54 protein-coding genes and 1 pseudogene (1 of these 55 running past the window's edge) are annotated in these 55487 nt (G+C 65.0%); 24 read left to right on the top strand and 31 right to left on the bottom strand.

Features of this window, described 5'->3' with window-relative positions; translation table 11 throughout:
* Both RIN79_RS16630 and RIN79_RS16635 read left to right on the top strand, forming a co-directional pair.
* A pseudogene (locus RIN79_RS16630) lies at positions 1-369 on the top strand (acetyl-CoA C-acyltransferase); the annotation flags it as partial.
* Complete coding sequence (locus RIN79_RS16635; RefSeq protein WP_309085798.1) at positions 369-2489, top strand: 3-hydroxyacyl-CoA dehydrogenase NAD-binding domain-containing protein; 2121 nt, start codon at positions 369-371, stop codon at positions 2487-2489. The pseudogene RIN79_RS16630 and the gene RIN79_RS16635, both read left to right, overlap by 1 nt.
* 88 nt (positions 2490-2577) lie before the next feature.
* On the opposite strand, the gene RIN79_RS16640 is transcribed toward RIN79_RS16635, so the two are convergent.
* Positions 2578-3429, bottom strand: coding sequence for an SDR family oxidoreductase (locus tag RIN79_RS16640; protein ID WP_309085799.1), 852 nt, complete (start codon positions 3427-3429; stop codon positions 2578-2580).
* 117 nt (positions 3430-3546) lie between these two features.
* Between RIN79_RS16640 and RIN79_RS16645 the strand changes: the two genes are divergently transcribed.
* The gene (locus RIN79_RS16645) at positions 3547-3735 is read left to right on the top strand and encodes a DUF3008 family protein (RefSeq protein ID WP_309085800.1); all 189 of its coding nucleotides are present in this window, start codon (positions 3547-3549) and stop codon (positions 3733-3735) included.
* Between the two features lie 7 nt (positions 3736-3742).
* Here the strand turns inward: RIN79_RS16645 and otsA are convergent, their stop codons facing one another.
* From otsA to otsB, 3 genes are read right to left on the bottom strand one after another with little or no spacing between them, the layout of a single operon-like run.
* Complete coding sequence (gene otsA / locus RIN79_RS16650) at positions 3743-5134, bottom strand: alpha,alpha-trehalose-phosphate synthase (UDP-forming) (RefSeq protein ID WP_309085801.1); 1392 nt, start codon at positions 5132-5134, stop codon at positions 3743-3745.
* Positions 5131-6909 carry a glycoside hydrolase family 15 protein gene (locus RIN79_RS16655; protein ID WP_309085802.1) on the bottom strand — a complete coding sequence of 593 codons (1779 nt, stop codon included), beginning with the start codon at positions 6907-6909 and terminating at the stop codon, positions 5131-5133. Before RIN79_RS16655 ends, otsA begins: the two co-directional genes overlap by 4 nt.
* Before the next feature lie 16 nt (positions 6910-6925).
* Positions 6926-7639, bottom strand: coding sequence for a trehalose-phosphatase (gene otsB / locus RIN79_RS16660; RefSeq protein WP_309085803.1), 714 nt, complete (start codon positions 7637-7639; stop codon positions 6926-6928).
* A 215-nt stretch (positions 7640-7854) separates the two neighbouring features.
* Between otsB and RIN79_RS16665 the strand changes: the two genes are divergently transcribed.
* A complete protein-coding gene (locus RIN79_RS16665) occupies positions 7855-8187 on the top strand; it encodes a hypothetical protein (protein ID WP_309085804.1) in 333 nt (110 codons plus the stop codon).
* Between the two features lie 3 nt (positions 8188-8190).
* Here the strand turns inward: RIN79_RS16665 and RIN79_RS16670 are convergent, their stop codons facing one another.
* Positions 8191-9384 (bottom strand): aminotransferase class I/II-fold pyridoxal phosphate-dependent enzyme, encoded by a 1194-nt coding sequence (locus RIN79_RS16670; protein ID WP_309085805.1) that lies wholly within the window; start codon positions 9382-9384, stop codon positions 8191-8193.
* A gap of 119 nt (positions 9385-9503) precedes the next feature.
* Positions 9504-10103, bottom strand: coding sequence for an XRE family transcriptional regulator (locus RIN79_RS16675; RefSeq protein WP_309085806.1), 600 nt, complete (start codon positions 10101-10103; stop codon positions 9504-9506).
* Positions 10104-10229: 126 nt separating this feature from the next.
* On the opposite strand from RIN79_RS16675, the gene RIN79_RS16680 reads away from it, so the two are divergent.
* Entirely contained in the window at positions 10230-10940 is a 711-nt protein-coding gene (locus tag RIN79_RS16680; protein ID WP_309085807.1) for a nitroreductase, read from the top strand.
* 124 nt (positions 10941-11064) lie between these two features.
* Positions 11065-11700: an EF-hand domain-containing protein gene (locus tag RIN79_RS16685; RefSeq protein ID WP_309085808.1), complete on the top strand. Its 636-nt coding sequence runs from the start codon at positions 11065-11067 to the stop codon at positions 11698-11700.
* Positions 11701-11769: 69 nt separating this feature from the next.
* On the opposite strand, the gene soxG is transcribed toward RIN79_RS16685, so the two are convergent.
* Genes soxG through RIN79_RS16705 form a run of 4 tightly spaced genes read right to left on the bottom strand, consistent with a single transcriptional unit; the run spans position 11770 to position 16885 of the window.
* Positions 11770-12357, bottom strand: coding sequence for a sarcosine oxidase subunit gamma family protein (gene soxG / locus RIN79_RS16690; RefSeq protein ID WP_309085809.1), 588 nt, complete (start codon positions 12355-12357; stop codon positions 11770-11772).
* Positions 12350-15340: a sarcosine oxidase subunit alpha family protein gene (locus RIN79_RS16695; protein ID WP_309085810.1), complete on the bottom strand. Its 2991-nt coding sequence runs from the start codon at positions 15338-15340 to the stop codon at positions 12350-12352. The genes soxG and RIN79_RS16695 overlap by 8 nt, the downstream gene beginning before the upstream one ends.
* Positions 15337-15618: a sarcosine oxidase subunit delta gene (locus tag RIN79_RS16700; RefSeq protein WP_309085811.1), complete on the bottom strand. Its 282-nt coding sequence runs from the start codon at positions 15616-15618 to the stop codon at positions 15337-15339. Before RIN79_RS16700 ends, RIN79_RS16695 begins: the two co-directional genes overlap by 4 nt.
* A 10-nt stretch (positions 15619-15628) precedes the next feature.
* Positions 15629-16885: a sarcosine oxidase subunit beta family protein gene (locus tag RIN79_RS16705; RefSeq protein WP_309085812.1), complete on the bottom strand. Its 1257-nt coding sequence runs from the start codon at positions 16883-16885 to the stop codon at positions 15629-15631.
* 287 nt (positions 16886-17172) lie between these two features.
* On the opposite strand from RIN79_RS16705, the gene RIN79_RS16710 reads away from it, so the two are divergent.
* From RIN79_RS16710 to RIN79_RS16735, 6 genes are all read left to right on the top strand, one after another.
* The gene (locus tag RIN79_RS16710) at positions 17173-18606 is read left to right on the top strand and encodes a UbiA family prenyltransferase (protein ID WP_309085813.1); all 1434 of its coding nucleotides are present in this window, start codon (positions 17173-17175) and stop codon (positions 18604-18606) included.
* On the top strand, positions 18606-19952 hold the full coding sequence (locus RIN79_RS16715) for an FAD-binding oxidoreductase (protein ID WP_309085814.1): 1347 nt from the start codon (positions 18606-18608) through the stop codon (positions 19950-19952). The genes RIN79_RS16710 and RIN79_RS16715 overlap by 1 nt, the downstream gene beginning before the upstream one ends.
* A gap of 116 nt (positions 19953-20068) precedes the next feature.
* Positions 20069-20497, top strand: coding sequence for an EamA family transporter (locus RIN79_RS16720; protein WP_375165957.1), 429 nt, complete (start codon positions 20069-20071; stop codon positions 20495-20497).
* Positions 20494-21501 (top strand): NAD(P)-dependent oxidoreductase, encoded by a 1008-nt coding sequence (locus RIN79_RS16725; RefSeq protein ID WP_309085815.1) that lies wholly within the window; start codon positions 20494-20496, stop codon positions 21499-21501. The genes RIN79_RS16720 and RIN79_RS16725 overlap by 4 nt, the downstream gene beginning before the upstream one ends.
* Before the next feature lie 10 nt (positions 21502-21511).
* Positions 21512-22960 carry an aspartate aminotransferase family protein gene (locus RIN79_RS16730; RefSeq protein WP_309085816.1) on the top strand — a complete coding sequence of 483 codons (1449 nt, stop codon included), beginning with the start codon at positions 21512-21514 and terminating at the stop codon, positions 22958-22960.
* Positions 22961-22979: 19 nt separating this feature from the next.
* Entirely contained in the window at positions 22980-24161 is a 1182-nt protein-coding gene (locus tag RIN79_RS16735; RefSeq protein WP_309085817.1) for a hypothetical protein, read from the top strand.
* A 10-nt stretch (positions 24162-24171) separates the two neighbouring features.
* On the opposite strand, the gene RIN79_RS16740 is transcribed toward RIN79_RS16735, so the two are convergent.
* Positions 24172-25059 carry a hypothetical protein gene (locus RIN79_RS16740; protein WP_309085818.1) on the bottom strand — a complete coding sequence of 296 codons (888 nt, stop codon included), beginning with the start codon at positions 25057-25059 and terminating at the stop codon, positions 24172-24174.
* Positions 25043-26197, bottom strand: coding sequence for a GNAT family N-acetyltransferase (locus tag RIN79_RS16745; protein ID WP_309085819.1), 1155 nt, complete (start codon positions 26195-26197; stop codon positions 25043-25045). The genes RIN79_RS16740 and RIN79_RS16745 overlap by 17 nt, the downstream gene beginning before the upstream one ends.
* Positions 26198-26374: 177 nt before the next feature.
* On the opposite strand from RIN79_RS16745, the gene RIN79_RS16750 reads away from it, so the two are divergent.
* Positions 26375-28891 (top strand): FAD-dependent oxidoreductase, encoded by a 2517-nt coding sequence (locus RIN79_RS16750; RefSeq protein WP_309085820.1) that lies wholly within the window; start codon positions 26375-26377, stop codon positions 28889-28891.
* Between the two features lie 109 nt (positions 28892-29000).
* Entirely contained in the window at positions 29001-29831 is an 831-nt protein-coding gene (locus tag RIN79_RS16755; protein WP_309085821.1) for a DUF1194 domain-containing protein, read from the top strand.
* Positions 29832-29836: 5 nt separating this feature from the next.
* On the opposite strand, the gene RIN79_RS16760 is transcribed toward RIN79_RS16755, so the two are convergent.
* From RIN79_RS16760 to RIN79_RS16770, 3 genes are all read right to left on the bottom strand, one after another.
* A complete protein-coding gene (locus RIN79_RS16760; RefSeq protein WP_309085822.1) occupies positions 29837-30835 on the bottom strand; it encodes a GlxA family transcriptional regulator in 999 nt (332 codons plus the stop codon).
* 146 nt (positions 30836-30981) lie between these two features.
* Complete coding sequence (locus tag RIN79_RS16765; protein ID WP_309085823.1) at positions 30982-31119, bottom strand: hypothetical protein; 138 nt, start codon at positions 31117-31119, stop codon at positions 30982-30984.
* Positions 31120-31334: 215 nt separating this feature from the next.
* Positions 31335-31535, bottom strand: a complete 201-nt coding sequence (locus RIN79_RS16770; protein WP_309085824.1) for a hypothetical protein — start codon at positions 31533-31535, stop codon at positions 31335-31337.
* A gap of 129 nt (positions 31536-31664) precedes the next feature.
* Here RIN79_RS16770 and RIN79_RS16775 point away from each other — a divergent pair, with 129 nt between their 5' ends.
* The 3 genes from RIN79_RS16775 to RIN79_RS16785 all read left to right on the top strand — a co-directional run bounded on the left by RIN79_RS16775 (position 31665) and on the right by RIN79_RS16785 (position 34499).
* The gene (locus RIN79_RS16775) at positions 31665-32564 is read left to right on the top strand and encodes a LysR substrate-binding domain-containing protein (RefSeq protein ID WP_309085825.1); all 900 of its coding nucleotides are present in this window, start codon (positions 31665-31667) and stop codon (positions 32562-32564) included.
* A 122-nt stretch (positions 32565-32686) separates the two neighbouring features.
* A complete protein-coding gene (ligD, locus tag RIN79_RS16780; RefSeq protein ID WP_309085826.1) occupies positions 32687-33604 on the top strand; it encodes a non-homologous end-joining DNA ligase in 918 nt (305 codons plus the stop codon).
* The gene (locus tag RIN79_RS16785) at positions 33597-34499 is read left to right on the top strand and encodes an alpha/beta hydrolase (RefSeq protein WP_309085827.1); all 903 of its coding nucleotides are present in this window, start codon (positions 33597-33599) and stop codon (positions 34497-34499) included. Before ligD ends, RIN79_RS16785 begins: the two co-directional genes overlap by 8 nt.
* Before the next feature lie 35 nt (positions 34500-34534).
* Here RIN79_RS16785 and RIN79_RS16790 read toward each other — a convergent pair whose 3' ends face one another.
* Positions 34535-34900, bottom strand: a complete 366-nt coding sequence (locus tag RIN79_RS16790; protein WP_309085828.1) for a helix-turn-helix domain-containing protein — start codon at positions 34898-34900, stop codon at positions 34535-34537.
* Positions 34901-35004: 104 nt separating this feature from the next.
* On the opposite strand from RIN79_RS16790, the gene RIN79_RS16795 reads away from it, so the two are divergent.
* Positions 35005-35751 carry an SDR family oxidoreductase gene (locus RIN79_RS16795; protein ID WP_309085829.1) on the top strand — a complete coding sequence of 249 codons (747 nt, stop codon included), beginning with the start codon at positions 35005-35007 and terminating at the stop codon, positions 35749-35751.
* Positions 35748-36308 (top strand): hemerythrin domain-containing protein, encoded by a 561-nt coding sequence (locus RIN79_RS16800; RefSeq protein WP_309085830.1) that lies wholly within the window; start codon positions 35748-35750, stop codon positions 36306-36308. The genes RIN79_RS16795 and RIN79_RS16800 overlap by 4 nt, the downstream gene beginning before the upstream one ends.
* Before the next feature lie 11 nt (positions 36309-36319).
* Here RIN79_RS16800 and RIN79_RS16805 read toward each other — a convergent pair whose 3' ends face one another.
* The 6 genes from RIN79_RS16805 to RIN79_RS16830 form a co-directional block, all read right to left on the bottom strand.
* Complete coding sequence (locus RIN79_RS16805; protein ID WP_309085831.1) at positions 36320-38380, bottom strand: ASKHA domain-containing protein; 2061 nt, start codon at positions 38378-38380, stop codon at positions 36320-36322.
* 31 nt (positions 38381-38411) lie between these two features.
* Complete coding sequence (locus tag RIN79_RS16810) at positions 38412-39386, bottom strand: methyltetrahydrofolate cobalamin methyltransferase (protein WP_309085832.1); 975 nt, start codon at positions 39384-39386, stop codon at positions 38412-38414.
* Between the two features lie 80 nt (positions 39387-39466).
* Complete coding sequence (locus RIN79_RS16815) at positions 39467-39790, bottom strand: virulence factor (protein WP_309085833.1); 324 nt, start codon at positions 39788-39790, stop codon at positions 39467-39469.
* Between the two features lie 99 nt (positions 39791-39889).
* A complete protein-coding gene (locus RIN79_RS16820; RefSeq protein WP_309085834.1) occupies positions 39890-40516 on the bottom strand; it encodes an exopolysaccharide biosynthesis protein in 627 nt (208 codons plus the stop codon).
* A gap of 102 nt (positions 40517-40618) precedes the next feature.
* On the bottom strand, positions 40619-41203 hold the full coding sequence (locus RIN79_RS16825) for a DUF4893 domain-containing protein (protein WP_309085835.1): 585 nt from the start codon (positions 41201-41203) through the stop codon (positions 40619-40621).
* Between the two features lie 72 nt (positions 41204-41275).
* Complete coding sequence (locus RIN79_RS16830; RefSeq protein ID WP_309085836.1) at positions 41276-41905, bottom strand: DUF1638 domain-containing protein; 630 nt, start codon at positions 41903-41905, stop codon at positions 41276-41278.
* Between the two features lie 48 nt (positions 41906-41953).
* Between RIN79_RS16830 and RIN79_RS16835 the strand changes: the two genes are divergently transcribed.
* Positions 41954-42112 carry an entericidin gene (locus RIN79_RS16835; protein WP_309085837.1) on the top strand — a complete coding sequence of 53 codons (159 nt, stop codon included), beginning with the start codon at positions 41954-41956 and terminating at the stop codon, positions 42110-42112.
* Between the two features lie 29 nt (positions 42113-42141).
* Here RIN79_RS16835 and RIN79_RS16840 read toward each other — a convergent pair whose 3' ends face one another.
* On the bottom strand, positions 42142-42834 hold the full coding sequence (locus tag RIN79_RS16840) for a B12-binding domain-containing protein (RefSeq protein ID WP_309085838.1): 693 nt from the start codon (positions 42832-42834) through the stop codon (positions 42142-42144).
* 273 nt (positions 42835-43107) lie between these two features.
* On the opposite strand from RIN79_RS16840, the gene RIN79_RS16845 reads away from it, so the two are divergent.
* Positions 43108-44676 carry a trimethylamine methyltransferase family protein gene (locus RIN79_RS16845; protein WP_309085863.1) on the top strand — a complete coding sequence of 523 codons (1569 nt, stop codon included), beginning with the start codon at positions 43108-43110 and terminating at the stop codon, positions 44674-44676.
* 135 nt (positions 44677-44811) lie between these two features.
* Positions 44812-45444 carry a LysE family translocator gene (locus RIN79_RS16850; RefSeq protein ID WP_309085839.1) on the top strand — a complete coding sequence of 211 codons (633 nt, stop codon included), beginning with the start codon at positions 44812-44814 and terminating at the stop codon, positions 45442-45444.
* 8 nt (positions 45445-45452) lie between these two features.
* Here RIN79_RS16850 and bmt read toward each other — a convergent pair whose 3' ends face one another.
* The 4 genes from bmt to RIN79_RS16870 all read right to left on the bottom strand — a co-directional run bounded on the left by bmt (position 45453) and on the right by RIN79_RS16870 (position 48130).
* Positions 45453-46466, bottom strand: a complete 1014-nt coding sequence (bmt, locus tag RIN79_RS16855; RefSeq protein ID WP_309085840.1) for a betaine--homocysteine S-methyltransferase — start codon at positions 46464-46466, stop codon at positions 45453-45455.
* Positions 46467-46561: 95 nt separating this feature from the next.
* Positions 46562-46981, bottom strand: a complete 420-nt coding sequence (locus tag RIN79_RS16860) for a type II toxin-antitoxin system VapC family toxin (RefSeq protein WP_309085841.1) — start codon at positions 46979-46981, stop codon at positions 46562-46564.
* A complete protein-coding gene (locus tag RIN79_RS16865; protein WP_309085842.1) occupies positions 46981-47220 on the bottom strand; it encodes a type II toxin-antitoxin system VapB family antitoxin in 240 nt (79 codons plus the stop codon). Before RIN79_RS16865 ends, RIN79_RS16860 begins: the two co-directional genes overlap by 1 nt.
* Before the next feature lie 61 nt (positions 47221-47281).
* Positions 47282-48130, bottom strand: a complete 849-nt coding sequence (locus tag RIN79_RS16870) for a helix-turn-helix domain-containing protein (protein ID WP_309085843.1) — start codon at positions 48128-48130, stop codon at positions 47282-47284.
* A gap of 189 nt (positions 48131-48319) precedes the next feature.
* Here RIN79_RS16870 and RIN79_RS16875 point away from each other — a divergent pair, with 189 nt between their 5' ends.
* Both RIN79_RS16875 and RIN79_RS16880 read left to right on the top strand, forming a co-directional pair.
* Complete coding sequence (locus RIN79_RS16875) at positions 48320-49327, top strand: fatty acid desaturase (protein WP_309085844.1); 1008 nt, start codon at positions 48320-48322, stop codon at positions 49325-49327.
* A 44-nt stretch (positions 49328-49371) separates the two neighbouring features.
* Positions 49372-50175, top strand: a complete 804-nt coding sequence (locus RIN79_RS16880; RefSeq protein WP_309085845.1) for a PhnD/SsuA/transferrin family substrate-binding protein — start codon at positions 49372-49374, stop codon at positions 50173-50175.
* On the opposite strand, the gene RIN79_RS16885 is transcribed toward RIN79_RS16880, so the two are convergent.
* The 4 genes from RIN79_RS16885 to mmsB all read right to left on the bottom strand — a co-directional run.
* A complete protein-coding gene (locus RIN79_RS16885) occupies positions 50176-52776 on the bottom strand; it encodes an FAD-dependent oxidoreductase (RefSeq protein ID WP_309085846.1) in 2601 nt (866 codons plus the stop codon).
* Entirely contained in the window at positions 52773-53243 is a 471-nt protein-coding gene (locus RIN79_RS16890) for an endonuclease domain-containing protein (protein WP_375165958.1), read from the bottom strand. The genes RIN79_RS16885 and RIN79_RS16890 overlap by 4 nt, the downstream gene beginning before the upstream one ends.
* Positions 53244-53391: 148 nt before the next feature.
* Positions 53392-54969 (bottom strand): trimethylamine methyltransferase family protein, encoded by a 1578-nt coding sequence (locus tag RIN79_RS16895; RefSeq protein WP_309085847.1) that lies wholly within the window; start codon positions 54967-54969, stop codon positions 53392-53394.
* A 335-nt stretch (positions 54970-55304) separates the two neighbouring features.
* On the bottom strand, positions 55305-55487 hold the final stretch of the coding sequence (mmsB, locus tag RIN79_RS16900) for a 3-hydroxyisobutyrate dehydrogenase (protein ID WP_309085848.1). Its footprint extends 756 nt past the window's final position; the window shows 183 of its 939 coding nt (coding positions 757-939); its start codon lies beyond the right edge, outside the window; its stop codon occupies positions 55305-55307.

The raw sequence follows: 55487 nt of genomic DNA on the forward strand, positions 1-55487 counted from the left end.
GTGGGGCTCGGCCCCACCATCTGCTCGACGGAACTGATTAAGCGCCGCGGGCTCGCCCGAGAAGACATCGAGCTCTGGGAGATCAATGAAGCCTTCGCGGCGCAGATCCTCGCCTGCCTCGCGGCCTGGGAAGACGAGGAATATTGCCGCGAGATACTCGGGCTCGAAGCGCCCTTCGGCGCGCTTGACCACGAGCGGCTCAATGTGGACGGCGGCGCGATCAGCCTCGGTCATCCCGTCGGCTCCAGCGGAAATCGCATCGTCCTTCATCTCGCAAACGCTCTGCGCCGGCTGGGCCTGAAGCGCGGCATCGCCACCGAATGCATCGGCGGCGGGCAGGGCGGCGCCATGCTCCTGGAGGCGGTGTGATGGCCATCTCGCGGCAAGTCTGGAAGCTCCTGGAGCGGCGCAACGCGGAGCTCGGACCGCGGGGCGAGCCGACGCGTGCGCTCACGCACTGGCGCTACACCCGCGACGAGGAAGGCATTGTCTGGCTGATCTTTGACCGGGCGGGTGAGAGCGCCAACACCCTCTCCGAAGCGGTGATTGCCGAGCTCTACATGGTGCTGGAGGACCTGCGCGGGCTCAACGCGAAGGCCCTGGTGATCCGCTCCGCCAAGAAGGGCGGTTTTGCCGCCGGCGCCGATATCCGCGACTTCCGCGGCATTCGTGATCCCGCGGAGGTGCAGAAGCGCATTCAACGCGCGCACGAGATCATCGATCGGCTGGCGGCCCTCGCCATGCCAACCATCGCCGTCATCCACGGCCATTGCCTCGGCGGCGGGCTGGAACTGGCGCTCGCCTGCAAGTACCGCATCGCGGTCAGCGGCGCGAGCTTCGGCTTCCCCGAAGTGCTTCTTGGCCTGCATCCGGGCCTCGGCGGCACCTTCCGGCTCACCTCGCTCATCGATCCGGTCGAAGCCATGCGGATGATGCTTACAGGCCGGACCGTGCATACCAGAAAGGCCAAGGCGTTGGGGCTTGTCGACGAGATCGTCGAGGAGCGCCAGGTGAGGCAGGCGGTGCATGCGGCGGTCGCGGGCGGCCTGAAGCGCGGTACCGGCGGTTGGAAGGCGGGCGTGTTCGGCCTCGGGCCCGCGCGCCGCATGGCGGCCGGGCGCATGCGCGCCGAAGCCGAGAAGAATGCGCCGAAGAACCACTATCCGGCACCTTACCGGCTGATCGAGCTCTGGGAGGAGCATGGCGGCGATTCGCGGGCAATGCAGAGGGCGGAGATCCGCTCCTTTTCCGAGCTGTTGGTCGGCGAAACGGCCCAGAACCTGATCCGCGTCTTCTTCCTGCGCGAGCGGTTGAGGACGCTGGCGAAGGGCGAAAGCGGTATCCGGCGCGTGCATGTCGTCGGCGCTGGCACGATGGGCGGCGACATCGCCGCCTGGTGCGCTGCGCGCGGGCTTCGCGTGACGCTCACCGACCTTGATCCCAAAGCGATCGCGCGGGCGATCGGCCGCGCCTCGGAATTTTTCGACAAGAGGCTCTATTCTCGGGGAGAACGCCGCGACGCACTCGATCGGCTGATGCCGGATTTCGACGGGGCGGGTGTCGAAAAGGCCGATCTCGTCATTGAAGCTGTCGCCGAACGAGCCGAGGTGAAGCGCCGGGTCTACGAATCCATAGCCCCGCGCATGAAGCCGGACGCGATCCTTGCCACAAACACCTCCAGCATTCCGCTGGAGACGCTGCGCGAGGGCCTCCCCTTCGCCGAGCGTTTCGTCGGCCTTCATTTCTTTAATCCTGTCACGCGGATGGAGCTCATCGAGATCGTCGCCCATGACAGCGCAGGCGAGGAGACGCTGAGACGGGCGCGCGCTTTCTGCGGCGACATCTCCCGCCTACCGGCGCCGGTGAAGAGCGCGCCGGGTTTCCTCGTCAACCGCGCCCTTACGCCGTATCTCGTCGAGGCCTTCGTCATGTTCGACGAGGGCGTGCCGAAAGAGGTGATCGACCGGGCGGCGAGGGATTTCGGCATGCCAATGGGGCCGATCGAACTTGCCGACCGCGTCGGCCTCGACATCTGCCTGGAGGTCGCCCGCATGCTGAAGGAGCGGTTGGCTGAACCGATGCCCGAAATACCGGCCTGGCTGGTGCATAAGGTCGAGGCGGGCGAGACCGGCCGCAAGGCGGGTCGAGGATTTTACGTTTACGATGAGAAGGGAGAGCCGCGAAAGGAAAAGCCTGCTGATGCCGGAAAGGCCGAAACACCACACGCCGACACCGACATGGCAGACCGGCTGATCCTGCCGATGCTCAACACGCTGGTACGCTGCCTGCGCGAGGGCGTGGTGGCAGACGATGAGATCGCCGATGCCGCCATGATCTTCGGTACCGGCTTTGCGCCTTTTCGCGGCGGCCCCTTCTGCTACGCGCGCAGCCGCGGGCCGGACGAGATCGTCGCCAGGCTGCGGCAACTGGAGGAGAAGCACGGGCCCCGCTTTGCACCGGACGAGGGCTGGGAAAGGCTGACGGGATAGGCACTCCTCACTTGCAACTCGGCGCCTGGCCTTGGCCGAACCGAGACGTTCCGACGCAAGTGAGGGTGGTTTTCCTTGCGGCCAGCGCTCAGCCGCCCACCAGCGTGCCGCCATTCGGGTGCAGCGTCTGGCCGGTGATATAGGACGAATCCTCGCAGGCCAGGAACAGCATGCAGGTCGCCACCTCGTTCGGCTGACCGGGCCGGCCGAGCGGAACGTTTTTGCCGAACTTCGCCACGTTTTCGGCCGGGAAGGAGGCCGGGATGAGCGGCGTCCAGATGGGACCGGGTGCGACGGCGTTCACGCGGATGCCCTTGGAGGCGAGATTGCCCGAAAGCGCGCGCACGAAGGCCAGGATGGCGCCCTTCGTGGATGCATAATCCATCAGCACGTCCTGCCCCTTGAAGGCGGTGACGGAGGTCGTGCAGATGATGGACGATCCCTCCTGCATGTGCGGCAGCGCGGCCCGCGTGATCCGGAACATGCCGAAGATGTTGGTCTTGTAGGTGCGCTCCAGCTGCTCGTCGGAAATGTCCGTCAGTTCTTCCTGATAATGCTGCTCGGCGGCATTGTTGACCAGGACGTCGATCCTGCCGAAGCGCTGGACGACGGCCTCCACGAAGCGGTTGGCCACATCGGTCTCGCCCACATCGCCTGCCATGGAAAAAACGTCGGCGCCTTCGGCCTTGACCAGCCGTTCCGTCTCCTCGGCATCTTCCGTTTCATCCTTGTAGAGGAAGGCGACTTTCGCGCCCTCGCGGGCAAAAAGCACGGCCGTGGCGCGGCCGATGCCGGAATCGCCGCCGGTGATCACCGCCACCTTGCCCTTTAGGCGGTCGGAGCCGCGGTAGCGGGGGGAATAGTCCGGGCGCGGATGCATCAGGTGCTCGTCGCCTGGCTGATGATCCTGCTCCTGCTTGGGGAGTGTCTGCTCGTTCATGGCTCAGCCTCTTTGTTCTCTTTTGCGCCAGAACCCGGTGCTGCCCTCCATGTTCCCCGCCGGGCTGGAACTTTCCGGCAGGCGGGCGGATTTCTTCCCAATCAGAAGGAGGCAAAGATGCCAGCAAAATCGAAGGCGCAGCAGAAGGCCGCCGGCGCCGCCCTGTCGGCCAAGCGCGGCGACACGCCAAAATCCAAGCTTAAGGGCGCCTCGCGCAGCATGGTAAAATCCATGAGCGAGAACCAACTGGAAGAGCTTGCATCGACCAAGCGGAAGAAGCTGCCACAGAAGAAGTCTAAGGACTGAGTCTGCCTCAGTCCTCTTCCCGCCTGATCTCGCCCTTTTCCAGCGCCGCCATGAAGGAGTTCAGCCAGTTGGCTGCATCATGCTTGCGTATGCGGTCCATCAGGGCCCTTTGCCGGTCTTGCCTCTCGTCGAGCGGCATGGTCAGCGCGCGGCACAGATTGCGTGCCATGTCGTCTACGTCATAGGGATTGACGATCAGCGCCTCGTGCATCTCCTCGGCAGCGCCAGCGAATTTGGAGAGCACGAGCACGCCGGGATTGTCCATCGACTGGGCGGCGACATATTCCTTCGCCACCAGATTCATGCCGTCGCGCAACGGCGTCACAAAGCCCACCTGGCTGGCGCGATAAAGCGCGGCGAGGGCCTCGCGCGGCACAGTGCCGTGAATATATCGTACGGGCGTCCAGTTGAAATCAGCGAAGCGGCCGTTGATCTCGCCTGACAGCGCTTCGAGTTCCTTGCGGATATCGATATAGGCCTCAACCTCTTCCCGCGTAGGCGTGGCGATCTGCATCAGCGCCACGGATTTGCGCATCTCCGGATACATCTCCAGAAGACGCGCGAAGGCGCGCAGCCGGTCGGGCAAGCCCTTCGTATAGTCGAGCCGATCGACACCGATGATCTGGCGCCGTCCGAGGATCTCGCGCCGCTTGGTCTCGATCTGCACCTCGTCATTGGGTTGCTCGGCCATCGCGACGAAAGAATCCACGTCGATGCCGATCGGATAGCAGCCTGCTATCACCACCCGCTCACGGGTCTTTACCCTGCCGTCGGGAAGCAGTTCGCAGCCCAGATGATCCTCCACATAGCGCAGGAGGTTGTTGAGGTCCGTCTGCGTCTGGAAGCCGACAACGTCGAACTTCAGCAGGCACTCCACCAGCCAGCGGTGGCGCGGCACCGCAGCGAGAATTTCGGGCGGCGGGAATGGAATGTGCAAGAAGAAGCCGATGCGTTGCTTGCAGCCGCGCTGCCGCAGCTCTGCGGCGAGCGGAATGAGGTGATAATCGTGGATCCAGATCAGGTCGTCTGGCTGCAGCGTGGAGACAAGGGCGTTGGCGAATTTCGCGTTGACGCGCCGATAGCCTTCCAGGAACGCCGTCTTGTATTCGACCAAATCCAGCCGGTAGTGGAAGAGGGGCCATAGCACGCTGTTGGCGAAGCCGAGATAATATTCGGCATAGTCCTGCTCGGTGAGCGGAATAGTCGCCTGGATCACCTCGCCGATCTTGCGGATACGCGGCTCCGGCTCCTCCTCGTATTTCAGGGTCTGGCCGTCCCAACCCATCCACACGCCGCCGCGCTGGCGCAGCGAGTCGGCAAGGCCAACCGCCAGGCCTCCGGCCTGCGCCGTCTTCGTCAGGTCGGCAACGCGATTGGAGACGACGACCAGCCTTTTCACACGACACTCTCCCAGGGTTTCGACAGGCGGCGCGCACCATTGATGATGCCCACCATGGAATAGGTTTGCGGATAATTGCCCCACATCTCGCCGGTCACCGGATGGGTGTCCTCCGAGAGGATGCCGAGCGAGTTCCGCGCCTTAAGCATTGCCTCGAAGATCTCGCGAGCCTCCTCATAGCGGCCGATGCGGGCGAGCGCGTCGAGCCGCCAGAAGGCGCAGATGTTGAAGGCAACCTCCGGCTTGCCAAAATCGTCGGCCGCCTCGTAGCGCATCATATGCGGACCGATTGCGAGCGCTTTTTCAAGCTGGTCGACCGTGCTGACGAAGCGCGGGTCGCGCGCGTCGATGAAGCCAACTTCGGCCATCAGGAGCACGCTCGTGTCGAGTGTCTCGCCCCCGAAGCTTTCGACAAAAGCCTTACGCTTTTCCGACCAGGCTTGCGCCAGGATGCGCTCCTTGATCTCGTCCGCCCGCTGTCTCCAGTATCGAACACGCGCACCTTCTCCCATTTGTGCGGCGATATGGGCAAGCCTGTCGCAGGCGGCCCAGCACATGAGGCTTGAGGACGTGTGAACGCGCGAGCGTGAGCGGAGTTCCCACATGCCAGCGTCCGGCTCGTTGTGCAGCCGGTAGGCCTGTTCGCCGGCCTGCTCCAGAAGCCGGAAATGGGTGAGCGTCGGCTTCATTTCGATGCGTCGGTCGAAGAAGATCTGCGCCGCGCCGAGGATCACGTTCCCGTAGACGTCGTGCTGGTAGTGCTCATAAGCCTGGTTGCCGCAGCGCACCGGCCCCATGCCGCGATAGCCGGCAAAATTGTCCAGAACGCGCTCGACGAGCTGCCTTTCCCGTCCGACGCCGAAGACGGGCTGCAGGTGCCCGCCACCCGAATCCGCAACGATATCCATCAGGTATCGGAAATAGTTCTCCATCGTCTGGACGGTGCCAAGGCTGTTTATGGCCCGCACGACAAAGAAGGCATCGCGCAGCCAGCAGAAGCGGTAGTCCCAGTTGCGGCCGCTGTCGGGCGCCTCAGGGATGCTCGTGGTCATCGCCGCGACGATGGCGCCGGTCGATTCATAGGTGCACATCTTCAGCGTGATCGCGGCACGGATCACGGCGTCCTGCCACTCGAAGGGCAAAGCGAGATTGGCCACCCAGCCATGCCAATAGGCGATGGTGCGTTCCTCGAAATCGCGGGCCGTATGCGCCACCCCGCCCTCGACCGTCTCGTCCGGGCCGAAGATGAAGTCGATGGGCGCGGACAGGTTGAAGAAGGTCTCGTCCACGATGTAATCGAGCGGAGCCACCGTGGTCAGCCGCAGCGTCGTCTCCGGGCCGACATAGCGGATGTGGTTCGAGCCGCGTGTCCTTTGCGGGCGCACCGTGCCGTAGCCGAAGGTGGGCCGCACGCGGATCGCGATGCGCGGCGTGCCGGAGATGGGCCTGATGCGCCGCACCAGCGTCTGTGGGCGGAAGATGCGGTCACGCCAGAAGAAGCGCGGCGCGCAGTCCCTGATCTCGAGGGACCCCGTCTTGCCGTGCAGCCGGGTGGTCAGGACAGCGGTGTTCGGCTCGTAATGCTGCTCCGTTTCAGTCAGCCCCTCAATCTCTACCGAAAAGAGCCCCTCCGACGGCTCATCTCCCGCAATGAGCGCGTTGAAGACGGGGTCGCCGTCGAAACGGGGCAGGCAGCACCAAACGATCCTTCCCTTCGGGTCGATCAGCGCGGAAAAGCTGCAATTGCCGATGATGCCCAGATCGAGAGTCGTCATGGGAAACCTTGCTACGTCACTTTGCGGCGTCAAAACTGTCGGCCAGCGAGCCCAGCCAGTGGCGAAAACTCGCCGTCCCATCCGTTCGGAACAGGGCGGCCGTGGTGCCGCGGCCGACCTTGATCGAAATGCCGCTAAGGCGCGCAATCTCATGAAACGCGTCTTCGTCTGTCACGTCATCCCCGGCGAAAAAGGGAACGCGGCCGCGAAACGGCTCTTCTCGCATGAAGGCCGCAAGGGCATCCGCCTTGGTCGCCGTCCCGCCCTTCACCTCGATGACCATTTTGCCGTGCAGGACGTGAAACCCGTCAAGGCCGGTGAGGGCCGCACCCACGGCAGCCGCGCAGGCCTCCGCGAGATCAGGCCTCTGGCGGTAATGGAGCGCCATCGAGCCTTGCTTCACCTCCAGAAGCAGGCCGGGATTGGCATCGGCGAAGGACTGCAGCCTTTCGCGCAGCAGGCCGAATTTTTCCTGGTCGACAGGCGCTGCCATCCGCTCTCCGCCCGCCCGGCGCCGCTCCAGCCCGTGCACGCCTGCCACGGGGAGGACGAGCGGGGCGAGGAATTTGTCGATGTCGTCGATCGGGCGGCCGGTAATGATGGCCAGCGCACCATCAAGGCTCCGCTTGAGCCTTTGCAACGCGTGAAGTGTCTCGCCAGGAACGGAAACCTGGTCGGGGCGTTCAGCGAGATCGGCCAGCGTGCCGTCGAAGTCCAGGAAAACCGCCATGTCTTCGGGCCGCAGCCCGGTGTGGTCCAGTGAGGTCAGGGGTGCTGGAGTGGCGGCCATATCGTTGGGAGCTGCGGGACCTTGAGCTGGAGCGCTGGCGCTGTTGATGCCGGTTCGCCCGCGAAAGGCGAACCCGGCGCGGCGGCAAGGCCAGGCGGCCATGCTGCGAGGCAAATAAAGCGGTTTTGCCGTTTCGACAAGGGAAGGAACGAGTGATGCGAAGATCGAATGCTCAGTTGGCAGTTGCGATAGGCCTCGCCCTGGCGACGCTTACCAGCGTTTCAGCACTGGCACAGGGCCGCATCGACGCGCGCAGACTCTCCTGCGGGCAGGCGCGCGACATCGTCGGCCAGTATGGGGCGGTGGTCTTCACCACCGGCCGCCATACCTATGACCGCTATGTCGCCAGCGAGCGGTTCTGCCCCATCGGCCACATCATCCAGCGGGCGTGGGTGCCGACCAGCGACGCCCAGTCGTGCCCCGTCGGCTACCGGTGCGTGCTCGATCCCTGGGACGACGACGAAAGGTGGCTGCGGATACCCCGGTAAGCGCTACTCGGCTGCGCTGCGCTGCGCGGCCTGGGCGGCGATGTAGCGACGGATCCGCGCTGCCGCTTCGCGCAGGACCGGCTCCTCCTGGCACATGGAGACGCGCAGATGGCCTTCCGCAGAAGCGCCGAAACTGCCGCCGGGCATAACCGCAACCTTCTCCGCCTCAAGCAGGCCGAAGGCGAAGGCCTCGGCGTCGGGGTTTACCTGTGAGATGTCGAGCATGACATACATGCCCCCCTCCGAGCCGCGCACACCGACATTGTTCGTGCCATGCATGGCCTCCAGGAATACCTTCCGGCGGGCGGCGTAGCGCTCCGCGATCTCGGCGACGCCATAGCCGTTTTCCACGGCCGCAATGGCGGCGCGGGAGACGAAGTCCACCATGCCGTAGCTCGACACGATGTTGAGGCTGGTCAGATGGCGGATCACGTCGGCGGGGGCGGTGAGCCAGCCGACGCGCCAGCCGGTCATGCCGTGGCTTTTCGAGAGCGAATTGACGACGAGGGTGCGCTCCTTCATGCCTGGCAGGGAACGGGCCGAGACATGCTCGCGCTCGGCGCGCAAGGTCCAATAGACCTCGTCGGAGACGAGCCAGAGATCATGCCTGCGGCAGATCTCGGCGATCGCCTCCACTGTCCGGCGCGAATAGACCGCCCCCGTCGGATTGTTGGGCGAGTTGACGAGGATCATCTTCGTCTCCGGCCGCATGGCGGCCTCGATCGCCTCCGGCCGGGGCTCAAACCCGTCTTCCGGGCGCGTGTCGATCTCGGTGAAAGCAGCACCGGCGGCTCGCACCGTGCCCGGATAGGTGGCGTAGTAGGGCGACATGATGATGGCATGGCTGCCGGGGTCAAGCACCGCCTGGCAGGCAGCAAAAAGAGCGCCTTGGCCGCCCTGCGTGACGATCACCTCCTCCGGCGTGGTATCGGCGCCCGTACAGTCGGCGGACAGCCGCGCCAGCACTTCACGCAGCCGCGGCAGGCCGGGAAGCTGAACATAGTGATGATGCCCGCTCTGCACGGCTGCCACACAGGCGGCGACCGTCTCGGCGGGCGTATCGAAATCATGGTCGCCGACGGAAAGCATGAGGATGTCCTCGCCGGCCTGTTTGCGGGCGAGCGCGGCAAAGTGAACCTCCCATCCGTCCTTGCCGGAAGGCATGATGCCGGTAATACGTTTTGATGTGGTGGGCATGGTGGCTCTCGATCGGGAGGCGCGTGTCGAGGCGCAGTTTTGCGTCCTCTGGTTACAGCCGTTCGTCTCCGCGACGATAAATGTCAACCCCGTGGCCCAACGATCCGGCCACGGCTGTGTCAGCAGACCGGGGGAGAGACGATCCAGATGACAACGGCCGGCTCCTCCGCAGGGTTGCGCCAGCGGAACGCCTCGCCGCGCACGCAGAAGCTATCTCCAGGGGCGAGCCGATACCATTCGTCCGCCACTTCGATCTCCAGCGCGCCGGAAACAACATAGCCCGCCTCCTCCGCCCCGCGCTGCCGCGGCTGGGGCAGGGCCGTGCCGCCGGCGAACTCGCACCGGATCATCTTGAAGCGCCCGCCAAGATCGGGAGAAAGCAACTCCTCCAGCACGCCCATCTGGCCACCGGCAAGCCGCCGGCGCCGGTCGGCGCGGACGACGACCTGCCACTCCTTTTCATCCGGAGCCGCCGGGGTGAAGAAGAAGCTCACGGGCACCTTGAACTGGGTCGCGAGCGCCCGCAGGTCGTTCAGACTGGGTAGCGATATGCCGCGCTCCACCTGGCTCAGCCAGCCGACCGAGCGGCCGAGCTGGGCTGCAACTCCGGCGAGCGTCAGGCCGCGCGCCTTGCGCAGCCTGCGGATATCGGCAGCCAGAAGACGGAGCGCGCTGGCCTTCAGCTCGGTTTCCGCGCTTTCGGAAAGAGAAGTGGACATCGTGAAATTTCCCTCTGGAAATTCATCAAAGCGGCCTGTATGAAAAAATCAAGCGGGATTTCATATATCTACCGGCCGCTATATCGCCTCCCTGCGCCCGGTTCCCTCCACCCGAGGACGGCGAAAATGTTGGCACCGGACCAGAAATCAGTGGACGCGGAAGTTGTAGCCGCCGTCGACGAGGCTATCACCTCGCGGCGCTCGGTTCGCGCCTTCCTGCCCGTTCCGGTTGACGAGGATACGCTTCGGCAGATCCTGCAGGTTGCCTCCCGCGCCCCTTCGGGGACGAATATGCAGCCCTGGAAAGTCTACGTGACCACGGGCGAGACGAAGCAGCGAATCTCGGAAGCTATCCTCTCGTCCGGCATCCGCGCCGAAAAGGCGGATTGGGACGAGTACAAGTACTATCCCGACACATTCTTCGAGCCCTATCTGTCACGCCGCCGGGCGGTGGGCTATTCGCTTTATGCCCTGCTCGGTATAGGCCGGCGCGAGGTGGATCGGATGCGCGCCCAGCACGACCGCAACTTTGTCTTCTTCGACGCGCCCGTTGGCATGATCTTCACCATCGACCGGAGGCTGAACAAAGGTTCCTGGATCGACCACGGCATGTTTCTCCAGTCGATCATGATCGCTGCGCGGGCGAGGGGGCTGCACACCTGCCCGCAGGCCGCCTTTGCGCCCTATCACCGGCTCATCCGCCCGCTGCTTGGCATTCCGGATGAGGAAGTGGTGGTGTGCGGGATGGCGCTCGGCTACGAGGACCCCTCCAGGCCGGAAAACCGGCTCAGGACCGAGCGCACGCCGCTGGAAGACTTCGTCACCGTCCTCGGCTGAGCACACGGCGGACCCTGCAACTTTACCAAAATGTAATCCGCCCGAAAGCGCGCCGTAATGTTCGGCGTGACACAACTGCGTGTCCCAGCCGCCGTCGGGGCGGCGCAACACGAGGAGTGAACGTATGCTTCGCACGGTTCTTGTTTCCGCCATCGCCCTGTCCGTGGCCGCCGGCGCGGCAGCCCTGGCGCAGGACGCCCAACCGACTCAGCCGCCGGCCGCATCCGGGAACCAGAGCCCGGCCGCCTCGGGCAACCAGGCGCCCACCGCTACCGAAGGCGCCCAGCGCCGCACCGGCGGCGTCTTCGGTCGGCTGGACGCAGACGGCAACGGCACCATCGCCCGCGAAGAGCTCGGTGGCGACCGGCTGGAGATGCTGCGGGCGGCCGACGAAAACAATGATGGCACGCTGACGGAACAGGAACTCGTCACCTATCTGACGAACCGCGAGTTCCAGCGGCGCGCCGAGCGAACCGCGCGGCGGCTCGACATCGACGGGAACGGCACCGTGACCATCGCCGAGATCGAAGACCACCACAACAAGCGCTTCGCGCTCCTCGACCGCAACAATGACGGTCAGCTGAGCCAGGACGAGCTTCGCCGCGGCGGGATGGGCAAGCGGGTCATGCATATGCGCCGCGGCGACGGCCCGCGTTTTGCCATGGGGCGTGGCGATGGCCCGCGCCACGAGTTTAGGCACCGCCGGATGGAGTCTGCCGCGCCGGGAACCCCTTCCGACGACACGCCGGCGCAAGAATAGCTGGCGCACTGAAGCGGCAGTGCTCCGACTGGCCCGGCATTCCCTGCCGGGCCATTTTTTCGTCGGTCTCTAGCCGGCCGCTTCGTAACCCACTTCCTCGGCCGCATCGCAGAGCATGGTCCAGAAGGCGCGCGCGAAAGAACGGAAGACAAAGATGTCGAACTGGTCCGGACCGGTGCGTTGGATTTGCGCGAAAATCTCATGATGGGAGGTGGCGCGGGCTTCGGCCACCGGGAAAGCGGCCGGCGCGACGTCTACGGCGAAAAGCTTCGACAGCACCCATTCCGCGCGCGGGCCGGCGATGCGGAGCGCCGTGCGGCCATGCGACAGGTCGACCACCGTGCCCGTCTCGATAGTGATCGCAGCCGCCAGCCTTGCGGGCAGCTCGGCGCCGCCGCAGACAAGGAAGCGCTCCGGAGCGATGGAGAAGGCCGAGGCTTCGGCGCTCACGGCACCGGCATTCGGCCTGGCGGAGAGCGAGAGGCCGGTCACCGCAGAAATTGCTTCCGCCAGCGCGCCCTTCCGGCCGGGCCAGGCGGTGGCCTCCATGATCGAAGGTGGCGTGACCTCGCTCAGGCGCACGCCGGGTCCGGCACCCGGTCCGCCATGCATGCCCGGCCGGAAGGCGGCGCCCAGGGGAGAAAGGCGTTCAGCCATGCATCCTCCTTCCTTCAGGGTCGAAGAAGTGGTGGCTGACGATTTCCACGGGGCCGAAACGCCTGCGGAGCGGGTCCGACACGAAAGCGCGCGTGCCGTGGCGGGCCTTGCCGCCCTTCACCAGCGCCAGCCCGATATACTTCTGCAGAGCAGGGGAATAGCAGAACGCCGTCACGTGACCGATGCTTGCGCCGAGGTCATCCAGGCTGCCCTTCTCAACGATGTGCGCGCCACCGCCGAGCGGCTGGCCATCCAGCGAGATCAATCCCACGAGGCGGATGCGGTTCCTGTCGATCAGCCCCTCCCGGTCCATGAGAGCCGAGCCGACGAACGGCTTTTTCTTGGACAGCATCCAGTCGAGATAAAGGTCGCGCGCGGTGGTGCGGCCGTCCATCTCCGCGCCTGTCACATGGCCCTTCTCAATGCGTAGCGTCCCCAGCGCCTCCAGCCCGTAGGGCACGATCCCATAGGGTGCGCCCGCCTCGACGAGCGCCTCCCAAACATGCAGCCCATGGCCGGCGCCACAATAGACTTCATAGGCAAGCTCACCTGAGAAGGACAGGCGGCAGATCATCACCGGCACATCGTCGATGGCACCATGCACGATGCCCATGAAGGGCAGGGCGGCGTCGTCCAGGCCGGTACCGGTGATGCAGGCCTCCAGCACCTTCCGTGCATTCGGGCCGGCGACCGAGGCGCCTGCCCACTGGTCGGTGACCGAGGTCAGATGCACCCGCAACTCCGGCCAGACGATATCGAGAAGGTATTCGAGATGTTGCATCACCTTGCCGGCATTGGCCGTCGTGGTGGTCATGAGGAAGTCATGCTCACCGAGCCGCCACGTCGTGCCGTCGTCGAGAACGATCCCGTCCTCGCGCAGCATCAATCCATAGCGCGCCTTGCCGATCGGCAGCGTCGAGAACACATTGGTGTAGACGCGGTCGAGAAACTCCGCCGCGTCCGGGCCCTTCACGGCGATCTTGCCGAGGGTCGAGACATCGCAGATGCCGACGGAGCGGCGGACCGCAGCAGCCTCGCGGATATAGGCCTGCTCGACGGTTTCCCCGAGCTCGCCATAGATCATCGGCCGGTGCCAGAGCCCTGCCGGCATCATCCGCCCACCGCGTTCGACATGCCAGTCATGCATGGGCGTCAGCCGGTCCGGCTTCAAGTGCCGGTGCGTCTCGGCGGCTAGCGAGCCAATCGAGACCGGTGCGAATGGCGGGCGGAAACGCGTCGCGCCGACACGGTCGATGGGCAGGCCGCGTGCCTCTGCCATGATGGCAAGGCCGGGCACGTTGGACGTCTTGCCCTGGTCGGTCGCCATGCCGAGCGTCGTATAGCGCTTCAGATGCTCGACCGAGACAAAGCCCTCGCGATGAGCCAGCCGGATATCATCCGCCGTCACGTCGTGCTGCAGGTCCACAAAGGCCTTGCCTTTGGCCTTGATCTCGAAAACCGGCGCCGGAAAAGGATCGAGCGTGGGGGAAGCCGCCTCTGGCAGCGCTGAGGAAGGGGCCTCCGCGCCGACGGCCGCGCTGCCTGCCCGGCGGCCTGCAGAGAGCGCCTCGGCCGTCGTCGCGGCGCCGGTCAAGGCGCCTGCGCCCAGCCAATCCTGGGTCGGCTCGGGCGGCAGGAACGCGCTGAGTTTCTCGTCCCAAACGGGGCTGCCTCCCGCCTGGCTGGCGAGATGGATCGCCGGCGACCAGCCGCCGGATACGGCAAGGCAGTCGACCTCGATCGGACGCACATCGCCGGACAGGCGTCCGGTCGCGGCGTCGAAGCGCTGCGCCGAAATCTTCGCCAACCGCTTGCCTGCCGTTCCTACCACGGCGTGCCCCGTGAGCGGCGCCACGCCGGCCTCCTCGGCCAGCTTCCGCGCGGCGGCCGATATGTCCTGGCGGACATCGATGATCGCGACAATGGCGGCGCCGGCCTTTCTCAGCGCGGCGGCGGCACGATAGGCGCTGTCATTGTTGGTGAAGACAGCGATCCTTTCCCCCGGCAGGACGCCGAATTCGTTCGCGTAGCGCATTGCCGCGCCCGCAAGCATCACACCCGGCCGGTCGTTTCCGGGAAAGACGATCGGCCGCTCGAGCGCGCCTGTCGCCAGCACGACCTTTGCGGCGCGGATCGACCAGTGGCGGTGCCGGGGAAGGCCCCTAGGCGCGGTCGCCAGGTGATCTGCCACGCGCTCCAGGGCGGCAAGATTGTTGCCGTCATAGTAGCCCCAGACGGTGGTCCGCGCGAGCAGGCGCACATTGTCCATCGCGGCGAGCTTCTCCGCCATCGCTTCCGCCCAGTCCGCCGCCGACACTCCGCCGATGGTCTCGCCCGACCAGTTCGCCGTGCCGCCGAGGCGCGGCTCCTGTTCCGCCAGGATAACGCGCTTGCCGGCCAGAGCGGCCGCTTCCGCGGCCATCAGACCGGCCGGGCCCGACCCTATCACCAGCACGTCGCAAAAGGCGTTCATGCGCTCGTAGCGCGCCGGGTCCTTCTCGTAGCCGGCGCGTCCAAGCCCTGCCGCGCGGCGGATGAAATGCTCGCAGAACATCCAGAACCGCGTGCCCTTAAGCGGGCCCATCACCGGCCCCATGAAGGTCTTGTAGTAGAAGCCGGCGCTGAAGAGCGGGCCCCCGAGCTGGTTCACCGCGTTCAGATCGAAATCGAGCGAGGGGAAGCGGTTCTGGCTGTCCGCTTCCAGCCCGTCATGGATTTCAAGCAGCGTGGCCGGAATGTTGGGTTCGCGCACGCCGTCCTTCAGAACGGTCACGAGCGCGTTCGGCTCGTCCACGCCGGCCGTGTAGACGCCGCGAGGCCGGTGATATTTGAAGGAGCGGCCGAAAAGCGTCACCCCATTTGCGAGCAGCGCGGAAGCAAGCGTGTCGCCGGCGTGCCCGGTATAGGCTTTCCCATCGAAGGTGAAGGAAATGGCGCGGCCGCGGTCGATCAGCCCGCCGCTCCGGGCGCGGCGCGGGCTCACGGTCGACCTCCGACCGCTCTCAAGGCAGCGCGGGCGAATGTCACCTCGTGGATTTCATGCGTGAGGGTGTCGCGCGTCACGATCAGATGCGCGCGGCAGCCAGCCGTATGCTGCCAGTATTCCCGGTGCGGTCCGGCAGGGTTGGGGCGATTATAGACATAGTCGTGCCACGCCTTGATGTCGGTCGAGGCGGCATCGGGCCGCATGCGGGACGCATCGCCCTGATAGGAGAATTCCGACAGGTCGCGCGGGCCGCAATAGGGGCAGGAGATCAGCATTCTTCTTCCCTCAATGCAGCTTCGGCGTGGGCCCCTGGCCCTTTTCGTCGATGATGATGCCGCGTTCGAAGCGCGAGAGCGTGTAGGGTGCGTTGATGGGGTGAGGCTCGTCCTTGGCGATGGTCCAGGCAAAGGAGAAGCCGGAAGCGGGCGTGGCCTTGAAGCCGCCATAGCACCAGCCGCAATTCAGATACATGCCAGGCAGCGGGCCCTTGGCGATGATGGGCGAGCCATCCATCGACATGTCCATCACGCCGCCCCAGGAGCGCAGCAGCCGCAGCCGCGCCACCGCAGGGAACATGGCCACGAACTCGCTCATCACCTCCTCGACGAGGGGCAGGTTGCCCCGCTGGGCATAGGAATTGTAGCCGTCCAGATCGCCGCCGAAGACCAGACCACCCTTGTCCGACTGGGACATATAAAGGTGCCCGCCGCCGAAGGTCACTACGCAGTCCACATAAGGCTTGATCGATTCGGAGACGAAGGCCTGCAGCACATGACTCTCGATCGGAAATTGCTCGATCCCCGCCAGCTTCAGGAGGCGGCTGGTGCTGCCGGCCACCGCCACGCCCACTTTCCCGGCGCGGATCTCGCCGCGCGTGGTGGAAACGCCGATGATCCTGTCGCCCTCGCGCAGGAAGCCCACGACCTCGCAGTTCTCGATGATGTCGACGCCCCGGCGGTCGGCGGCGCGCGCATAACCCCAGGCGACGGCGTCGTGCCGGGCGGTGCCGGCGCGCGGCTGCAGCAGCCCGCCCACGACGGGAAAACGCGCAGAGCCGGAGACGTCTACGCCCGGCACTTTCCGCGCGATCTCGGCCGGCGTGAGCCACTCAGCGTCCCCGCCGCCGTGCAGCATGGCGTTGCCGCGGCGGATATAGTCATCGGCCTGGGCCGGCGAATGCGCGAGGTTGAGGATGCCGCGCTGAGAGAACATCACATTGTAGTTCAGCTCGTGCGACAGGTTCTCCCACATCTTCACTGAAAAATCATAGAAGCGGATGGATTCCGGCAGGAGGTAGTTGGAGCGCACGATGGTGGTGTTGCGGCCGATATTGCCTGAGCCCAGCCACCCCTTTTCCAGCACGGCCACATTGGTGATGCCGTGCTCCTTGGCGAGATAATAGGCCGTTGCCAGTCCATGCCCGCCGCCGATGATGATCACATCATAGGCAGGCTTCGGGTCCGGCTTGCGCCAGGCCGGCTTCCAGTCGCGATTGCCTGAAAATGCATTCCTGATGAGCGCGAGCGCCGAATATTCCGCCATGCTTTCTCGCCGCCGTTGTTCCCCCGAGCCGGAAGCTATAGGGCAGTCGCGCGCGGGAAGGCAAATAATCCGCCATCGGTTTTCACATGAGCGACCGCGTACTGGACGAGGCGGCGCTCTTCCGGCATTTTAATCGATCTAGTAAGCCGCCGTAAACCACGGGGCCCGAAAGCGGCGCAAAGCGGACCTTGTCGGTCTAGGATTTTAGAGTTCCGAAGCGGTTCGACGATAAGACGGCCCAGAAGGGGGCATGAACCCCCGCGGGGGCATTTAGCTGGGGTTTTTGCATGGATGCGCGGTCCGAACGCATCGCCGTACCGCTGGCCGTCGATCTGGACGGTACGCTGATCGCCACTGACCTTCTGTGGGAGAGCCTCTTCCTGCTCATCCGCAAGAATCCGCTCTGCCTGTTCCTGCTGCCTTTCTGGCTGATGAAGGGCAAGGCGCATCTCAAATGCGAGATCGCCGCACGCATCGAGCTTGATCCGTCGGCGTTGCCCTATCGCGAGGAGGTACTGGACCGGCTGCGCGAGGATCACACGGCCGGCCGGCGCATCGTGCTCGCGACCGCTGCGCCCCGCAGGCTGGCGGAAAAGATCGCCGCGCATCTGGGGGTGTTCGATCTCGTGATCTGTACCGACCCGACCTGCAATATGGCTTCAACCACCAAGCGGCAGGCGCTGACCGGGCTCTACGGCGACGGCGGTTTCGACTATGCCGGCAACGGCCGCGCGGACATTGCTGTTTTCGACGCGGCGCGGCGCGCGATCGTCGTGGCGCCCGACCGCAGCGCGGCGCGCTGGTACAGGAGCCACGGCGGCGAGCTCATCGAGGCGCCGAAGGTGACGGTCAAGACCATCGCCAGGATGCTGCGCGTGCATCAGTGGGTGAAGAACGCACTCATCTTCGTGCCGTTGGTGCTGGCGCACCAGTATTTCAATGTCGAGCTGATCCTCAAATGCGTTCTCGCCTTCGTTTCTTTCTCGACGGCCGCCTCGGCCATCTACATCCTCAATGACTTCTTCGATCTGGCGCTCGACCGCCGCCATCCGACCAAGCGGCACCGTCCTTTTGCGAGCGGCCTTTTGTCCATGCCCTTCGGGCTCGGCGCCATGGCGGTTCTCCTGCTGGCGAGCGCGGTGACCGCCTTCTTCCTGCCGCCGCTCTCCAGCGCGGTGCTTGTCCTCTATCTCATCGCGACGACCGCCTATTCCATTGCCGTGAAGCGCATGCTGCTGCTTGACGTCCTCATGCTGGCCGGCCTCTACACCGCCCGGATTCTCGCCGGCTGCGCGGCGACGGGGATCGAAGTGTCCTTCTGGCTGCTGGCCTTTTCCATCTTCTTCTTCCTCTCGCTTGCCCTGGTGAAGCGCTATGTGGAGCTGCGTTCCACGGCGCTCCCGGAAGGGGAGCGCATCGCCGGGCGCGGTTATCGCGCGGAAGACCAGGAGATCGTGGCGCAGGCCGGAATGGCTTCGGCCTTCGCCTCCGCAATGGTGCTGGCGCTCTATATCCAGAGCGGGGCGACCGAGAAGCTCTATCAGCATCCCTGGCTGATGTGGCCGCTTGGCCCCATCGTGCTCTACCTCACCATACGCATCTGGATTCTCGCCCGCCGCGATGAGCTGCATGACGACCCGATCGTCTTCATCATCACGGACTGGCGCAGCCAGCTCTTCATCGGCTTCGGCGCCTTCCTCCTCTTCTCGGCGGGGCTGTGATGGGCGGTCCGTATCAGAGCTTCGGCCGCGCCTCGCCGGCTACCAGGGACGCCTTGCGAGCCGGCGAAGTGGTCACCCTGCTCAAGGCCGGCCGCGCGGCGCCGGCCTCGCTCCTTGCCTACGGCAACGGCCGTTCCTATGGCGATACCTGCCAGAATAGGGAAGGGCGGCTGATCGACATGAGGGAGCGGAACCGCATCCACTCCTTCGACACGCGGACCGGCCTCCTCAAAGCCGAAGCCGGCACCATGCTCGCCGAGATCATCGACCTAGCGGCGCCCCAGGGTTGGTTTCCGGCGGTGGTGCCGGGCACGCGCTTCGTCACGCTAGGCGGCGCAATCGCCAACGACGTGCATGGGAAGAACCACCACCGCCGCGGTACATTCGGTTGCCATGTGGAGGCGCTGACGCTGCTGCGTTCCGACGGAACGCAGCACGAGTGCCGGGCCGACCGGGACGGCGATCTGTTCCGCGCGACGATAGGCGGCATGGGACTGACCGGCCTCATCCTCGACGCGACCATCCGTCTGATGAAAGTCGGCTCGGCCGATGTGGAGGAGCGCGTCACTCCCTTCTCCTCGCTCGACGAATATTTCGATCTTGCGGAGGAAGCCGATGCCGGCAATGAATATGCGGTTGCCTGGATCGATCAGCTCGCGGGCGGCTTGAAGGCGGGCAGGGGCCTTCTCATGACCGCCAACCATGCTTGCGGAGGCCAGTTCCGGCCGGCCGGCAAGGGACGGCTGTCCATTCCCGTCCAGCCGCCGCTGAATGTCCTGAACGGCCTCTCCATCCGCATCTTCAACCAGCTCTATCGTTCGGCCAAGGGGCGGAAGTCCGGTCCGCACCGCACCCACTATGCGAGCTACTTCTTCCCGCTCGACGGCATACGGGACTGGAACCGGCTCTACGGGCCGGGGGGACTTTTCCAGCACCAGAGCGTCGTGCCGGAGGCGGCGGCGCGGTTGGCCGTCCCCGCCCTCCTTGCGGCGGCGCGCGAAGCTGGCCAGGCTTCCTTCCTGACGGTGCTGAAGCGCTTCGGTGCTGTGCCTTCGCCGGGGCTCTTTTCCTTTCCGAGGGCCGGCTACACGCTCACGCTGGATTTTCCAAATCGCGGGAAGAAAACTTTGCAACTGCTGGCACGGCTTGATGAAATCGCTATTTCGGCAGGCGGCGCCGTGAACCCCTACAAGGACGCCAGGATGAGCGCTGCTGTTTTCGCCGCGTCCTTTCCCGGCTGGCAGGCGCTCGAGCATCTGCGCGATCCGGCCTTCATGTCGGATTTCTGGCGCAGGACGGCGATGACCTTGGGATCTGCCGGCGGTCTGGCCGCCGCCGCGGAATAGGGGAAGAAAAGCTTGCCGAAGCGTAACTGCAAAAAGGCCGATTCTAGCGATCGGCTTCACGCGATCTTCTCACCTATGCCCTACGCAAGGTTGCGGGGCCAGCGGGGCGCACTCTCATGAAATACATTCCCTTCATCCTGTTCACGGTGATGACCAACGCGGCGGCCCAGCTCATGCTGAAGCACGGCATGATGACGCTGGGGCCCCTGAGCTTCGAGGGGGTCAATCCGCTGCTGAAGGTGCTTCAAATCGTCTTCAGCCCGTGGGTATTCCTGGGACTTTGCGTCTTCGTCATTTCCATGGCCTCGCATCTTTACGTATTGTCCAAGGTGGAGCTCTCCTTCGCCTACCCGTTCCTGAGCCTTGCCTATGTGGCGGTGGCGGTCTTTGCCTATTTCGTCTTCCGCGAGGATCTTAATGCCTACCGCATCGCCGGCATTGCGCTCATCTGCGTCGGCACGGTGCTGATCGCGCAGAGCGGGCGCAACGCCGAGGAGGCCGTGGCGCAGAAGTCCTCGAAATCCGAAAGGTCGATGATCCGATGAAACACGTCATTTTCGGCGGCGACGGCTTTGTCGGCCGCCATCTCGCCGCAAAGCTCGTGGCCGATGGCGAGGAGGTGCTGGTCGCCGACATCGTCAAGAGCGACCTGCCGCATTACCGCCAGGCGCAGTTCGTCCACTGCGATGTCACCGATCCGGTCGCCGTGCAGGCAGTGGACATCAAGCCGGACGACATGGTCTACAACCTGTCGGCCAAGATGCTCTCGCCGATCCAGATCCGCTCCAAGCGGCACGACTTCTTCTATCCCGTGAACTATCACGGCACGGTGCATATCATCGAGGCGATGGACAAGGCGGGCGCCAGGAAGCTCGTCCATTTCACCACCGACATGATCTACGGCCACACGGTCACCTATCCGATGACGGAGGATCATCCCGTTTCCCCGCTCGGCGAATACGGGCAGTCCAAAGCGGATACGGAAGTGGTGGCCGCCCAGTGGCGCCAGCGCGGCATGAACATCTCTCTCTTCCGGCCGCGCCTGATCATCGGCCCGGGCCGCCTCGGCATCCTGGAAAAGCTCTTCAAGCTGGTGGACATGAACCTGCCGGTGCCGATGATCGGTTCGGGCAAGAACCCGTACCAGTTCATCTCCGTCTTCGACTGCGCCGAAGCGGCAAGGCTTGCCTGGAAGGCGGGCGTGCCGAACGAGGCCTACAATCTCGGATCGCTCAACCCGCCGCCCGTCCGGAAGCTGCTCGGCGACCTTGTCAAGCATGCGGGCTCCCGCTCGATCCTCGTGCCCACGCCCGCCTGGGCGGTCAAGCGCACGCTGGACCTCCTCGATCGCCTGAACATGCCAATCATGGACCCCGAGCAGTATCTCATCGCCGACGAGATGTGCGTGCTCGACGTCTCCAAGGGCGAGCGCCAGCTCGGCTGGGTGCCGAAATACCGCGACGAGGACATGCTGATCGCCGCATATGACGAATATCGCGCCAAGAAGGCCGGCCGGCCGGTCGGCGCCAGCCACGTGGCCGCCGAATAGGAGTTATGGGATGAGTGCTCTCGCAAACAACGACGCCAAGGAGACGACGACCTCCGCATCCTTGGCAAAGCCGCCGCTCCTGAGTGTGGAAGACGCCAAGGCGCTCGATGTCGGCCGCATGGCCGATCTCTTCAAGGAGCACATCAACCCCGGCCAGTTCCACTTCATGAAGCTGCTCGGCTTCCACAAGGTGAAGATCGAGCGCGCCGAGGGCATGTATTACACCGACCAGAACGGCCGGAAGATCCTCGATTTCTTCGGCGGCTTCGGCTCGCTCGCCTTCGGCCACAATCATCCCCGCATCCTGGAAGTACGCAGGAAGTTCCAGGAGGAGAAACGGCACGAGATCGGGATCGCCTTCATGTCGCAATATGCGACCGCGTTGGCAAAGAACCTCGCCGCCTGCTCGCCCGGCGATCTCGATATGGTGTTCTTCGGCTCCTCCGGCTCCGAGGCCATGGAGGCAGCCGTAAAGCTCGCCGAGCGCGCTGCGGGGCCGAAGAAGCCGAAGATCGTCTATGCGGAAAACTCCTTCCACGGAAAGACCAAGGGTGTGCTGGCCGTCACCGACGGCAAGCTCTACCGCGGCGAGTTTTTGCTCACCGGCAACACCCTGCGGGTGCCCTTCGGCGACATCGATGCGGTGGAGAACGCGTTCCGCTCGGACCCGCAGATAGGTGCGATCGTGCTTGAGACGGTGCAGGGGGGCGGCGGCATCATCGAGGCCGACCCGTCCTATTGGCCCAAGCTGCGCCGGCTCTGCGATCATTATGGCGTGCTCTGGGTGGCCGACGAGGTGCAGTGCGGCTATGGGCGTACCGGGCGGTTCTACGCTTTCGAGCACTATGGCGTGGTGCCCGACATCACGGCCCTCGCCAAGTCGCTCGGCGCGGGCAAGGCGGCGATCGGCGCCATGATCGCCAGGCGCGACGTTTATATGAAGGCCTATGGCACGCCGAAGACGGCGATGATCCATGCCATGGCCACGTTCGGCGGCATCGGCGAGGCCTGCGTCACGGCGATCGAGGGCCTCAACGTGCTCTATGACGAGCGGCTGATGGAGAATGCCGCCGACACCGGCGCCTACCTCCTGAAGCGCCTCGACGAGCTGAAGGAGAAATATCCGCGCATCATCAAGGAAGTGCGGGGACGCGGCTGCATGGTGGGCCTTGAGTTCCACGACTTCTCGCAAACCCTGCCGGCGGTGGTCCGGCCCATGGTGGCGATGCTCGACGAGAAGCTGAAGGGCTCGCTCTCCGGCTTCGTCGGCGCGCTGCTCCTGCGCGACCACAATGTGCTGGTGGCCTTCACCGAATACAACCGAAATGTCATCCGGCTGGAGCCGCCGCTGATCGTGCAGCGCGAGCATGTCGACGCCTTCATCACGGCGCTCGACACGCTGCTCTCGCGCGGCGTCGTGGCTATCGTGAAGGACTTCGTGAAAAGCCAGATGGGCTGAAGGGGTTGGGCGGGGCACAATGAGCAGCACGGAGCAGACCGTCATAGGCCGTACACTCGGCACACGGTCGGCGGAGGCGATAGTCCGTCGGCTCGCCGCCCGCTCCCTGCTCGACCGTGCGGGGGCGTTCTTCCTGCTGGTCGGCGTCCTCTTCGCCGCCGCCCATGGCTGGCTCAGGCCGGACTACAATTGGGATATGGTGGCCTATGTCGGCGCGGCACTGGAAAGCCGCTATCCCGACGCGGAGGCGCTGCACCGGGAAACCTGGTCGCGCATCGAACCGGGTGCCGACGACGCGCAGGAACAGCGCCTGAAATACGCCAATCCCTACAATCGGAGCCAGTGGGAGAACCCGGCGGACTTTCAGTCGCAGCTCGGCATGTACCGCGTGAAGCTCGCTTATGTCGGCCTGTTGCGGGTGCTCGAGCTGGTGATGGGGCTTGCCAACGGCGCAATCCTCCTCAGCGTTCTACCCTCGCTCGGTGTGGGGCTGCTCTGCCTTTGGTGGCTTTGGCGGGGGGAAGCGCTGCAGGGCGCCTTTTTCCTCACGCCGCTGCTGTTCATCGCCGACTATTCGCGCATGACCTCGGCGGTCGCACCCGACATGCTGCTTGCCCTTGTCTCGCTGGCGGCCCTCTACGCGTTGTGGCGCGGGCGTGAGTGGCTCGGCTGCCTGCTGCTTTTCGCCTCCGTCTTCGTGCGGCCGGACAATATCATCCTCGTCTTCGCGGTGCTGATCGCCGCCGTCCTTTTCAACCGGCGGAAGCTGCCCATCCTGCTCACCTTCCTCGCCGCCTTCGCCGCCTGCATGGCCATTTCTGATATGGGCGGGCATCCCGGCTGGTGGACGCATTTTTACTTCTCCTGCGTCCAGATCCAGAACAACATGGCCGGGTTCCATCCCGATTTCTCACTGCTCGCCATGGTGAAGGGCTATGCGAGAGGCGCGGTGAACTCGTTGCAGCAGAATGACTGGCCTGCCCTTCTCGCCGCCATGACCGCGGGCTGGGCGCTGCTCGCCAGATATGGCCGCATGGGTGACCCGCGCGCCAATGCGCTGGTCTTCGCGCTCGCCATCGGCACGCTGGGTAAATTCGCGAGCTTTCCGCTGCCGGACGACCGCTTTTACTTCGTCTTCATCGCCGGCATGGCGCTGGTGCTCGTCGCAGCCTGGAAGCCGAGGCTCGGTTCTGACGCCTGATCAGGCTTCCTCAGTCGATGGTGGCGGCGATGGCTGCCGAGGCGGCGGACATGGTGAGCGCGATCGGGAGCCATTTGCGCGGCGGCGCTGCATCTATGGTGAACAGGTTTAGCGGGAAGAGGTGCCGGTGGGGCGCGGCTGGCGCGTGTCGGCGTGGCGCTTCCATAAAGCATTCCTCGTCGAACCATGCCCAGTCGTCCGACCAGGTCCAGCATCCGTGCTTCCTGTAGACCTCGGTCACCTGGTCGGCAAAGGCCTTATCGGTCGGCAAGCATATATAGCCGCCCGGAGTCACGCTGAAATAGCGCATGGCGAGCGGCAGGGCCCGCTCGGTGCAGTAGTTGGACATCCACAGCTTGAAGCCGATCCTGTCGCGGAGCTGCTCCAGTGCGCGGAAGACCTGGAGGTGCTCCTCATGCCCGTATTCGCCCCAGGGATTGTGGGTGAAGACATTCATGCCGGGCTGCAGCCGCGCCTCCAGAGCCGCATGGATGGCACGATAATTCTCCTCGTAGGCGCGGCGCACGCTGGCGGCGGCCACGCGCTCCGCGTCGAAAGCGCGGATGGCGGAAAGCGACTTGCGGGCCAGCCGTGTCACCTCGCGGCGATTCGCCTCGAGCGTCAGCTCAACTCCGAACTCCGTGAGCTGGGGGTCGCTCCAATCGGCGCAGCCGATAGCGCCCGACTCCGGCACGCCCAGGCAGGTGACATTGCCGCGGGGATACTCGGCTATCGCTGCCGACCTGGCCCGACCTAGTTCCGGCTGCGCCCAGAAGTCGCGGTAGACGATGATGACCTCGTCCACGTCCTTGAGGATCGAGTTGAACCACAGCAGTTCGTCATCGGCATGTGCGCCAATGATGACCGAGTTTTCGAGAAACTCATGCCGTCTCGCCATGCCTGTCCTCCTCGCCTGACTTTTCCCCGATTCCCGAAGCCTTGCTCGGCCGGCGCAGCCGCTCCCGAAAGGCAAAGGCTGCCGCCGCGATCCTCCCGCGCCATGTTTGCCGCCGCGACAGCTCGTACATGGCCGTTGCCTCGGTCCCGAACTCCATCTTGAATGACTCATCGCCGATCGTGAAGTCGAAAAGGCTGCCGCCTTCACTGATCCAGTCCTCGATCATGAAATCATAGAGGATGAGGCCGGGAGAATGCCGCCCGTGACGCTCATAGTCACAGCCGATCAGGAGGTAGTTGAAGCACCCGGCATGGGCTATCCCGAAGGCGTAACCGATCGTCTCCCCGCCGACGGAGATGGCATAGGTGCGCGCAAACCCCGCCTGCTGCCCGCGCTCGGCAATGTCGGCATAAAAATCTTCGACATAGCCGTTCTGGATCATATCAGGATTGAAGCGGCCCGCACGCAGCCGGGCAATCCCCGAGATGGCAGAACGAATTTCCCCGGCTTCGGTCAGGAGGCGGACCGATGCCTCGGGTTGCTTGAGAAACCGCTTCTTCTTACGGTCGAGCCGCCTGCGGAAACCGGGAGAGAGCTTTTCGTCGCGCCATAGCGCGACGTCGCCTCCCAACGGTGCCGCGTGCGCCGAAAAGTCGAGGCGTGACGCATCGCCGCCCAAGCAGGCCTGCCAGGCGGGAAGGTGCTCGGCGCGTATGGGACGGATGCGCAGGAGGTCATGGCTGGGCAGGGTGGAGCGGATCGCCATTTGCAACTCCGGACCCAACATCAGCCCTGGGGCGGCGACCGGCGCCGCATAGTCGCTCACGCCGAGGTCGCTGGCTTCCAGGAGCACGATGCCCCGTTTGCGCCGCCGGACCAAAGGCAGAACCAGAATCAAGCGGTTCGACGCGGGATCGCGGGCGGTCACCACGATTTTCTCTGCCCCCCGTTCAGGCGCAAGCTTCTCGAAAAGCGATTGCAGCCAAAGCGGGTGCTGGAAGGCAGTGGCGGAAGAACTGGCGAAAAGCTCCAGATACTCCCGCGATCCGAAATCAAATCGGTCCTCCAAAGCAACCGCCGCCATATCCGGCTGCGCTTCCTCTTCGTTGCTCGCCCTGATGATCCGTGATCGCGACACTGGCGTTACCTCTGCCCCGCCATGCTAATATGGTCGTCTTCCAATAGCGTTAACCGGCAAGGCGCGTCGGAGGCGGTCGCCGGGCAATTCGCCGATGTCGCAAACAGGCTGGAATCGCCTTTCTCCTCCTGCATACTCTCGCGTGCCGGATTTGCCGGCCGAAGTAGGAGCACGGTTATGAAGAACGAGGCGCGCGCGGTCGTGATCGGAGGAGGAGTGGTCGGCGTCTCCACCCTCTATCACTTAGCCAGGAAGGGCTGGTCGGACGTCGTGCTCGTCGAGCGAAGGGAACTCACCTCGGGCTCCACCTGGCATGCCGCCGGCCTGCTGCCGCTCTTCAACCTCAGCTATTCGGTCGGCCAGATCCACAAATATTCGGTGAAGTTCTATCAGGAGCTGCAGCGCGAGACCGGCATGAATGTCGGCTTCACCAACTGCACCAATATTCGGCTCGCGCGCACAAAGGACCGTTGGGACGAGTACATGTACTACGCCGGAATCGCCGAGACGATCGGCGTGCCGGTGAACATTCTCACGCCGCAGCAGCTCAAGGAGGTCTGGCCGCTCTGCGAGACCGACGGCATTCTGGGCGCGATCCAGCATCCGGACGACGGCTATATCCAGCCGGCGGATCTCACCCAGGCGCTGGCGAAGGGCGCGCGCGACCGCGGCGCCACCATCTATCGCAACACCACCGTGACCGGCATCGAGCAGGCGCCGGACGGGCGCTGGCTAGTCCGGACGGACAAGGGCGACATTCTCGCCGACCATGTCGTTTCCGCCACCGGGAATTTCGCCCGCAAGACTGGGCAAATGGTCGGGCTCGACGTGCCGGTGATCCCTGTCGAGCACCAGTATATCGTCACCGAGCCGCACCCGGCCATCCTCGAACGCAAGCGCCAGGGGCTGCCGGAGATGGGCGTGCTGCGCGAAAGCGATTCCTCCTGGTACATGCGCGAGGAGAATGGCGGGCTTCTGCTTGGCCCCTACGAGAAGGGCGCTCCCTGCTGCTATGTCGACGGCCCGTCCGAGGACAGCGAATACGAGCTGTTCCAGGAGGATCTGGAACGCCTGATGCCGCATATCGAGACGGCGATCGCCCGTGTGCCGGCCTTTGGCGAGGTCGGCATCAAGAAGGTCTATAACGGCGCCATCGCCTATACGCCGGATGGCTCGCCCATCATCGGCCCGGCGCCGGGCCTGAAAAATTTCTGGCTGAACGAAGGCCATTCCTTCGGCATCACGGCGGCTGGCGGCGCGGGCTGGCAGCTTGCCGAATGGATCGTCGACGGCGAGCCCACGATCGACATGATGGGCGTCGATCCGCGCCGTTTCGGCCCCTACGCCACCGAAGGCTATCTCAAGGTGAAGAACGAGGAGGCTTACGCCAACGTCTTTACCACCCACTACCCCGATGAGGAGCGCGCCGCGGCGCGACCCTTGAAAACCACGCCCTGTTACGGCCGCATGAAGGAACTCGGGGCGGTCTTCGGCTCCGTCTACGGTTGGGAGCGGCCCAACTGGTTCGCCCCGAAGGGCTACGAAGTCCCCAAGGAGGAACTCGGCGTCGGCGCCGATGTGCTTTTGAAGCACAACCACGCCCCGCCGCTGGAAGACGGCCGCATCGTCGAAAAATGGTCGTTCCGCCGCTCCAACTATTTCGAGCATGTCGGCAATGAGGTGAGGAACGTCCACGAGAATGTGGGCCTGCAGGTCATGTCGGCCTTCGCCAAATGCTGGGTGAGCGGCCCGGGCGCGGAGGCCTGGCTCAACCGCATCTTCGCGAACCGCGTCCCCACAAGGGTCGGCCGGATCGCGCTCTGCCACCTCGTCACCAGGGACGGCGGCGTGCGCTCGGAATTCACCGTCTACCGGCAGCCTACGGGTTTTTATCTCGTCTCCGCCGGCGCCTACGAGGCGCACGACCATGACACGCTGAACAGGCTTCTGCCGACGGACGGCAGCGTTCGCATGTTCCCCATCACCACGAACTGGGGTGTGCTGGTGCTCGCCGGGCCAAGAAGCCGGGACGTGCTCAAAAAGCTCACGCGCGCGGACCTCTCCAACGCCGCCTTCCCGTGGCTCTCCGGCAAGCGCATCAATGTCGGCCATGCTACCGCGCACGCGCTGCGCGTCAATTTCGTCGGCGAGCTCGGCTGGGAGCTGCACCACCCGATCGAGATGCAGAACGCGATCTTCGACATGTTGATGCAGGCGGGGGAGGAATTCGGCATAAAGCCGTTCGGCATCCGCGCCATGAGCGCCATGGCGATCGAAAAAAGCTACCGCCTGATCCCGCGCGAGCTCTCCATCGAATATTCGGCTTGGGAGAGCGGGCTCGACCGCTTCGTCAATCTCGAGAAGGGCAATTTTCTGGGCCGCGAGGCGTTGGTCCGGCAGCGCCAACACGGGCTCAACTGGAATTTCGTCACGCTCGAGGTCCATGACGTCACCGACGCGGACGCGCGCGGCTCGGAAGCCATCTACCGGGGCGGCAGGCTTGTTGGCCGCGCCACCAGCGGCGGCTATGGTTGGCGCGTGGGAAAAAGCCTGGCGCTCGCCATGGTGCGGCCGGACTGCGCGGGGGAGGGCACGCGGCTGGAAATAAAGATCCTCGGCAAGCTCCATCCGGCCACGGTGATCGCCGAAAGCCCCTTCGATCCCGACAACAGGGCGCTGCGCGCCGACGGCTGAGGCGGCGGGCGCATGCGCCTTTCGGACATCGCGGAAATGTGAACGGGGCGCGGGAAATTTTCGCGCTCCGCCAATTGCCGGCGTCCGCGCCTGACGTAGATTCATGCGCATGTCCGCGGACCGACAATGGCCTTGGCTGCTTTTCGGCGCTCTTGCCGCGCTGCCGATCATGTTGGAGTATTCTCCGGCACGAGCGCAGGAGGAGGTCGATGTCGAACTGGCGCTTGCCGTCGACGTATCCCTCTCCATGTCTCCCGGCGAGTTGGACATCCAACGCCAGGGTTACGCCTCGGCTCTTACCCATGAGAGCGTGGTGGACGCCATTCAAAGCGGTGTGCACGGCCGCATCGCGCTCACCTATTACGAATGGGCCGGCGATTTCTCGCAGCGCGTGCTGGTCCCTTGGACCATCATTGCCACGGCCGAGGATGCGGCGCGGGTGGCGGAAATGCTGACGGCCAGCCCGTCGCAGAGCGCCAGGCGCACATCCATATCCGGCGCCATCGATTTTGCTGCCGACCTCTTCGCCGAAAGCGGTTATCGGGGGCTGCGCCGGGTGCTCGACATTTCCGGCGACGGCCCGAACAATCAGGGCAGGCCGGTGACGGAAGCGCGCGATGCGCTGGTTGCGGCCGGCATCACCATCAACGGGCTGCCGCTTGTGACAAATGACGGCTTTACCACCTCCTATGACGTCTCTGATCTCGACATCTACTACACCAATTGCGTGATCGGCGGCCCCGGCGCCTTCATGATCCCGGTCAATGACTGGGACCAGTTCGCGGAAGCCGTGCGGCGCAAGCTGGTGATCGAGCTGGCGGACCGCCGGCCGGATCAGGACCGTCCAGCGGTCATGCTGGCGCAGGCCGCCCCCGCCTATGACTGCCTCGTAGGCGAGAAGATGTGGCGCAACCGCTCCTGGATGTGGCAGGAAAGATAGGCGGCTCAGGCCGCCATCAGCTGCTTGCGGTCGTGCCGCTCCTGCTGCGGGGAGCGGGCATAGACCTCGCGATAGCATTTGGAGAAATGCGAGGCCGAGACGAAGCCGCAGGCAACCGCCACCTCCACGACCGGCATGGTGGACTGGATCAGCAGGTGCCGCGCACGATCGAGGCGGATCTCAAGATAGTACCGCGCCGGGGAGCGGCCCATCTCCTGCCGGAAGAGCCGCTCGATCTGCCGGCGTGAAAGCCCTACTCTTGCGGCAATCTCCACCAGCGAAAGCGGCTCGGACAGGTTCGCCTCCATTAGCTCGATGATCGTGAGCACCTTCGAGTTCTGCACGCCGAGACGCGCGCGCAGCGGCAGCCGCTGCCGGTCCGAGGGGCTCCTCACCCGGTCTGTCAGCATCTGCTCGCAGACGCGGTTGACGAGGTTTTCGTCGAAATCCTCGCCGATCAGGCGGAACATCATGTCCATCGCCGCGGTGCCGCCGGCGCAGGTATAGATATTGGTATCGATCTCGAAGAGATCGGCGAAGACATTGGCCTTGGGGAAAGTCTCGGCGAAACCCGGCAGATTCTCCCAATGGATCGCGCAGCGTTTGTTGGCGAGCAGCCCCGCGGCGGCCAGGATATGCGCGCCGGTGCACAGGCCGCCCAGCGCCACGCCGCGGTGATATTCCTCGCGCAGCCAGGCGAAGACGGTCTTGTTGCTGTAGGATTCGACATTCAACCCGCTGCAGACGATCAGCATTGTCGGGCGGTCGCTGCCGATCATCTTCTGCCGTTCCTCTGCGAGCGAGGAGTCGACGGCGAGCTCGACACCGTTCGAAGCGCGCACCGGCCTGCCGTCGACGCTCGCCAGCCGCCAACGATAGGCTTCGTAGCCCAGCATCCGGTTGGCCGAGCGCAGCGGCTCCAGCGCCGTCGCGAAGGCTACCATGGTGAAATCGGGGACGAGGAAGAAAACCAGTGACCGCTTGAGCTGCCCTTCGCTCTTCATGCCCGCCTCTCGCGGGTTCGTGCCCGCCGAATAGATGTCGCTAACGGACAAGCCCTCGCGCGAAAAGCCTTGCCTGTCAACGGGGAGCGGCGGCGCAGACAGAAAATTTTCCGCAGGGTCGAAGGGAGGCCGCGTTGCTGCGCCGGTCAGCGCACGAGCACGCCGACGCGCAGGGCGGCAAGGGCTCCGGTCTCTCCGGGCATGGCCCGATGCAAGCGTTCCCGTTCGCGGGTCCGCTGCCCACGGGCCGTGTGCACGGTGCGGAAGAATTGGAGGAATTTCATCTTACACCTGCGGGTGATGGCGGCGCCGCGGATCCTTCGCGGTCGCAGGCCCGGCGCTTCTAGCTCAGCCGCCTGGCCGCGGCAGCCGCAAATCCGAAGCGCCCCTTAGGAAAAGCGACATGGCGGAGCGCTTGCACGCCCGACTGCCGCGATGCCGCCTCGGATTTCCGCCGACGCGGCTCGCGCGCATCTGACAGTAGGCCATCCCGGCGCCTTCAGCGTGGCTGCCAGGTCGGCTCCAGCTCCGGCGTGATAACGCGCGGTGCGCTGCGCGAGGATGTCCGGTTGCCGCTTGGCCACCCGATATCCTTCTGGATTTCCGGCGGCAGGCTGGAGATGTAGCGCTCGGTGCGGCGGCGCCTCCAAGCGGCGGCGCGACGTTGCAGATAGTCGGTCAGGGAATGGTGAATGAACATGGTTACCTCCTGGTTACCTCCTGGTTCTGCCGGCTTCACCGGCCTCTCACCATTGACTATGGGTCCGACTTGGTGTTCAATCAAACGCAATGATCTGATCCTTTTCTTCAGATAAATTGAAGGCTCGTCATGAACGCACCTCTGAACCACCCGCTGCCGCTGCTCGAGCTGGATGTGCTGCGCACCTTCGTCGCGATCGCCGAGACGGGCAGCTTTACCGCCGCCTCAAACTCGGTGTTCCGCACGCCCTCGGCGGTCTCTATGCAGATCAAGAAGCTGGAGGACCAGCTCGGCCGGCCCGTCTTCGTGCGCGACGCCCGTTCGGTCACGCTCACCTCGGACGGGGAGATGCTTCTGACCTATGCGCGGCGGCTGCTGGCGCTTAACCGCGAAGCGGTTTCCAAATTCGTCATGCCCGATATCAGCGGCGTGGTGCGGCTCGGCTCGCCGGACGATTTCGGCGAGCGCGTGCTGCCAAGTGTCCTGAAGCGCTTCGCACAGACACATCCGGCCATCGCGGTCGACGTCGTCATTGACCAGAGCGCCAATCTGAGGAAGCGCATGGCTGCGCGGCAGCTCGACATCACGCTGATGACCTGCACGGAGGACCTCACCCATCCGGGGGTGGAAATCCTCCTCACCGAGCCCATTGTCTGGGCGGGGGCCAAGGGCGGATGTGCCTATATGCGCGAGCCGCTCCCCGTCTCCCTGTGGGAGGAGGGCTGCGCATGGCGCGCGGCGGCGGTGAAGGCGCTCGGCAGTCTGGGACGCGGATACCGCATCGCCTATATGAGCGCGCATACGGCGGGGCAGCGGGCGGCAATCCTCGCCGACCTTGCCATCGCGCCGCTGCCCAAATCCTTCATTGCCGACGACCTGGTGGAACTCGGGGCGAAGGACGGTCTGCCGGAGCTCGGCAATTACCGCATCGGCATGGCCGTGGCGACGGACGCGTCCGCGCCTGTGAAGGCGGCTGCCGACCATATCCGGGCGGCTTTCGATATGTTCAACGAAACCGGCCGGTTCTAGCCCGCAGGAACCATCCCGCCGCGGCGCGAATTATCAGGGCGGCCCTGGGCCGTCCCTGTGGTTTGCACGTCAGGCGGTCCAGAATGAATGGCCGGGTTTCCGCGCCTGAGGGAGGGGCGGCCATGCAGCGTGCACATCGCCATACGATTGCCGGCATTTCCCTTTCCAATCCGGACAAGGTTCTGTTCGATGCGCAGGGCCTGACGAAGGCGGACATCGCCCGGCACTATCTGCGTGTAGCCGACCGCATGTTGCCTGCCGTGAAGAAGCGCCTGGTCAGCCTCGTGCGGTGCCCGGACGGCCGCAGCAAGGAATGCTTTTTCCAGAAGCACGCGGGAAGGGGATTTCCCACTGCGGTGAAGCGGCAGGAGATCACCGAGAAGGACGGCGACAAGGCCGAATATCTCTATATCAGCGACCTCAAGGGAATCGTCGCCGGCGTGCAGATGAACACGCTCGAGTTCCATATTTGGGGCTCGCGCATCGATTCGCTGGAAAAGCCCGACCGCCTTGTCTTCGATCTCGACCCAGACGAGGGACTGAATTTCACGGATGTGAAGCGGGCATGCCTTGACCTGCGCGACCGCCTGGAAAAGCTCGGTCTAAAGACCCTGCCGATGGTGACGGGCGGGAAGGGTGTGCATGTGATCGCGCCGCTCTCCCGCCGCGCCGAGTGGCCGGACGTTAACGCTTTTGCGCGCGCGATCGCGCGCCGGCTCGGCGAGGAGGAGCCGGAGCGCTTCCTCGCGCAGGCCTCCAAGGCCAAGCGCAAGGACCGCATCTTCATCGACTGGCTGCGCAACGAACGCGGGGCGACGGCGATCGCTCCTTATTCGACGCGGGCGCGGCAGGGGGCTCCCATCGCGACGCCCGTCTCCTGGGAGGAATTGGAGCGGCTCGATGCGGCCAACACCTTTCGCATCGGCGACATGGAGGCCAGGATGCAGCAGCCCGATCCCTGGGCGCAGGCGGCCACCTGGCGGCAGGCGATCACCACGTCCATGCTGAAATCCGTCGGAGCCGATCCCTCCGATGGCTGATTCTCGGCCGCAAGCGGGCCGGGAGCCCTCCTTCTTCGAGGATTTCGCCCTCGAATTCCTCGATCTGCCGGAGGCGCGGGTGCGGGTTCGGCACTACGGTTCCGGCCCGCCCGTGCTGCTTCTGCACGGCCATCCGCGCACGCACACGACTTGGTGGCGCGTGGCCCCGAAGTTGGCGCGCACTCATACGGTCGTCTGCCCCGACCTGCGCGGCTTCGGCCAGTCCTCCAAGCCGGCCGATACGCCCGATCACCGTCACTCCTCCAAGCGCGCCAAGGCGGGTGATTGCGTCGCGCTGATGAAGCATCTCGGCTTTGAGCGCTTTGCCATCGTCGGCCATGACCGCGGCTCCTACACGGCCTTCCGCGCGGCAATGGATTTCCCCGACGAGGTCTCGAAGCTCGTCATCCTCGACGGAGTGCCGATCCTCGAAGCGCTGGAGCGCTGCGACGCGCGCTTCGCCACGGAATGGTGGCACTGGTTCTTCTTCGGCCAGCCGGAAAAGCCCGAACGCGCCATCCTTGCTGATCCAGACCGCTGGTATAGCGGCTCCCCGGAGAAGATGGGGGAGCGGAACTATGCCGACTTCTGCGCCGCGATCCACGATCCGGAAACAGTACACGGCATGATCGAGGATTATCGCGCGGGGCTCGGCATCGATCGCGCCCATGACGAGGCGGACCGCGCCGCCGGCCGAACGGTCCAATGCCCGACCATGGTCCTGTGGTCATTGCGCGATGATCTCGAGCAGCTCTATGGCGACGTGCTCGCCGTCTGGCGCCCCTGGGCGCCGAACCTGACCGGCCACGGCATCGACAGCGGACACCATGTGGCGGAAGAGGCGCCCGACACGCTCGCGGAGGTACTGCTGCGCTTCCTCGGCTCCACACCGTAGTCAGGCGAAACTCCGGTGGCCCGCCGCGGGCCGGCCTATCGAGTTTTCCGGAACGCCGCGCGCGCCTCCTCCACCCGGCTCCGGTTGCGGACGGCCCAAGCCCCTAAAGCTTCCAGCGGCTCCAGCAAGTCCAAGCCGAGTTCCGTCAGCTCGTAGTCGACCCGGGGCGGCAGGGTAGGGGTAACCACCCGCCGCACGAAGCCATCCTCCTCCAGGCTGCGCAATGTCGTCGTCAGCATCTTCTGGCTGACATCCCCGATCTCGCGCTTCAGGTCGGAAAAGCGCATTGGCCCTTTGCTCAGCCGAGTGACGATCATGACCGACCATTTGCTGGCAATGCGGGCCAGAAGCTCCTTCACCGGGCCGCAATCCACTCCTCTGTGCGTGATCGGCAGTTCCATGAATGTGCCTCCGGTATGAAAAAAGTGCCTTCTTGCGTGCCGTACGGGTACGTCTATCTTATGTTGGTCTCTAATGGAAACCAAGGTCTCGGATGGATACTGAAGTGAACCCGGTCCGCGCGCCGGCAAGCATTTTCGCCCTGCATGGCAAGAGTGTCGCGATAGCCGGTGCCACTGGAAATGTCGGCGAAGGCGTTGTGCGGACGTTGCTGCGCGCCGGCGCCAAAGTTTTTGCCCTGACACGCAGCGAGGACAGGTTCGAGCGGCTTGCCCGTCTGCTCGAGGGCGAAAGAACCGAGAATCTGACAGGCATTGCCGGCGACACGAGCACGTTGAGCGGCATGAGTTCGCTTGCCGCAAAGATTGCGGCGGAGCACGGCCCGATCGACCATGCGGTGGTGGCGCTCGGGCAGTGGTGGCAGGGAAAGCGGGTATGGGAGGTCCCGGAGGAGGATTTCCAGCGCTACTTCCTCGACACGATGGTCCTTCATTTCGCGGCCGCGCGGGCTCTCGCGCCTCTCGTCGAGGAAGGCGGAAGCTATACGGTCCTTGCCGGCCTTTCCGCCGTGACGCCGCTCCCGGGCGCTTCGCTGGTCGGCATGCAAGGTGCGGCGCATCTCATGCTTGCCAGGGAACTCCAGGCGGACGCGGGCGAACGCCTGCGGGTCAACAGCCTCGTCCTCGGTTTCGTCCGCAGCCGTGGGCGGACGAGCGGGAAGCCGTCCTGGCTTACAGCCGACGATGTCGGACATCTGGTTCTACGGCTCGCCGCCTCGCGGGTGGCAGGGCGGCAGATCAGGGCGGACGTCAAGGAGGTGGCGGAGCGCTCGCTCAAGGAGCTTGGGCTATGACCTTCACGATCGATCTCCTGGACGACCGCACTCGCCCTAAGGCGCCGAAGGTCGAAGGCGTCACTCCTGCGCAGCGCGCGCATGGAAAACGCCTCGCCATGATCCACAATCTCCACCTGCAGCAAATGGCGGAGGTCCGGCGAGTCATGGAGAGGATTGCCGCCGGTGAGGAAAGCGTCGCCTCCCTCGGAGACGCGGTTTCCTCCCTGCAGATGGCGCACAACTACCGGCAGTTCGGCGCGCTCTGCGGCAGGGAGTGCGTGGCGCTGACCTTCCATCACACGAGCGAGGACCAGCTGGTGTTCCCGGCGCTGGAGAGGGGGAGCGAGGGGCTGAGGAAGGTGGTCGAGCGGCTGCGCGCCGAGCACGACATCATCCACCAGATCCTCGTGCAGTACGAAGCGGCCGCCTTGGAAGCGATGGAGGCTCCCGGCCCTGAGACATTCGCCGCCTTGCGCGAGCTCTTCGAGACGCTCGATCGCGTCGTCAAATCCCACTTCGGCTACGAACAGGAGGAGTTGGAAGAGGCACTCGGCTATATGAACGTGCCGCTGTAGCGCAGCCTCGCTCAGCGCCTGCGCCGAGCGTCGCGTTCTTCGCGCGAGCGGCGGCGCGGACCTTCCACCTCGCCCTCGGCCAACACCTTGCGCGGGGGTAGTTCCACCTGCTGCCCCAGCTTGGGGAAGGGGTCCACCTTGTTGGGCAGCGCCATCGCGTAGACGAAATGTTCCTGGAATTTGGGCTCCAGCGCCGTCTCGATCTTCTCGATGCGCCGCACCGTCTCCTCGATCTCCCGGCGGTGATCGCGGTTGAGAAGCGCCATGCGCGCGCCGGTTCCGGCGGCGTTGCCGACGGCCGAGACGTTCTCCAGCTCGCAATCGGGGATGAGGCCCAGAACCATCGCAAAGGTCGGGTCGATGAAGGAGCCGAAGGCACCGGCGAAGCGGATTACGTCCACCGTGTCCACGCCCTGCTTTTCCATCAGCAGCTTGGTGCCGGCATAGAGCGCGGCCTTGGCGAGCTGGATGGCGCGCACATCGTTCTGCGTCACCGCGATGCGCGGCTCACCCTCGGTGAGCACATAGGAGAAGGTGCGGCCCTGTTCGACGATGCGGGGACTTCTGGCCGCCAATGTGCCATCGATCACGCCGTCCTCGGAGATGATGCCCGAAAGATACATCTCCGCGATGACCTCGATGATGCCGGAGCCGCAGATGCCGGTAACGCCCGTCGCGCCGACGGCTTCGGCGAAGCCCGGTTCGTCGGACCAGTGATCGCTGCCGATGACGCGGAAGCGGGGCTCCAGCGTCTGCCGGTCGATGCGCACGCGCTCGATGGCGCCGGGCGCGGCGCGTTGGCCCGACGAGATTTCCGCGCCTTCGAAGGCAGGGCCGGTAGGCGAGGACGCGGCGACCACACGATCGCTGTTGCCAAGCACGATCTCGGCGTTCGTGCCGACATCGACGATGAGCATCATCCGGTCCTGCCGGTGCGGGCCTTCCGACAGTGTGACGGCGGCGGCGTCCGCGCCCACATGGCCGGCGATGCAGGGCAGCATGTAGAGCCGGGCGCCCGGATTGAGCTTCAGGCCCAGGTCGTCGGCCCGCGCCTTCACCGCGCCGGACACGGCCAGTGCGAAGGGCGCGCCGCCGAGCTCGGTCGGGTCGATCCCCAGGAAAAGATGATGCATGACCGGATTGCCGACGAAAACGGCATCGAGGATATCGGCGCGCTCTATGCCGCCTTCCGCCGTCACCTTGTCGATCAGCTTTGAGACCTCCTGCCGCACGGCGCGAGTCATGGCCTGCCGCCCGTCCGGGTTCATCATCACATAGGAGACGCGGCTCATCAGGTCTTCGCCGAAGCGGATCTGCGGGTTCGATGCGCCGGCCGAAGCCACCACGCGCCCGGAAAGCAGCGAGACCAGATGCATGGCGATGGTGGTGGAGCCGATGTCGCAGGCAAGGCCATAGGCCTCGTTTTTCAGTCCCGGCCAGAGGGCAATGATGCGGGCGGCTTCCTCCTCCTCGTCCTGGTGGACGGCAGCAGTCACCGCCCATTTGCCCTGCCGCAGGGTCTTCTGCACCTCACCCAGCAGGTGAAAATCCACCTCCAGACGTCGGTATCCCCAATCCTTCTGGATTTGCGACTTCAGCCGGTCCAGATCGCCCAGCGGGTGATGCATGTCGGGCTCTTCCACCTCGACATACCGCAGGTTCACCGCCGGGTGACGCTCGATCACGCGGTTGTCGGCGTCCTTGCGCACCACCTGCGCATTGATCACCGCATCCTGGGGCACGTCGATGACGAGATCGCCCTCGATCGTGGCCGAGCAGGACAGGCGCCGGCCGGCTGGAAGCTCGCGCTTTTCCGCATAGCGCGCCTCCTTCGGGCCGAAGGGCGAGATATGCTCCTTGGAGGACGAGATCTTGTGCTTAGCGAAGTGGCCCTCCTGCACCTCGACCTGGCAGCGCCCGCAGGTGGCGCGCCCGCCGCAGACGCTCTCCACATACACGCCGAGCTGCCGCGCGGCATCGAGCACGCTTGTGCCCTTGGGAAACCGCCCGCGCTTGCCCGAGGGCATGAAGAGGACCAGCGGATGGTCCTTGATGTCGGGTGGTGCGTTCATAGGAGAGGCTCCCGGTTATTGCCGATCGCCTTCACCCCCGCCCTATCCTGGCCATGCGCGCCTCGCGGCCGCCGCGGCGGCGGCCGGCGGCAGCCGATTGGCCGCCATTTGCCGCCTCGGCAGCGCCGGAATTGCCCGAGCTTGCCGGCTGGTGGTCGCGGTAGGTCATGATCCAGGTCTGGCAATTGGGGTCCGTACCGTTCAGTACGTTCGCGGCGCGTACCATCTCCATCTCCTGCGGCCGGCAGGGATTCATGATGGCGCTGGTCATGCCGGCCCCGATCACCATGGGGATGAAGCCGGCATTGATGCCGTGGCGGTGCGGCAGGCCAAAGGAAATGTTGGAGAGGCCGCAGGTCGTGTTCACCTTCAGCTCCTCGCGCAGCCGGCGCAAAAGCGCGAAGACCTGCTTGCCCGCCGTGCCCATCGCGCCAATCGGCATGACCAGCGGGTCGACCACGATGTCATGCGCGGGAATGCCGTAGTCGGCGGCGCGCTGCACGATCTTCCTGGCCACCTCGAAGCGGACATCAGGGTCCTCGGAGATGCCGGTCTCGTCGTTAGAGATGGCCACCACCGGCACGTCGTATTTCTTGATGAGCGGCAGGATGGTCTCGAGCTTCTCTTCCTCGCCAGTGACGGAGTTCACCAGCGGCCGTCCCTTGGCGACCTTGAGCGCGGCCTCGATGGCGGCGGAAACGGAGGAATCGATCGACAGCGGCACGTCGACCAGGTCCTGCACGATCTGCAGGGTCTGAACGAGCAGGGCCGGCTCCGTGGCGTTCGGGTCCACCGCCGTCACGCCTGCATTCACGTCCAGCATCGTCGCGCCGGCGGCGACCTGCTCCAGCGCGTCCTTCTTCACCGTCTCGAAATTGCCGGCCACCATCTCCGCCGCCAGCTTCTTGCGGCCTGTGGGATTGATACGCTCGCCGATGACGCAAAAAGGCTGGTCGAAGCCTATGACGACTTCTCTTGTCGCCGAGGCGACGATGGTGCGGGTCATGCGCAGTCCTCCGAAAGGATATAAAGACTTCCTTATATCGTTATCTGTTGTCTTTCAACCTTCAGGGCGACTCCCGTGGATCATTCCCCGGCGGCCGGCTCGCCGCCGGTGAGGAAGCCGCCGGCCTTGACCAGCGCCTTCAGCCTTTCCGGCGTGAACTCCCGCTCGATCGCCTGCGTTGCCTTGTCGGCCTCCGCTTCCAGATCATCGCTCACCGGCTGCGGGGCGCCGCGCCGCCACTCGGCCAGGTAAGCGTCCGTGTCGCGCGCGCCGACCCGCATGGCGCACATGTCTATCGCTTCGGTGAAGCGCAGCGGCAGCTCGCGCTTGGCGGTCGCCCGCCCCTTCCGAACGATGACCTGCGCGGGGATGTCGCGCCAGTAGACGACGATCAGATCGGCCATGGGAGCCTCTTTTCCTTCGGGTGGAGAATTGCCGGCGGCGGCCGCCGCCGCTTGTTGCCGGGCGACGCGCGCGCCTTCAAAAACGACGCATGTGCCGCGTCAGAACAAGAAGAAGCTGGCAAGCGCTCCGGCCGTGCCGATGAAGGCGGCGATGATGCCGAGGGAGAAGAGGCCGATTGCGACAGCGATCGCCAGCAGCGTACCGTCACGCTCGGACAGTGCCAGCCCGAGAAGGGCGCAGGCCAGCGCAGGGAACCAGTTGCCGAACGGGATTGGCAGTGTGACCGCAGTCGCAAGGATGAGCGCGCAGAAGCCGACAAGGCGCTCGCCGCGCTTCTCGGAAAAGGGCCAGTAGCGCGGGCGCACCAGGCGCTCCAGCCACCTGATCTTGGGGATCAGTCGCTCGCCCATATGGCGGAACTGCGCCGCGCCCACGGATTTCGTCAGGATTGCGCGCGGCAGCCACACGGTGGGCCGGCCAAGCACCATCTGGAAGGAGACGAGCAGCAGGGGCACGCCGAGCACCAGGGTGCTGCCCGGCGGCAGGGGCAGCATGTTCAGAAGCGCGAAGAAGACGAGCATGGTGGCGAAGCTGCGGTCGCCAAGCGCCTCGCGCAGCTGTTCCACCGTGACGGTCTCTTCCGCCTCGCGCGCAAGATCCTCGAAGATGTCCGACAGGCGGCGCTGGCGGGGCACGGAAACGCGCACCCCCGAAACCGCCTCCATTGCGCCTCCTTCGGCTCTCACGCTCTTCCGTTCCTTTTCGGGCGACACCATCGCCCAGCTTTAATCCCGCTGCGGTTAAGGGCGGGTGACATATATGGGTATCTATCGTGAGCGGCGGAACTCGATGATGTCCAGCTTGGATTCACGTGCGGGTGCGGGAAACTCGATGCGCCATGCATCCTCCCCGCTGCGGAACACATAGCCCGCCTGATCCGTCTCCGGCCCGGAGCCGTAGGGTGGCGGCGTCTCGCCCGCCACATAGAAGGAGCCGAGATAGATAAGCCGCTTGTCGCCATCGTCGAAGAAGCGGCCCTTGGTGCGCTGCGAGCCCGAAAGCTTTTCGAGCACCCAGCCCGCGCCTTCGTCGATGACGCGGCAGCGGAACCAGTCATAGATGACGAGGGAAGCAAGTCCGCCGGCCTTGATCGTGCGGCACTGCCAGTCGCCCATCATGTCGAAGCCCTGAAACGACAGGTGCGGCCGCGAGACGATCTCCTCGAATGTTGCGACATCCTGCGGCGAGCCGCCGGCCTTGGCTTCGGCGATCGCCGCCTTGCGCGTCGCCTCGAAGTTGTCCAGGCGGGCGGTGTCGGACTTGGTGATGATCTTCAGGATCTCGCCGTCGGCCTGGGCAGGCAGGCTTGAAAGTGAGAGGAGTAGAAGGACTGCGAGGGTGCGGGAAAACATGGGAATCCTCCGGAGGCCGCCATCCATAAGCGGAAATCCGGCGCTTTGGTGGCTTGCGAGTGATGGAACCGCTCAAGCGGACGGAAAGGCTGCCGTCTGCAGGGCGTCGCCAAGGTCGCCATAGCCCGTGAAGCGGCGCTCGTAGGCAAGGCCCAGAAGGCGCGCGGCGTTCCTGGCGACCTCTTCGAGAGCCGGATCCTCCGTCTGCGCGAGATAGACGACCTTCTCGTAGTTTCCAAAGAAATCCTTGATCAGTTCGGGGTGACGGTCGAGCCCGAGCGGTTTCATGAAGAAGGCGTCGAACTGGCGGCACAGGAAATCCGTCATGTAGAAGGACGTCATGTCGGCGTCCTCGTTCGCCGCAAAGACCTCTAGCCCCTGGTAGAAGGCAAAGCAGTGCGGGCCGGCGATGCGGGACACATCGTGCTTCTCGCAGATTGCGTCGAGACGTCCGCCTGTGCCGCAATCAGCATAGCCAACAAAGATGTGACGGTAGCCTTGCTCCTTGGCCCGCGTGATAGCGGCTTCGAGGGCAGGGGCGATGCGGTCGGGATAGTAGTGATACTCGGCCGGAAGGCAGGTAAGCTCGAGGTGCTCCAGCCGCAGTTGCTCACGGACCGCCAGCACCTCGCGGGCGATCATCCCGCAGGCGATGACCAGAACTTTTTCCGGTTCCGGGAGTTTTACGGCGGCTTTGGTCATCTTCGTTCCCGCGCAAGCTGCGCGCGATGAAAAATGGGAGAACGGTTCATGTCCGGCAAGCTCTTTTCGCGCATCGCCATTCTTATTGCCGTAGCGGGCCTCGCCGCCGGCTGCGCCAACACCATCCGCGGCGCAGGCCAGGACACGGCGAACGCCGTTGATGCGACGGGAAACGCCGTACAACGGGTCGGCAACGCCGCCCGCTGACCGTTGCCGCGGGACGGCTCAAACCGTCCTTAAGCGGCGATGTTGTGCTTGCGCTTCATCAGCTCCTTGGCCGTCTCGACGGCCACCGCGGCATCGCGGCAATAGGCATCGGCGCCGACCGCCCGGCCGAATTCCTCGTTCAACGGGGCTCCGCCGACAAGCACGATCAGATCGTCGCGGATGCCCTTTTCCTTCAGCGTGTCGATCACGACCTTCATATAGGGCATGGTTGTGGTGAGCAGCGCCGACATGCCGATGATATCCGGCTGGTGCTTCTCGATCGCCTCCAGATAGTTCTCGACCGGGTTGTTGATGCCGAGATCGATCACCTCGAAGCCGGCGCCCTCCATCATCATGCCGACAAGGTTCTTGCCGATGTCGTGAATGTCGCCCTTGACCGTGCCGATCACCATCTTGCCCTGCTTGGGCGCTCCGGTCTCGACCAGAAGCGGGCGCAGGATCGCCATGCCGGCCTTCATCGCATTGGCCGAGAGCAGCACTTCCGGCACGAAGAGGATGCCGTCGCGGAAATCCTCGCCGACGATGCGCATACCCTCGACCAGGGCCTGGGTCAGCACGTCATAGGGCGTCCAGCCGCGCCCCAGAAGGATGCGCGTGCCTTCCTCGATCTCCTCCTTCAGCCCGTCATAGAGATCGTCGTGCATCTGCTGCACGAGTTCTTCGTCGGGAAGCTCGGAAAGGATGATTTCGTCGTCGGACATTTATAGGCTCCTGCCTTGTCGCCGCCCGGCTTTTGCAATCGGCTCTAGATAAGCTGCCCGAGGCCGCTTTCCATAGCCGATTTGCGACGCGATGCAAAAGGAAAGCGACTGGAATGTCTGCGCTTTTCTGGCGCCCGCTCTCAATGCGACACGGGTTGGCGCTTGCGGAATGGCCGGCCCCGCCCGGCCGAATAGGATGTGCGCCGGCAAGGATCCACCCTTCGGCGAGACCGGCGGACGGCAGGGACGAGAATGATGGAAGACAATGCGGCGATGAACGAGGAGGCGGCGGGCGCGGCCCGACGCGGCCGAACGGGCCGGGCAGAGCGCGGCGGCGCCGCGGCCAGGCGTGCGGCGCGCAGCACCGGCGGACCGGGGCAGCAGCTCACCTATATCCGCCGCAAGCTCCCCAACTACGAGGTTCTGGACGAGGAGGGCCTTTCGCTCATCGAGGCGAATGCGGACACGGTGCTGGAGGAGATCGGCATCGAATTCCGCGGCGATGCGGAGGCGTTGAAGCTCTGGAGGGACGCCGGCGCGGATGTAGAGGGCGAGCGCGTGCGTTTCCCCAAAGGTCTGTGCCGCGCGCTGCTCAAGACCGCCCCGCCGGTCTTCGCCCAGCACGCGCGCAACCCGGCGCGCTCCGTCCAGATCGGCGGCGACGCGACGGTTTTCGCGCCCGTCTACGGTCCGCCTTTCGTTCGCGACCTCGACGGCAACCGCCGCTATGCGACGGTCGAGGATTTCCAAAATTTCGTGAAGCTCGCCTATATGGCCCCGTCCATCCACCATTCGGGCGGCACGGTCTGCGAGCCCGTCGACGTGCCGGTCAACAAGCGCCATCTCGACATGGTCTATGCGCATATGCGCTTTTCCGACAAGCCCTTCATGGGCTCGGTGACCGCGCCCGAGCGCGCGGAAGATACGGTCGCCATGGCGAAGATCCTGTTCGGCGAGGATTTCGTCGAACAGAACACCGTGATCATCAGCCTCATCAACGCAAACTCGCCCATGGTCTTCGACGAGACCATGCTCGGCGCGGCAAAGGTCTATGCCCGGCACAACCAGGCGACGATCATCACGCCCTTCATCCTGGCGGGCGCCATGAGCCCGGTGACGGTCGCCGGCACGCTGACGCAGGTTCTGGCGGAAGTGCTGGCCGGGGCCGCCTTCACGCAGCTCGTGCGCCCGGGCGCGCCCGTCGTATTCGGCACCTTCGCCTCCTCGATCTCCATGCAGTCGGGCGCGCCGACCTTCGGGACGCCGGAGCCCTCGCTCGTCTCCTATGGCGCGGCGCAGCTTGCGCGAAGGCTGGGGCTGCCCTTCCGCACCGGCGGCTCGCTCACCGCGTCGAAGGTCTCCGACGCGCAGGCAGCTTACGAAAGCGCCAACACGCTCAACTCCACCATGCTCGCCGGCACCAATTTCGTGCTGCACGCCGCCGGCTGGCTCGAAGGAGGCCTTGTCTCCTCCTACGAGAAATTCATGATGGACATCGACCAGCTCGGCATGCAGCAAAGCTTCTCCGCGGGGGTGGACCTTTCGGACAACGGCCAGGCGATGGACGCCATCCGCGAGGTCGGGCCCGGCAGTCACTATCTCGGCTGCGCGCACACCCAGGCCAATTTCCAGACCGCCTTCTACCGCTCCTCCATCGCCGACAACAATTCCTTCGAGCAATGGCTCGCCGAAGGGGAGAAGACGGCCCATCAGCGCGCCAACCAGCTTGCCCGCAGCTGGCTCGACAGCTACGAGGCGCCTCCCATCGACGAGGGCGCGGACGAGGCGCTCAAGGATTTCATAGCCCGGCGCAAGGGCTCCATGCCCGACGCTTTCGCCTGAGCGGGCGCAAGTGGCCTCGCCGCATCGCCCAGGGCGGGCGGTCCAGCCGGCCTGGCGACGCCCGCTCTGCCCGTTGCAAGGCAGCCGGCGCAGTGCTCTATATGCCGGCAGCCAGGCGACACGAGGAGCGCGCATATGGAGCCGACCGTTCTGTTGATCAGCGTCTTTGCCATCTTCATTCCGGCCCTGATCCTGCCCGGGCCGGACTTCGTCGCGGTCGTCCGGTCGTCGATGAGCCGGGGCACGGCGGCGGGCCTTCTGACCACCGCCGGCGTGTCGCTGGGCCTCGGCTTCTATGCCGCGCTCAGCCTGCTCGGCCTTTCGGCGATCCTCGTCCAGTATCAGTGGCTCGCCTGGGCGATCCGCCTCGCCGGCGGCCTCTATCTGATCTATCTCGGCATCCGCCTCATCCTTGCCAGGCCGGAGCGTCTGGAGGTGAGCGAAGGCGATCATAGGTCGCGCACCAACGCGTTCTTCTTCGGCTTTGCCGTCACGCTTACCAATCCCAAGGCGATTGTCCTCTTCGCCAGCGTCTTCGCCACCGCCGTGACCGCCGATACGCCTGGCTGGCTCATGGCACTCATGGTCGGGCTGGTGATGCTGAGCTCACTCTCCTGGTACTCCTTCGTGAGCCTGTGCATGTCGTCGGCCCCGGTGATCCGCTCCTTCGGCCATGCGCGTCACTGGATCGAGCGCGTCGCCGGCGTCTGCTTCGTGGGGATCGGAGGCCGCATCCTTGCCGACAGCCGCAATCCGCTCTCGACCTGAAAGGGGTTCTACCCACGCGCCCGGCGGCGCTCGCGGCGGCCGGCGCTGTCGGCTCCGCTTTGCGACGCCGCCTTGTTGCGCATCGGGCCGACGCGCGCCTCGATGATCTCGACCGTGGGGCGCTCCGCCCTGTGGTGCGAGTCCAGCGCCTTGCGCATGGCCGCCAGATGCTCAAAGGAGGTGCCGCAGCACCCGCCGATGATCCTTGCGCCGCCGTCCACTGCCAGCCGCACATAGTCCGCCATGAGTTCCGGCGTTCCGGAATAGTGGATCTCCGTCCCGCGGAATTCGGGGATGCCGCAATTGCCCTTGACGATGATGGTGGCCTCGGGCTTGGCCTCGGAGATGTCGAGCAGGGCGGCAAGGATGTCGGGCGCGCCGACCCCGCAATTGGCCCCGACCGCGACCGGCTTCTCCGGAAGGTCGTCGGCTACCTCGTGGATGTGCTTCGGGGCCAGCCCCATCATCGTGCGTCCGGCGGTGTCGAAGGAGCCGGTATAGGTGTAGGGCAGGCCGACGCGGATCGCGGCCGCCGCCGCGGCGTGGATTTCCTGCGGCGCCGACATGGTTTCGATCCAGGCGACGTCTGCGCCGCCCGCCTTCAATCCCTCGATCTGCTCGGCGAAGCTGTCGACCGCCTCATCATAGGTGAGCGCGCCGAGCGGCTGCAGAAGCTCGCCGGTCGGACCGACCGATCCGGCGACGATGACACGCCGGCCGGCCCTGTCCGCTACGCGGCGGGCGATCTCCGCCGCCTTCTTGTTGAGCTCGAAAACGCGGTCCTGCGCATGATGCAGCTTCAGCCGCTGACGCGTGCCGCCGAAGGAGTTGGTGAGGATGATGTCGGCGCCGGCATCCACGAAGCCCTGGTGCAGGGCCTCGATCTTCTCGGGTTCCGACTCGTTCCAGAGCTCCGGCGCCTCGCCGGACTCCAGCCCCATGGCAAAGAGGTTCGTGCCTGTCGCTCCGTCCGCCAGCAGCACGCCTTTTTCCGCAAGAAGCGCGTCGATCGGGTTCTGCATGGGACACCTCAGGGGAATGCGTGATCAATGGATAAGGATATAAAGAAGTCTTTATATCCCGTCAATCCAATCCCGACGGGAGTGCTGCCCTGCCGCTAGAGGGCGCTGCGGATATCCGTCTTGGCAAAACCCTGGTCCTTGTGAAGGATCGGCAGTCCGCGCGATCCGGCACTGGCGTAGTGGAAGCAGTCGGCCAGGTTCAGAGCCAGGTTGCGCTGGTTCTGGGGGTAGGCGTGCCGGCCATAGCGGTCGAAGGCCTGCAGGGCCAATGTCAGCTCATCCGGCCCGATCCCGACGAGTTCGATACCGGAGACATTCAGAAGTCGGCGGACACGCTCTTCCGCCTCGGCGGTCGTGTAGCGCTTGATGCGGGAAAGACCGCTTGCTGCCTCCCATGCTGCCAGCACCGAAGTGATCAGAGTGCCGGCTTTTGCATTGTCAATGACGTCGGCAAAGGGTTCCCAACCTGGCTCCTGCGCCAGGACGGCGACCATTGCAGAGGCGTCGACGAACATCAGTAGTCGCCGCTGAGCTCGTCGAAAAACGCTTTGTCGGCCTTCAGCCCCGTATCGGGACGGGCTGCGATCTCATCCAATAGCGGCTTCAGCCGCTCGCGAAGCGGGACCTTCTTGTCCTGGCGCTGAAGCTCGTTTTCCAGCGCGCGCTTCACCGCCTCGGTCTTGGTGACATGCAGGCGCTCTGCCAGCGCTTCCGCCAGCTGGTTCACTTCTTCGCTGCGTATGTTGAGCGGCATTGCCGAGGCTCCCGTGTAGACACAACATAGGCGTGTCTACACGCTCCGGCAAGGAGAGCGGCTAGCCCAGCGGCAGCCCCTTCACGAAGGCCGCCGCCTCATGGGCGTTGACCTCCGCAGCGCGGATCAGCCCGTCGAAATGCCGGGTCAGCGTGGCGATGGGCTGGGTGGCATTCAGCACCAGGTACAGGCCGCCGAGATAAAGCGCCGCGCGATAGGGGCCGAACACCGTGTAGGGTGCCGAAAAGCGCCGGCGGCCGTCATAGAGAAACAGCCGGAAGGTGGGATAAAGGTCGTCGAGCAGTTCCGCCATATGTGCTATCTGCTCGGCCCGCGCTTCGCGCGGGAGCTGCCGCCATATGCCTTCTCCCTTCGCGAAAACCTCCAGTGTCTGGCGCGGCATGCAGACCTCCATGTCCGTCTCCGGCCGGCGATTATAGTTCACGCGAAAATGGGCTTCATCGATCTGCGCTTCCCGACTGTGCTGGGCGGCCTCCGCATCGTAGAGGATCACCTTTTCGGTCCTGAGCAGATCAGGAATGCGCGCGGGCACATAGCGGATCTTCGTGCCGACCGCCTCGGCATGCCATTTTGCCAGGAGCGTCTCGCCGAAGCCGCCTTCGGCCTCGGCGATCTCCATGTTTTCGCGAAGCTCGGCAGTGAGGACCTCGTCCTGGCTCAAGCCCAGCAGCCAGTCCATCGAGACCTGGGAATGGGCGGCGATGTTCATCAGGGTTTCGGCGCGGGGGAGGCGCGTGGAACTGCCGGCAAGCAGCTGGGACAGCGCCGAGCGGTCTATCCCCACTGCCGAAGCAAAGGCAGACTGGTTCAGGCCAGAACGACCCATGAGAGTCTTCAAGCGTTCGCGGAACACCCCTGAAAGATCTCGCTTGTCGACGGTACCTTTCATCGGCCGGCTCCTCTCACATGGGCGAAAGTGCCGCAAGTGTTCACGTTTGTAAACGTTTGGGGCAAAGCGGGTGCATTGGCAGCATTTCGTGCGCATTCTCGCGTTGCCCTCCTGCCGAGCTCCTGACAATTCTGCGTCAGTAGCGGCGCCGCGATTCAGCCTGGCGCCACAGCACCGGGGAAATGGACCATGGAAACTGCCAAGAGCCGCGGCGGCCGCCCGGCTGTTGAGTGGCCGACTCTTGTCTTGATCTTCGCATGCTACGGCGTGTGGCTGGCGACGGGACTTTTCCTTTGGCCCCACTGGCCACTTGCGTCGCTGCTCATCCTCGCGCTGACCGTGGCCCTGCAGTCCTCCCTCATGCACGAGTGCCTGCACGGACATCCCACCAGAAAGGCGCTTGTGAACGAAGCGCTGATCGGGCTCCCCATCGGGCTCGTCTATCCCTACCGGCGCTTCAAGGCGCTGCATCTTACCCACCATGCCGACGAGCGGCTGACCGACCCGTTCGAGGATCCGGAGAGCTACTACAAGGCTCTCTGGCAGTACCGCGAGCTGCCGCGCGCCGTGCAACTTCTTCTCAACGTCAACAACACCATGGTGGGCCGCTTCGTCCTCGGGCCGTTGATCATGAATGCGGCCTTCTTCGCTTCAGAATCCAAGCTGATCGCGGCGGGCGACCGTGCCGTGCGGAAGGCATGGGTGCTGCATGCGGCAGGGCTCGCCGTCGTGCTGCCGGTAATCGCCTTCGGATTCGGAATGCCGCTGTGGCTCTACGCCCTCGTGCCGGCCTGGCTCGGGCAGTCGCTGATTTCCGTGCGTACATTTGCCGAGCACCAATGGTCGGAGCGGCCGGACGGGCGCACCATCATCGTCGAGCGCACGCCGCTTTCCTTTCTCTTCCTCAACAACAACCTGCACTTCGTGCATCACAAGATGCCCACCGTGCCCTGGTACAGGCTTCCGGCGCTCTATCGCGAGCGGCGCACGGAGTGGCTGGCGATGAATGGCGGCTATGCCTATCCCAGCTATTTCGCCCTCTTCAGGGCCTTCGCCTTGCGCGCCAAGGAGCCCGTGCCGCATCCGGCGCTCCACCGTGAGCCGCATCCCGCCGGCGCTTTTCGTCCGCGCGCGAGAGGCCGCTCGCTCGGCCGCGCAGGTATGGTGCCGGTGCCGGCCGCCCCCGCCAAGGAATAGCGCCCGCCCTTGCGCCGAAGGTCCGGAGCGGACGATAAGGGCCTATGAGCGCCCTTGTCGCCGCCCTGCCCATGTATGACTGGCCCGAGGTCCGGGCCGAGACGGATGCGCATTGGGCGCGTCTTCGGGTATGCTTGGCCGAGCGGGGCATCGATGCGCCTGTTCATCTCGTCCGCCGCAACGCTGATCTTCCTGCGGTACTCGGCGGCATTCGCGGCCCGGATGGCCAGCTTCTGGCGCCCGATCCCGCCACTCTGCCGCCGGACGAACTGGACCTGCGCGCCCTGTGGCTGCATCCGTCGCTGCTTTTCGCCCAGTGCTGCTGGGGTCCGCTGGAGCTCGGGCTGGCGGAGCATGTGCAAGTGGTCGGGCAGCCGAGCTATGACGGCTTCGAAGGCGGGGAGGGGACGCTCTATTCCAGCGCCATCCTCATGCGGGAGGCAGAGGGGAGCGTGAAGGCACCGGCCGGCGGCATCGCGTTCATTTCGGTAGATCTCCTGCGCGGGAGGCGCCTCGCCTATAACGAACCGCATTCCCTCTCCGGCCTGCTTGCGCTGCAGCGCGATCTCGAAGCCATGGGCGAGGGCCTTTCCATCTTCGCGGAAAGGATCGAGACGGGCTCGCACCGCGCTTCCCTGGCCGCCGTCGCCGAAGGGAGGGCCGATGTCTGCGCCGTCGACTGCCGCGCGTGGGCGCTGGCGCGCCGTTTCGAGCCTGCCGCGGCGAGGCTCACGGTCGTCGGCTGGACGCGCAGGCGCCTCGGCCTGCCCTATATCACGGCCAAAAACACCGCGCCGGAGCGCTTCTTACTTCTCCAGCGCGCGCTTTGCGTCGCGCTGCAGTCCTGATCAGGCGCGCATCCGCTCGCCCTCGGGGTCGAAGGGCGGCAGGAGATTGATGCGCGCGGGGCGGCGCCGGCCAAGGATCTCGATCTCGAAAAGGCCGGCGTTTTCATCTTCCGCAAGCGCCGCCGGCACATAGCCCTGCCCCATGGATCTCTCCACATAGTGGGCATAGCCGCCGGAGGTGACCCAGCCGACCACGCGCCAGTCACCGTCGATGATGCCGCGGACTGCGGACGCATCCTCGCCGTTTCTGCCGAGGGCAGGGGTGTCACGCAGCGCAGGAGCGGAAGGGTTACCCTCTGAACCAAAGCGGGGCGCGCCGAAACCGTGCGGCACTTCCACCGTGCCGAAATCCCTGTCCCCGACTTTCGCCCAGATCGGCTCGTCCCCCATCACATCGGCGTCGAGCGCGTCGACGATGAAGGAGACCCGGCGCAGCTTCGGTCCCTCTGCCTTCTCCCGCGCGGCGGCCTCGCGGCCGATAAAGTCGTTCTTGTCGAGGCGCATGAAGCGGTCCATCGCGCCTTCTAAAGGCCCATAGATCGGCCGCAGCTCGCGATACCAGGTCGGAAAATTCTTCTCCAGCCGCATGGAGAGCAGCGCGCGCATGCCAAAATCCACGATGCCGAATTCCGCGCCCGCTTGCTTGACCCCTTCGTAGACGCGCCGCTCATAGGCAGGCTGCATCCAGATCTCGTAGCCGAGATCGCCCGTATAGGTGAGCCGGTTCACCATGCAGGGCGCGCCGGCGACATCCATCTCGCGGAAATCCATGAAGCGGAACGCATCGTTCGAGACGTCCGTATCGGTCAGCTTCTCCAGCACCGCACGCGATCTCGGGCCGGCGATGGAAAGGCCAACCAGCGTCTGGTCGAAGCGGTGCAGCCGGACGGAGCCGTCCTTCGGCAGGTGCTTCTCGAACCAGCGCATGTGATATTTCTGCGCCGCCGAGGAGCCCCAGATCAGAAACCGCTCCTCGCCCGCACGGGCGATGGTGAAGTCGCCGATCAGCTTTCCGAACTCGTTCAGCATCGGCGAAAGTACGATGCGGCCGGGCCTTGGCATGCGGTTGGTCATCAGGCGGTCGAGGAAGGCCCCGGCGCCGGGGCCGGAAACCTCGTATTTCGCGAAGTTGGCGATCTCGGTCACGCCGACGCCGTTGCGGACCGCCCGCACCTCGTTGCCCACATGCTCAAAGTCGTTGGAGCGGCGGAAGGAGACGATGTCCTTCGGCTCCGTCCCCTCGGGCGCAAACCAGAGCGGCGTCTCCAGGCCCCAGGAGTCGCCCATTACCGCATTGTTGTCGCGCACCATCACGTCATAGAGCGGCGTCGTCTGCGCCGGGCGGGCGGCGGGCAACTCCTCGTTGGGGAAGCGGATCGAGAAGCGCCGCGAATAGTTCTCGCGCACCTTGGCGTTGGTGTAGCGCAGCGTCGCCCATTCGCCGAAGCGGGCGACATCCATGCCCCAGACGTCGAAGCCGGGGTCGCCATTGACCATCCAGTTGGACAGCGCCAGGCCCACGCCGCCGCCCTGGCTGAATCCGGCCATCACCGCGCAGGCGCACCAGAAGTTCGTAAGCCCCTGCACCGGCCCGACCAGCGGGTTGCCGTCAGGCGCGAAGGTGAACGGGCCGTTGATGACCTGCTTGATGCCGGCCTTTTCCAGCGCCGGGAAATGGCGGAAGCCGAGCTCAAGCGAGGGGGCGATGCGGTCGATGTCGGGCTGGAGCAGCTCATGGCCGAAATCCCAGGGCGTCTCCACCGGCGACCAGGGTTTTGCCGCCTTCTCGTAGGTGCCGAGCAGAATGCCGTTCCTCTCCTGCCGCGTATAGATCTCGCCCTTGAAGTCGATGACGCCGATCATCTCCCGGCCCGTCGACCGGTTGAACTCTTCCACCTCCGGCATCGGCTCGGTGAGGAGATACATGTGCTCCATGGCGAGCAGCGGCAACTCGAGGCCCACCATGCGGCCCACCTCGCGCGCCCAGAGGCCCCCGCAATTGACCACATGCTCGGCTTTCACCGTGCCCTTCTCGGTCACCACATTCCAGGTGCCGTCCGGCTCCTGCGTCAGTTCCACCACCCGGTTGCGCAGCTCGATCTCCGCGCCCAGCTTGCGCGCCGCCTTGGCATAGGCATGGGTCGTGCCGGAGGGGTCGAGATGGCCCTCCACCGGATCCCACATGGCGCCGACGAACTGCGTCTCGTCCATGATGGGGAACATGGCCTTGGCTTCGGACGGGGTGATCAGCTCCGTCTCCATGCTGAGATACCGGCCCTTGGCATGCACAAGACGCAGGAAATCCATGCGCTCGGGTGTATCTGCCATCATCACGCCGCCGGTCAGGTGCAAGCCGCAAGACTGGCCGGAAAGCTCCTCGATCTCCTTGTAGAGCTGCACGGTATAAGCCTGCAGCTTGGCGACGTTCGGGTCGCCGTTCAGCGTGTGGAAGCCGCCCGCCGCATGCCAGGACGAACCCGAGGTCAGCTCCGAGCGCTCGATCAGGAGCACATCCGTCCAGCCGGCGCGGGCAAGGTGATAGAGCACCGAACAGCCCACCACCCCGCCGCCGATGACAACCGCTTTCGCATGGGATTTCATGATGTTTGGTCCGCGTGTGAAGAAAATGATTCAGGAGCGTAGACAAAGCGCAGGTCGGCGGCGCTGACATTTTCCGCCAGCCGGCCTTGCAGAGCCGCAAGGATCGTCTCGCAGACATGCGTTCGATGCTTCAGGACATCGACATTCCAGAAACGGATGATGGAGAACCCGCGCGAGCGCATGAATTCGTCGCGACGCCGGTCATACGCGCTCTCCGCGTGCTGGCTGCCGTCGATCTCGACGACGAGGCGTCGTTCTCTGCAGGCAAAATCCGCGAAATATGGACCTATGGGAAACTGGCGTGTGAACTTGAAACCGCCCAGCTTGCGGTGCTTCAGCTCAAGCCAGAGCAGGGCTTCCGCTTCATTGCCTGCCTGGCGAAGCTGCTTGGCGCGTTTTGTTGTGCCTGCCTTTCGGCGACTCCGCGTGTCCGTAGGGCCTTCCCCCACTCCGGCCCTTTGGGCCACCTCTCCCCCCGCCGGGGGGAGAGGAAGGGCGTCAGATGTTGCGGGCGGCGCTTCCTCTCCCCCGTCGAGCGGGGGAGAGGTGGTCCGCCCAGCGGACCGGAGTGGGGGTCGATTAGAAAGCTCAGGATCGCCCATGCCGCATCGCCCCTCAAAAATCCGTCGGGGCGCCGCCCTCGCGGATTCGCCGCTCGACGAAGTCGTCGAGCTCCTCGCGGATCGCCTCGTCCATGGGCGGCTCCTCAAACTGCGCCAGGCGCTCCTTCCACAGCCGATTGGCGCGCTCGATGGCGGTGGGAGAGCCCGCCTGCGCCCAGGTCTCATAATTGCGCCAGTCGGAGATGATCGGGGAGTAGAAGGCGTTTCTGTAACGCGCCTGCGTGTGCGGCGAGCCGAAAAAGTGCCCGCCGGGGCCGACCTCGCGGATCGCCTCCACGGCGAGCGCATCCTCCGACAGGTCAAGCGGTGCCAGAAACTCCGCCACCATCTGCAGAAGATCAATGTCGAGCATCATCTTCTCGTAGGAGCAGCGCAGCCCTCCCTCGAGCCATCCTGCGGCGTGCTTCACCATGTTGGTGCCGCTCTGGATGCAGCCCCACAGCGAGAACACGCTCTCATAGGCCGCCTGCGCGTCCACCGTGTTGGCGGCGCAGGTGTTCGAGCTGCGATAGGGGATCCGGTAGCGGCGCGCGAGCTGGCCGCCGAGGAGCTGCGCCTTCATATATTCCGGCGTGCCGAAGGCCGGCGCACCCGAGCGCATGTCGACATTGGAGGTAAAGCCGCCATAGGCGACCGGCGCGCCCTTGCGCACCATCTGCGAAAATGCGAGCGCGGCGAGCGCCTCCGCATTCTGCAGCACCACCGCGCCGGCGACGGTCACCGGCGCCATCGCGCCTGCCAGGGTGAAGGGCGTGACGACCACGACCTGCCCATGGGCGGACATCTGCAGGATGCCCTCCATCATCGGCACGTCGAGCTTCAGCGGCGAATTGGTGTTGATGATGGTGAAGCAGGACGGCTCCTCCAGGAGCTGCTCGCGGCTGACGCCGCGCACGATGCGCGCGATCTCGATCCCGTCCAGATTGCGCTCGCGCCCCAGCGAATAGACGTGGAAGGCCTTGTCGGTGAGCGTTGTGATGTCGCGCAGGCACTGCAGATGCCGCACCGACGGATGGATGTCGATCGGCTCCACTGGATAGCCGCCGGCGCAGTGGATGATGTTGTGCATCTGCGCGAGCTTGATGAAGTTGCGGAAATCGGTCTGGTTGCCCGGCCGCCTTCCCGTATCCGTGTCGGAAGAGTTGGGCGCCGATCCCATCTGCGCAAAGATGAGCCTGTTGCCGCCCATATGCAGGTTGTGCAGGGGGTTGCGCGCATGCACGGTGAATTCCGGCGGGCAGTGGGCGATCAGCTCCAGCACCATGTCCGCATCGAAGCGCACCCGCTCCGAGCCTTCCCGTATATCGGCGCCATGGCGGCGCATGATGGCGCGCGCCTCGTCATGCAGGACTTCGACGCCGATCTCCTTGAGCACGCGCAGCGAGGCGAGATGGATGGATTCCAGCTCGTCCGCCGAGACGATCTCGGTCGGCGGAAAAGGATTCGCCGGCTGCCCGAAGGCGGGCTGTTCGAACGCCGCGGTCGCGCCGCCGCGCTTTCCCGCCCGACCGCCGCGCCGCAAGCGGCCGGCCTCGGGTCTGGCTTCGGCTGGAAGGTCGGGAGCCGTCATGGGAGGCCTCGCTGCCCTTTGTAAGGAGCAGCATCATGGCCCTTGCGCCGCCCGGCCAATGCGCGCATGGCGACGGAAAGCGTAGGAGAAACGACATGGGATGTCGCGCATGGGGAAGGGCGGGAAGGCCGCCGGAGCGCCCGTTTTCCTGAAAACGGAAAACCGCGTCCTCCGGGCGGGAGAAACGCGGTATCGGTACGCTCTACACCATCGCCCCCGCGCTACACTACGCTCGCAAGGGGCAGCCGCTCCGGTACGCGAGACCTTTTCCGGAGCCGGGGAGGCTTTGATGTCCGCCTCGGTGTTCCTTTTAGCCGGACATCCTTACCGTCAGGTTAGCAAGTGCTTGCGCAAACCTTAATGCGGGATTTTTGTGCAGGGCTATGGTTGCCCTCGGCCCCGCCGCGCAGGAAATTGATGATGGCGGAGAAATCCTTTCCCCCGTTCCCCATGGCCTCGAACAGCGCGTAGAGCTGCGCGGCTTCGGCACCCAGCGGGATCGCGGCGCCGGCCGCCTG

Source organism: Chelativorans sp., from assembly GCF_031180965.1.
In the GTDB taxonomy this organism is placed as follows: Bacteria; Pseudomonadota; Alphaproteobacteria; order Rhizobiales; family Rhizobiaceae; genus Chelativorans.

What these genes read in the sequence shown, in the direction of transcription:
- RIN79_RS16635 (WP_309085798.1), top strand. Translation starts at nt 369, where the DNA reads ATGGCCATCTCGCGGCAAGTCTGGAAGCTCCTGGAGCGGCGCAACGCG.
- RIN79_RS16640 (WP_309085799.1), bottom strand. Translation starts at nt 3,429, where the DNA reads ATGAACGAGCAGACACTCCCCAAGCAGGAGCAGGATCATCAGCCAGGC.
- RIN79_RS16645 (WP_309085800.1), top strand. Translation starts at nt 3,547, where the DNA reads ATGCCAGCAAAATCGAAGGCGCAGCAGAAGGCCGCCGGCGCCGCCCTG.
- RIN79_RS16655 (WP_309085802.1), bottom strand. Translation starts at nt 6,909, where the DNA reads ATGACGACTCTCGATCTGGGCATCATCGGCAATTGCAGCTTTTCCGCG.
- otsB (WP_309085803.1), bottom strand. Translation starts at nt 7,639, where the DNA reads ATGGCGGTTTTCCTGGACTTCGACGGCACGCTGGCCGATCTCGCTGAA.
- RIN79_RS16665 (WP_309085804.1), top strand. Translation starts at nt 7,855, where the DNA reads ATGCGAAGATCGAATGCTCAGTTGGCAGTTGCGATAGGCCTCGCCCTG.
- RIN79_RS16670 (WP_309085805.1), bottom strand. Translation starts at nt 9,384, where the DNA reads ATGCCCACCACATCAAAACGTATTACCGGCATCATGCCTTCCGGCAAG.
- RIN79_RS16675 (WP_309085806.1), bottom strand. Translation starts at nt 10,103, where the DNA reads ATGTCCACTTCTCTTTCCGAAAGCGCGGAAACCGAGCTGAAGGCCAGC.
- RIN79_RS16680 (WP_309085807.1), top strand. Translation starts at nt 10,230, where the DNA reads ATGTTGGCACCGGACCAGAAATCAGTGGACGCGGAAGTTGTAGCCGCC.
- RIN79_RS16685 (WP_309085808.1), top strand. Translation starts at nt 11,065, where the DNA reads ATGCTTCGCACGGTTCTTGTTTCCGCCATCGCCCTGTCCGTGGCCGCC.
- soxG (WP_309085809.1), bottom strand. Translation starts at nt 12,357, where the DNA reads ATGGCTGAACGCCTTTCTCCCCTGGGCGCCGCCTTCCGGCCGGGCATG.
- RIN79_RS16700 (WP_309085811.1), bottom strand. Translation starts at nt 15,618, where the DNA reads ATGCTGATCTCCTGCCCCTATTGCGGCCCGCGCGACCTGTCGGAATTC.
- RIN79_RS16705 (WP_309085812.1), bottom strand. Translation starts at nt 16,885, where the DNA reads ATGGCGGAATATTCGGCGCTCGCGCTCATCAGGAATGCATTTTCAGGC.
- RIN79_RS16710 (WP_309085813.1), top strand. Translation starts at nt 17,173, where the DNA reads ATGGATGCGCGGTCCGAACGCATCGCCGTACCGCTGGCCGTCGATCTG.
- RIN79_RS16715 (WP_309085814.1), top strand. Translation starts at nt 18,606, where the DNA reads ATGGGCGGTCCGTATCAGAGCTTCGGCCGCGCCTCGCCGGCTACCAGG.
- RIN79_RS16720 (WP_375165957.1), top strand. Translation starts at nt 20,069, where the DNA reads ATGAAATACATTCCCTTCATCCTGTTCACGGTGATGACCAACGCGGCG.
- RIN79_RS16725 (WP_309085815.1), top strand. Translation starts at nt 20,494, where the DNA reads ATGAAACACGTCATTTTCGGCGGCGACGGCTTTGTCGGCCGCCATCTC.
- RIN79_RS16730 (WP_309085816.1), top strand. Translation starts at nt 21,512, where the DNA reads ATGAGTGCTCTCGCAAACAACGACGCCAAGGAGACGACGACCTCCGCA.
- RIN79_RS16735 (WP_309085817.1), top strand. Translation starts at nt 22,980, where the DNA reads ATGAGCAGCACGGAGCAGACCGTCATAGGCCGTACACTCGGCACACGG.
- RIN79_RS16740 (WP_309085818.1), bottom strand. Translation starts at nt 25,059, where the DNA reads ATGGCGAGACGGCATGAGTTTCTCGAAAACTCGGTCATCATTGGCGCA.
- RIN79_RS16750 (WP_309085820.1), top strand. Translation starts at nt 26,375, where the DNA reads ATGAAGAACGAGGCGCGCGCGGTCGTGATCGGAGGAGGAGTGGTCGGC.
- RIN79_RS16755 (WP_309085821.1), top strand. Translation starts at nt 29,001, where the DNA reads ATGTCCGCGGACCGACAATGGCCTTGGCTGCTTTTCGGCGCTCTTGCC.
- RIN79_RS16760 (WP_309085822.1), bottom strand. Translation starts at nt 30,835, where the DNA reads ATGAAGAGCGAAGGGCAGCTCAAGCGGTCACTGGTTTTCTTCCTCGTC.
- RIN79_RS16765 (WP_309085823.1), bottom strand. Translation starts at nt 31,119, where the DNA reads ATGAAATTCCTCCAATTCTTCCGCACCGTGCACACGGCCCGTGGGCAG.
- RIN79_RS16770 (WP_309085824.1), bottom strand. Translation starts at nt 31,535, where the DNA reads ATGTTCATTCACCATTCCCTGACCGACTATCTGCAACGTCGCGCCGCC.
- RIN79_RS16775 (WP_309085825.1), top strand. Translation starts at nt 31,665, where the DNA reads ATGAACGCACCTCTGAACCACCCGCTGCCGCTGCTCGAGCTGGATGTG.
- ligD (WP_309085826.1), top strand. Translation starts at nt 32,687, where the DNA reads ATGCAGCGTGCACATCGCCATACGATTGCCGGCATTTCCCTTTCCAAT.
- RIN79_RS16785 (WP_309085827.1), top strand. Translation starts at nt 33,597, where the DNA reads ATGGCTGATTCTCGGCCGCAAGCGGGCCGGGAGCCCTCCTTCTTCGAG.
- RIN79_RS16790 (WP_309085828.1), bottom strand. Translation starts at nt 34,900, where the DNA reads ATGGAACTGCCGATCACGCACAGAGGAGTGGATTGCGGCCCGGTGAAG.
- RIN79_RS16800 (WP_309085830.1), top strand. Translation starts at nt 35,748, where the DNA reads ATGACCTTCACGATCGATCTCCTGGACGACCGCACTCGCCCTAAGGCG.
- RIN79_RS16805 (WP_309085831.1), bottom strand. Translation starts at nt 38,380, where the DNA reads ATGAACGCACCACCCGACATCAAGGACCATCCGCTGGTCCTCTTCATG.
- RIN79_RS16810 (WP_309085832.1), bottom strand. Translation starts at nt 39,386, where the DNA reads ATGACCCGCACCATCGTCGCCTCGGCGACAAGAGAAGTCGTCATAGGC.
- RIN79_RS16815 (WP_309085833.1), bottom strand. Translation starts at nt 39,790, where the DNA reads ATGGCCGATCTGATCGTCGTCTACTGGCGCGACATCCCCGCGCAGGTC.
- RIN79_RS16820 (WP_309085834.1), bottom strand. Translation starts at nt 40,516, where the DNA reads ATGGAGGCGGTTTCGGGGGTGCGCGTTTCCGTGCCCCGCCAGCGCCGC.
- RIN79_RS16825 (WP_309085835.1), bottom strand. Translation starts at nt 41,203, where the DNA reads ATGTTTTCCCGCACCCTCGCAGTCCTTCTACTCCTCTCACTTTCAAGC.
- RIN79_RS16830 (WP_309085836.1), bottom strand. Translation starts at nt 41,905, where the DNA reads ATGACCAAAGCCGCCGTAAAACTCCCGGAACCGGAAAAAGTTCTGGTC.
- RIN79_RS16835 (WP_309085837.1), top strand. Translation starts at nt 41,954, where the DNA reads ATGTCCGGCAAGCTCTTTTCGCGCATCGCCATTCTTATTGCCGTAGCG.
- RIN79_RS16840 (WP_309085838.1), bottom strand. Translation starts at nt 42,834, where the DNA reads ATGTCCGACGACGAAATCATCCTTTCCGAGCTTCCCGACGAAGAACTC.
- RIN79_RS16845 (WP_309085863.1), top strand. Translation starts at nt 43,108, where the DNA reads ATGAACGAGGAGGCGGCGGGCGCGGCCCGACGCGGCCGAACGGGCCGG.
- RIN79_RS16850 (WP_309085839.1), top strand. Translation starts at nt 44,812, where the DNA reads ATGGAGCCGACCGTTCTGTTGATCAGCGTCTTTGCCATCTTCATTCCG.
- bmt (WP_309085840.1), bottom strand. Translation starts at nt 46,466, where the DNA reads ATGCAGAACCCGATCGACGCGCTTCTTGCGGAAAAAGGCGTGCTGCTG.
- RIN79_RS16860 (WP_309085841.1), bottom strand. Translation starts at nt 46,981, where the DNA reads ATGTTCGTCGACGCCTCTGCAATGGTCGCCGTCCTGGCGCAGGAGCCA.
- RIN79_RS16865 (WP_309085842.1), bottom strand. Translation starts at nt 47,220, where the DNA reads ATGCCGCTCAACATACGCAGCGAAGAAGTGAACCAGCTGGCGGAAGCG.
- RIN79_RS16870 (WP_309085843.1), bottom strand. Translation starts at nt 48,130, where the DNA reads ATGAAAGGTACCGTCGACAAGCGAGATCTTTCAGGGGTGTTCCGCGAA.
- RIN79_RS16875 (WP_309085844.1), top strand. Translation starts at nt 48,320, where the DNA reads ATGGAAACTGCCAAGAGCCGCGGCGGCCGCCCGGCTGTTGAGTGGCCG.
- RIN79_RS16880 (WP_309085845.1), top strand. Translation starts at nt 49,372, where the DNA reads ATGAGCGCCCTTGTCGCCGCCCTGCCCATGTATGACTGGCCCGAGGTC.
- RIN79_RS16885 (WP_309085846.1), bottom strand. Translation starts at nt 52,776, where the DNA reads ATGAAATCCCATGCGAAAGCGGTTGTCATCGGCGGCGGGGTGGTGGGC.
- RIN79_RS16895 (WP_309085847.1), bottom strand. Translation starts at nt 54,969, where the DNA reads ATGACGGCTCCCGACCTTCCAGCCGAAGCCAGACCCGAGGCCGGCCGC.